At 65.2% G+C, this 55,805-nt stretch carries 50 protein-coding genes, 3 tRNA genes, 1 other RNA gene and 2 pseudogenes (1 of these 56 running past the window's edge); 29 read left to right on the top strand and 27 right to left on the bottom strand.

The window, feature by feature from the left end; all coding sequences use genetic code 11:
- The 3 genes in view from ABCN56_RS18965 to cobA are tightly spaced (each overlapping or abutting the next) and all read right to left on the bottom strand, a layout consistent with a single transcriptional unit that may run on beyond the window.
- A protein-coding gene (locus ABCN56_RS18965) for a nitrite/sulfite reductase (protein ID WP_343082409.1) crosses the window boundary here: on the bottom strand, positions 1-1,580 show its 5' portion. 91 nt of this gene lie to the left of the window's left edge; the window shows 1,580 of its 1,671 coding nt (coding positions 1-1,580); it begins with the start codon at positions 1,578-1,580; its stop codon lies off the left edge, out of view.
- Positions 1,573-1,881 carry a DUF2849 domain-containing protein gene (locus ABCN56_RS18960; RefSeq protein WP_343082408.1) on the bottom strand — a complete coding sequence of 103 codons (309 nt, stop codon included), beginning with the start codon at positions 1,879-1,881 and terminating at the stop codon, positions 1,573-1,575. Before ABCN56_RS18960 ends, ABCN56_RS18965 begins: the two co-directional genes overlap by 8 nt.
- Entirely contained in the window at positions 1,881-2,666 is a 786-nt protein-coding gene (gene cobA, locus ABCN56_RS18955; protein ID WP_343082407.1) for a uroporphyrinogen-III C-methyltransferase, read from the bottom strand. The genes ABCN56_RS18960 and cobA overlap by 1 nt, the downstream gene beginning before the upstream one ends.
- Before the next feature lie 138 nt (positions 2,667-2,804).
- On the opposite strand from cobA, the gene ABCN56_RS18950 reads away from it, so the two are divergent.
- Positions 2,805-3,266, top strand: a complete 462-nt coding sequence (locus tag ABCN56_RS18950) for an Lrp/AsnC family transcriptional regulator (RefSeq protein ID WP_343082406.1) — start codon at positions 2,805-2,807, stop codon at positions 3,264-3,266.
- Between the two features lie 24 nt (positions 3,267-3,290).
- Here ABCN56_RS18950 and ABCN56_RS18945 read toward each other — a convergent pair whose 3' ends face one another.
- The 6 genes from ABCN56_RS18945 to ABCN56_RS18920 all read right to left on the bottom strand — a co-directional run bounded on the left by ABCN56_RS18945 (position 3,291) and on the right by ABCN56_RS18920 (position 7,547).
- Positions 3,291-4,472: a cytochrome P450 gene (locus ABCN56_RS18945; RefSeq protein WP_343082405.1), complete on the bottom strand. Its 1,182-nt coding sequence runs from the start codon at positions 4,470-4,472 to the stop codon at positions 3,291-3,293.
- Positions 4,473-4,474: 2 nt separating this feature from the next.
- Positions 4,475-5,398 carry a DMT family transporter gene (locus tag ABCN56_RS18940; protein ID WP_343082404.1) on the bottom strand — a complete coding sequence of 308 codons (924 nt, stop codon included), beginning with the start codon at positions 5,396-5,398 and terminating at the stop codon, positions 4,475-4,477.
- Between the two features lie 101 nt (positions 5,399-5,499).
- Positions 5,500-6,252 (bottom strand): triose-phosphate isomerase, encoded by a 753-nt coding sequence (tpiA, locus tag ABCN56_RS18935; RefSeq protein ID WP_343082403.1) that lies wholly within the window; start codon positions 6,250-6,252, stop codon positions 5,500-5,502.
- Between the two features lie 84 nt (positions 6,253-6,336).
- Positions 6,337-6,699, bottom strand: coding sequence for a HesB/IscA family protein (locus ABCN56_RS18930; protein WP_343082402.1), 363 nt, complete (start codon positions 6,697-6,699; stop codon positions 6,337-6,339).
- A gap of 13 nt (positions 6,700-6,712) precedes the next feature.
- Positions 6,713-7,171 (bottom strand): hypothetical protein, encoded by a 459-nt coding sequence (locus tag ABCN56_RS18925; protein ID WP_343082401.1) that lies wholly within the window; start codon positions 7,169-7,171, stop codon positions 6,713-6,715.
- 10 nt (positions 7,172-7,181) lie between these two features.
- The gene (locus tag ABCN56_RS18920; protein ID WP_343082400.1) at positions 7,182-7,547 is read right to left on the bottom strand and encodes an SUF system Fe-S cluster assembly protein; all 366 of its coding nucleotides are present in this window, start codon (positions 7,545-7,547) and stop codon (positions 7,182-7,184) included.
- 151 nt (positions 7,548-7,698) lie between these two features.
- Here ABCN56_RS18920 and tgt point away from each other — a divergent pair, with 151 nt between their 5' ends.
- A complete protein-coding gene (gene tgt, locus ABCN56_RS18915) occupies positions 7,699-8,829 on the top strand; it encodes a tRNA guanosine(34) transglycosylase Tgt (RefSeq protein ID WP_343082399.1) in 1,131 nt (376 codons plus the stop codon).
- Between the two features lie 134 nt (positions 8,830-8,963).
- A complete protein-coding gene (locus tag ABCN56_RS18910; protein WP_343082398.1) occupies positions 8,964-10,031 on the top strand; it encodes a Hint domain-containing protein in 1,068 nt (355 codons plus the stop codon).
- Here ABCN56_RS18910 and ABCN56_RS18905 read toward each other — a convergent pair.
- Positions 10,028-11,110, bottom strand: a complete 1,083-nt coding sequence (locus ABCN56_RS18905) for a Hint domain-containing protein (RefSeq protein ID WP_343082397.1) — start codon at positions 11,108-11,110, stop codon at positions 10,028-10,030. The two genes, ABCN56_RS18910 and ABCN56_RS18905, sit on opposite strands and share 4 nt — an antisense overlap.
- Before the next feature lie 327 nt (positions 11,111-11,437).
- Between ABCN56_RS18905 and lon the strand changes: the two genes are divergently transcribed.
- The 6 genes from lon to ABCN56_RS18875 all read left to right on the top strand — a co-directional run bounded on the left by lon (position 11,438) and on the right by ABCN56_RS18875 (position 15,689).
- Positions 11,438-13,843 carry an endopeptidase La gene (gene lon / locus ABCN56_RS18900; protein ID WP_343082396.1) on the top strand — a complete coding sequence of 802 codons (2,406 nt, stop codon included), beginning with the start codon at positions 11,438-11,440 and terminating at the stop codon, positions 13,841-13,843.
- A gap of 204 nt (positions 13,844-14,047) precedes the next feature.
- Positions 14,048-14,392: an HU family DNA-binding protein gene (locus ABCN56_RS18895; protein ID WP_343082395.1), complete on the top strand. Its 345-nt coding sequence runs from the start codon at positions 14,048-14,050 to the stop codon at positions 14,390-14,392.
- A 21-nt stretch (positions 14,393-14,413) separates the two neighbouring features.
- Positions 14,414-14,488: transfer RNA gene (locus ABCN56_RS18890), tRNA-Val, on the top strand.
- A 50-nt stretch (positions 14,489-14,538) separates the two neighbouring features.
- On the top strand, positions 14,539-15,120 hold the full coding sequence (locus tag ABCN56_RS18885) for a histidine phosphatase family protein (protein WP_343082394.1): 582 nt from the start codon (positions 14,539-14,541) through the stop codon (positions 15,118-15,120).
- A gap of 64 nt (positions 15,121-15,184) precedes the next feature.
- Positions 15,185-15,260: transfer RNA gene (locus ABCN56_RS18880), tRNA-Val, on the top strand.
- A gap of 171 nt (positions 15,261-15,431) precedes the next feature.
- A complete protein-coding gene (locus ABCN56_RS18875) occupies positions 15,432-15,689 on the top strand; it encodes a hypothetical protein (RefSeq protein WP_343082393.1) in 258 nt (85 codons plus the stop codon).
- Between the two features lie 106 nt (positions 15,690-15,795).
- On the opposite strand, the gene ABCN56_RS18870 is transcribed toward ABCN56_RS18875, so the two are convergent.
- Positions 15,796-16,920 carry a GSCFA domain-containing protein gene (locus ABCN56_RS18870; RefSeq protein ID WP_343082392.1) on the bottom strand — a complete coding sequence of 375 codons (1,125 nt, stop codon included), beginning with the start codon at positions 16,918-16,920 and terminating at the stop codon, positions 15,796-15,798.
- A 251-nt stretch (positions 16,921-17,171) separates the two neighbouring features.
- Here ABCN56_RS18870 and ABCN56_RS18865 point away from each other — a divergent pair, with 251 nt between their 5' ends.
- Positions 17,172-18,062: an alpha/beta fold hydrolase gene (locus ABCN56_RS18865; RefSeq protein ID WP_343082391.1), complete on the top strand. Its 891-nt coding sequence runs from the start codon at positions 17,172-17,174 to the stop codon at positions 18,060-18,062.
- A gap of 8 nt (positions 18,063-18,070) precedes the next feature.
- Here ABCN56_RS18865 and ABCN56_RS18860 read toward each other — a convergent pair whose 3' ends face one another.
- The 9 genes from ABCN56_RS18860 to ABCN56_RS18820 all read right to left on the bottom strand — a co-directional run bounded on the left by ABCN56_RS18860 (position 18,071) and on the right by ABCN56_RS18820 (position 24,860).
- Positions 18,071-18,310 carry a ribbon-helix-helix domain-containing protein gene (locus tag ABCN56_RS18860; protein WP_343082390.1) on the bottom strand — a complete coding sequence of 80 codons (240 nt, stop codon included), beginning with the start codon at positions 18,308-18,310 and terminating at the stop codon, positions 18,071-18,073.
- A gap of 111 nt (positions 18,311-18,421) precedes the next feature.
- A complete protein-coding gene (locus ABCN56_RS18855) occupies positions 18,422-18,619 on the bottom strand; it encodes a DUF4169 family protein (protein ID WP_343082389.1) in 198 nt (65 codons plus the stop codon).
- A 9-nt stretch (positions 18,620-18,628) separates the two neighbouring features.
- Complete coding sequence (gene fumC, locus ABCN56_RS18850; protein ID WP_343082388.1) at positions 18,629-20,023, bottom strand: class II fumarate hydratase; 1,395 nt, start codon at positions 20,021-20,023, stop codon at positions 18,629-18,631.
- A gap of 102 nt (positions 20,024-20,125) precedes the next feature.
- Entirely contained in the window at positions 20,126-20,572 is a 447-nt protein-coding gene (locus tag ABCN56_RS18845) for an SspB family protein (protein WP_343082387.1), read from the bottom strand.
- An 86-nt stretch (positions 20,573-20,658) separates the two neighbouring features.
- Positions 20,659-21,927 carry a chromate efflux transporter gene (gene chrA / locus ABCN56_RS18840; RefSeq protein WP_343082386.1) on the bottom strand — a complete coding sequence of 423 codons (1,269 nt, stop codon included), beginning with the start codon at positions 21,925-21,927 and terminating at the stop codon, positions 20,659-20,661.
- 111 nt (positions 21,928-22,038) lie between these two features.
- Positions 22,039-22,701, bottom strand: a complete 663-nt coding sequence (locus ABCN56_RS18835; RefSeq protein WP_343082385.1) for a DUF1194 domain-containing protein — start codon at positions 22,699-22,701, stop codon at positions 22,039-22,041.
- A 48-nt stretch (positions 22,702-22,749) separates the two neighbouring features.
- A complete protein-coding gene (locus tag ABCN56_RS18830; RefSeq protein ID WP_343082384.1) occupies positions 22,750-23,175 on the bottom strand; it encodes a nuclear transport factor 2 family protein in 426 nt (141 codons plus the stop codon).
- A 140-nt stretch (positions 23,176-23,315) separates the two neighbouring features.
- Positions 23,316-23,674: a transfer-messenger RNA gene (gene ssrA, locus ABCN56_RS18825) on the bottom strand.
- A gap of 142 nt (positions 23,675-23,816) precedes the next feature.
- Positions 23,817-24,860, bottom strand: coding sequence for an ABC transporter substrate-binding protein (locus ABCN56_RS18820; protein ID WP_343082383.1), 1,044 nt, complete (start codon positions 24,858-24,860; stop codon positions 23,817-23,819).
- Between the two features lie 137 nt (positions 24,861-24,997).
- Between ABCN56_RS18820 and ABCN56_RS18815 the strand changes: the two genes are divergently transcribed.
- The 10 genes from ABCN56_RS18815 to ABCN56_RS18770 all read left to right on the top strand — a co-directional run bounded on the left by ABCN56_RS18815 (position 24,998) and on the right by ABCN56_RS18770 (position 36,027).
- On the top strand, positions 24,998-25,765 hold the full coding sequence (locus ABCN56_RS18815) for a methyltransferase domain-containing protein (RefSeq protein ID WP_343082382.1): 768 nt from the start codon (positions 24,998-25,000) through the stop codon (positions 25,763-25,765).
- 44 nt (positions 25,766-25,809) lie between these two features.
- A complete protein-coding gene (locus ABCN56_RS18810; protein ID WP_343082381.1) occupies positions 25,810-27,045 on the top strand; it encodes an aminotransferase class V-fold PLP-dependent enzyme in 1,236 nt (411 codons plus the stop codon).
- Positions 27,046-27,129: 84 nt separating this feature from the next.
- The gene (locus tag ABCN56_RS18805; RefSeq protein ID WP_343082380.1) at positions 27,130-28,572 is read left to right on the top strand and encodes a cryptochrome/photolyase family protein; all 1,443 of its coding nucleotides are present in this window, start codon (positions 27,130-27,132) and stop codon (positions 28,570-28,572) included.
- A 58-nt stretch (positions 28,573-28,630) separates the two neighbouring features.
- Positions 28,631-29,869: a class I SAM-dependent methyltransferase gene (locus ABCN56_RS18800; protein ID WP_343082379.1), complete on the top strand. Its 1,239-nt coding sequence runs from the start codon at positions 28,631-28,633 to the stop codon at positions 29,867-29,869.
- Positions 29,870-30,310 (top strand): TrgA family protein, encoded by a 441-nt coding sequence (locus ABCN56_RS18795; RefSeq protein ID WP_343082378.1) that lies wholly within the window; start codon positions 29,870-29,872, stop codon positions 30,308-30,310.
- A 2-nt stretch (positions 30,311-30,312) separates the two neighbouring features.
- Positions 30,313-31,440 carry an NUDIX domain-containing protein gene (locus ABCN56_RS18790; RefSeq protein ID WP_343082377.1) on the top strand — a complete coding sequence of 376 codons (1,128 nt, stop codon included), beginning with the start codon at positions 30,313-30,315 and terminating at the stop codon, positions 31,438-31,440.
- 81 nt (positions 31,441-31,521) lie between these two features.
- Positions 31,522-32,553: a cysteine synthase A gene (locus ABCN56_RS18785; protein WP_343082376.1), complete on the top strand. Its 1,032-nt coding sequence runs from the start codon at positions 31,522-31,524 to the stop codon at positions 32,551-32,553.
- The gene (locus tag ABCN56_RS18780) at positions 32,553-34,955 is read left to right on the top strand and encodes a DUF3772 domain-containing protein (protein ID WP_343082375.1); all 2,403 of its coding nucleotides are present in this window, start codon (positions 32,553-32,555) and stop codon (positions 34,953-34,955) included. Before ABCN56_RS18785 ends, ABCN56_RS18780 begins: the two co-directional genes overlap by 1 nt.
- Positions 34,952-35,671 carry an alanyl-tRNA editing protein gene (locus tag ABCN56_RS18775; protein WP_343082374.1) on the top strand — a complete coding sequence of 240 codons (720 nt, stop codon included), beginning with the start codon at positions 34,952-34,954 and terminating at the stop codon, positions 35,669-35,671. The genes ABCN56_RS18780 and ABCN56_RS18775 overlap by 4 nt, the downstream gene beginning before the upstream one ends.
- A 266-nt stretch (positions 35,672-35,937) precedes the next feature.
- Positions 35,938-36,027: transfer RNA gene (locus tag ABCN56_RS18770), tRNA-Ser, on the top strand.
- A gap of 378 nt (positions 36,028-36,405) precedes the next feature.
- Here ABCN56_RS18770 and ABCN56_RS18765 read toward each other — a convergent pair.
- Positions 36,406-37,863 (bottom strand): recombinase family protein, encoded by a 1,458-nt coding sequence (locus ABCN56_RS18765; RefSeq protein ID WP_343082429.1) that lies wholly within the window; start codon positions 37,861-37,863, stop codon positions 36,406-36,408.
- Positions 37,864-38,058: 195 nt separating this feature from the next.
- Complete coding sequence (locus tag ABCN56_RS18760; RefSeq protein ID WP_343082373.1) at positions 38,059-38,550, bottom strand: DUF2924 domain-containing protein; 492 nt, start codon at positions 38,548-38,550, stop codon at positions 38,059-38,061.
- A 454-nt stretch (positions 38,551-39,004) separates the two neighbouring features.
- On the opposite strand from ABCN56_RS18760, the gene ABCN56_RS18755 reads away from it, so the two are divergent.
- Both ABCN56_RS18755 and ABCN56_RS18750 read left to right on the top strand, forming a co-directional pair.
- Positions 39,005-40,315: a site-specific DNA-methyltransferase gene (locus ABCN56_RS18755; protein ID WP_343082372.1), complete on the top strand. Its 1,311-nt coding sequence runs from the start codon at positions 39,005-39,007 to the stop codon at positions 40,313-40,315.
- A complete protein-coding gene (locus tag ABCN56_RS18750; RefSeq protein ID WP_343082371.1) occupies positions 40,312-41,022 on the top strand; it encodes a DUF5681 domain-containing protein in 711 nt (236 codons plus the stop codon). The genes ABCN56_RS18755 and ABCN56_RS18750 overlap by 4 nt, the downstream gene beginning before the upstream one ends.
- 81 nt (positions 41,023-41,103) lie before the next feature.
- Here ABCN56_RS18750 and ABCN56_RS19710 read toward each other — a convergent pair.
- Positions 41,104-41,514 (bottom strand): annotated as a pseudogene (locus ABCN56_RS19710) (phage major capsid protein); the annotation flags it as partial.
- 310 nt (positions 41,515-41,824) lie between these two features.
- Between ABCN56_RS19710 and ABCN56_RS18745 the strand changes: the two are divergent.
- Complete coding sequence (locus tag ABCN56_RS18745; protein ID WP_343082370.1) at positions 41,825-43,420, top strand: ABC transporter substrate-binding protein; 1,596 nt, start codon at positions 41,825-41,827, stop codon at positions 43,418-43,420.
- Positions 43,421-43,625: 205 nt separating this feature from the next.
- Here the strand turns inward: ABCN56_RS18745 and ABCN56_RS18740 are convergent, their stop codons facing one another.
- The 4 genes from ABCN56_RS18740 to ABCN56_RS18725 all read right to left on the bottom strand — a co-directional run bounded on the left by ABCN56_RS18740 (position 43,626) and on the right by ABCN56_RS18725 (position 48,966).
- On the bottom strand, positions 43,626-45,347 hold the full coding sequence (locus ABCN56_RS18740; protein ID WP_343082369.1) for an IlvD/Edd family dehydratase: 1,722 nt from the start codon (positions 45,345-45,347) through the stop codon (positions 43,626-43,628).
- A gap of 33 nt (positions 45,348-45,380) precedes the next feature.
- A complete protein-coding gene (gene betB, locus ABCN56_RS18735) occupies positions 45,381-46,835 on the bottom strand; it encodes a betaine-aldehyde dehydrogenase (RefSeq protein WP_343082428.1) in 1,455 nt (484 codons plus the stop codon).
- A gap of 140 nt (positions 46,836-46,975) precedes the next feature.
- A complete protein-coding gene (locus ABCN56_RS18730; RefSeq protein ID WP_343082368.1) occupies positions 46,976-47,758 on the bottom strand; it encodes an HpcH/HpaI aldolase family protein in 783 nt (260 codons plus the stop codon).
- Between the two features lie 260 nt (positions 47,759-48,018).
- Positions 48,019-48,966 carry a GlxA family transcriptional regulator gene (locus ABCN56_RS18725; RefSeq protein ID WP_343082367.1) on the bottom strand — a complete coding sequence of 316 codons (948 nt, stop codon included), beginning with the start codon at positions 48,964-48,966 and terminating at the stop codon, positions 48,019-48,021.
- A 601-nt stretch (positions 48,967-49,567) separates the two neighbouring features.
- Between ABCN56_RS18725 and ABCN56_RS18720 the strand changes: the two genes are divergently transcribed.
- From ABCN56_RS18720 to ABCN56_RS18695, 6 genes and pseudogenes are all read left to right on the top strand, one after another.
- Positions 49,568-50,521, top strand: a complete 954-nt coding sequence (locus ABCN56_RS18720; protein ID WP_343082366.1) for an ABC transporter permease — start codon at positions 49,568-49,570, stop codon at positions 50,519-50,521.
- A gap of 10 nt (positions 50,522-50,531) precedes the next feature.
- Complete coding sequence (locus ABCN56_RS18715; protein WP_343082365.1) at positions 50,532-51,455, top strand: ABC transporter permease; 924 nt, start codon at positions 50,532-50,534, stop codon at positions 51,453-51,455.
- Between the two features lie 4 nt (positions 51,456-51,459).
- Positions 51,460-53,103 carry an ABC transporter ATP-binding protein gene (locus ABCN56_RS18710; protein WP_343082364.1) on the top strand — a complete coding sequence of 548 codons (1,644 nt, stop codon included), beginning with the start codon at positions 51,460-51,462 and terminating at the stop codon, positions 53,101-53,103.
- Between the two features lie 200 nt (positions 53,104-53,303).
- Positions 53,304-54,248, top strand: a complete 945-nt coding sequence (locus tag ABCN56_RS18705) for an MBL fold metallo-hydrolase (protein WP_343082363.1) — start codon at positions 53,304-53,306, stop codon at positions 54,246-54,248.
- The gene (locus ABCN56_RS18700) at positions 54,245-55,150 is read left to right on the top strand and encodes an alpha/beta fold hydrolase (RefSeq protein ID WP_343082362.1); all 906 of its coding nucleotides are present in this window, start codon (positions 54,245-54,247) and stop codon (positions 55,148-55,150) included. The genes ABCN56_RS18705 and ABCN56_RS18700 overlap by 4 nt, the downstream gene beginning before the upstream one ends.
- 565 nt (positions 55,151-55,715) lie before the next feature.
- A pseudogene (locus ABCN56_RS18695) lies at positions 55,716-55,805 on the top strand (IS6 family transposase); the annotation flags it as partial.

The following is a 55,805-nucleotide window of genomic DNA, read 5'->3' as shown; positions in this document are numbered from 1 at the left end:
TCGCGGCTTGCCCGAACCTGGAGATAGGCGCGCAGCAGCCGCTCTATCGCCGGAACGATCTCGTCATAGGCAAAGCCGGGGCCAGCCCGTTCGCCGATCGCTGCGGCTTCCGTCGCGTCGCCGCCGAGCGTGATCTGGTAGTTCTCCACCCCCGCGCGGTCGAGGCCGAGGATGCCGATATGGCCCACGTGGTGATGGCCGCAGGCGTTGATGCAGCCCGAGATCTTGATCTTCAGCTGGCCTATTTCCTCTTCGAGGCCGATGGCCTTGAAGTGGGTAGCAAGCTGTTGCGCGACCGGGATCGACCGGGCGGTCGCGAGCGCGCAGTAATCCATGCCGGGGCAGGCGATGATGTCGGAGAGAAGCCCGACATTGGCGGTGGCCAGTCCGGCCTCGGCCAGCGCGGCATGGATCGCCGGCAGGTCCGACTTGTGGACATGCGGCAGGACCACGTTCTGTTCGTGGCTGATGCGGATCTCGTCGTGTCCGTAGCGTTCCGCGAGGTCGGCGATCAGCCGCATCTGCGCCGAGGTCGCGTCGCCGGGGGTTTCCCCGTGCGCCTTGAGCGAGATGGTGACGATCGCGTAGCCCGGCGCGCGATGGGCGGCGAGGTTCTTTTCTGCCCAGTCGCGGAACGCGTCATCGGTGGCAATGGCCGCGTCATATGCCGTTTCGGGCACTTTGCGGAACGCGGGCGGGGCGAAATGCGCCTCGATCCCGGCAAGGGCCTCCTGGTCGACGCCGCTGAACGCCTTGCGGGTCACGGCGAACCGGGCCTCGACCTCGTCGCGGAACGTGTCCAGGCCGTTCTCGAAGACGGTGATCTTGATCCGCGCCTTGAACTTGTTGTCGCGCCGGCCCATGAGGTTGTAGGTGGAGACGATGGCCTCGAGATAGGGCAGGAGGTCCGCCTTCGGCAGGAAGGGACGGATGACCTTGCCGAGCATGGGCGTCCGGCCGAGGCCGCCGCCGACGATGACCTCGAACCCCGGCGCACCGTCGTCGGCGCGAACCATGCGCAGGCCGATGTCATGGGCGCGGGTCACGGCGCGGTCGTTCGGGCTGCCGGTGATGCCGATCTTGAACTTGCGCGGCAGGAACTGGAACTCCGGGTGGTCGGTAGACCACTGCCGGATCAGTTCCGCGACCGGGCGCGGGTCGGCGATCTCGTCCGCGGCGGCACCTGCGAAGTGGTCGGCCGTCACGTTGCGGATCGTGTTGCCGGAGGTCTGGATCGCGTGCATGCCGACGTCGGCCAGCGCCTCCAGAATGTCCGGAACCTCGCCGAGCTTCGGCCAGTTGAACTGGATGTTCTGGCGCGTGGTGAAGTGGCCATAGCCCTTGTCCCAGCGATCCGCGATCGTTGCCAGCTGGCGCATCTTGCGCGAATTGAGCGTCCCGTAGGGGATCGCCACGCGCAGCATGTAGGCGTGAAGCTGGAGGTAAAGACCGTTCATCAACCTGAGCGGCCGGAATTCGTCCTCGGTGAGGGAGCCGTCGATGCGGCGCTCGACCTGGGCGCGGAACTGCGCGACGCGGTTGCGGACGAAGGCCTCGTCGAATTCGGTATAGTCATACATTCCGGTCGAGCTCCTGTTTGCCGTGCCGGTAGTTGGAAGGTCCCTTCGCGCGGAAGGCTTCGCGGAAATGGACGGGCTCGGGGCCGTTCGGGCCCCGGCGCGCGTCGGCGAGGTAGACGCCCACGACGCGGTCGCGCTGCGCCTCGGCCTTGAGCAGGCGGAGCGCCGCGTGGGCCTCGTCCTCGATCAGTTCCGCCTCGCCGTGGAGGCGGGTCCAGCGGTTGTCGGCGGTCAGGTAGACGACGTCGCCCTCGACGAGGGCGTTCGCGGTGACGACCTTGGGTGTGAAGCGGCGGCTCATCAAAGGGCCTCCTTGATGTCTGGAACTGCGGGAAGCGCGGACAGGTTGGCCGCGCGGGGCGCGAGGCCGAAGAGGATCACGGCGGGACCGCCGAGGCCCTCGGCGGCTGCGGGAAGATCGGCAAGGGTCGCGACCCGGATGCGCTGATCGGCGCGCGAGGCGTTTTCGACGAGCGTCACCGGCGTTTCCGGCGCGGCGCCGTGCATCATCAGGCGCCCCTGGAGAAAGCGCGCGGCCTTCTTGCCCATGTAGATCGCGGCGACTTCGCCACCGCGCGCGAGGCTTTTCCAGTCCTGCTCGGCGAAGCCGCTGACGTCGTGGCCGGTCAGGATGCGCAGGCTGCCGTTGCGGCCACGCCGCGTCAGGCTCTGCCCGATCTCGGCGGCCGCGGCGGAGGCTGCGGTGATGCCCGGAACGACCGTGTAGGCGATGCCCGCTTCCGCCAGGGCTTCGGTCTCCTCGTCGAGGCGGCCGAAGACACCCGGATCGCCGGACTTGAGCCGGATCACGTTCCGGCCGGCGCGGGCGAAGGCGAGGATCATCGCGGTGATGTCCTCCTGCAGCATCGAGGGGCCAAATCCCTCCTTGCCCGTCTCGACGAGCGTGGCCTGAGCCCCCGCGAGCGCGAGGACGCCTTCGCCCACGAGGCGGTCGTGAAGCACGATGTCGGCTTCCGCCAGCGCGCGCGCGGCGCGGAGCGTCAGAAGCTCGGGGTCGCCAGGGCCGGCGCCCACGAAAACGACGTGGCCGGGAGCGGGGGCCAAGGTGGCGGTGGTCTGGCGCATCGGCTTTCCTTCCGGTTTTTCTGCGGCCAATATAGAAAAATGTTCCACATATGCGCTAGTATGGCTTGCATATAAGAACGAATGTTCTCTATTCTGCGCTGGCAGAAACGAGCGTCCCCGAGACGGAGGGAATGGCGAATGGCAGTCCGGATAGATCAGATGGACAGGAAAATCCTCGCGGAACTTCAGGAGGACGCGGGGCAATCCCTCGACGAAATCGCGAAGAAGGTGGGGTCCTCGAAGACGCCGGTCTGGAACCGGATCCGCAAACTCAAGGAGGCCGGCGTGATCGGCCACCAGACCATGATTCTCGATCCCGAGGCGCTCGGGCTGGAGGCCTGCTTCTTCGTGCTGATCCGCACGAGCGAGCACGAGGTCGAGTGGCAGCGGAAATTCCTCGACGCGCTCAAGGCCCGCCCCGAGGTGATGGAGGCGCACCGGCTTGCCGGGGATATCGACTACATCCTCAAGGTCCGGGTGAAGAACGCGCGGGCCTACGACAGTTTCTACCAGGCGCTGATCTCCGAGGTGAAGATATACAACGTGACCGCGCTTCTCTCGATGGAGGAGATCAAGTCGACGACGCTTCTTCCGCTTTGACCGGCCCGGCTGGCCTGGTGCGCGTCAGTGCCGGACGACCAGCCGTTCCAGCCCGTGGAAGGGGTAGAGGTTCGCGTATGTCGGCGGTTCGGCCAGAGCGAGCCCCGGCAGGCGCTGGAACAGAATCGGGAGCGCCGTCTGCAACTCCAGACGCGCGAGCGGTGCGCCGATGCAGAAATGGAGCCCCGCGCCGAAGCTGTGGCTGGCCTTGACCGGGCGCCTGGGAAAAAAACTGTCCGGCATGTCCCAGCTCTGCGGATCGCGGTTCGCCGCTGCGAACAGAAGACCAACCTTGTCGCCGCGACGGAAGCTGTGGCCCCCGATATCGGCATCATCATAGGCCCATCGGGTGAAGAGGTGGAGCGGAGGATCGTAGCGGAGGATCTCCTCTACCGCAGCCTCGCAGCGGTTCGGAGCAAGCGCCTCGGCGCCGAGGCCGTTTTCCAGCAGCGCCTTCACGCCATTGCCGATCGTGTGGACGCTCGCCTCGTGGCCGGCATTGAGAAGCAGGATGCAGGTCGAGATCAGTTCGTCCGTGGAGAGGTGCTCGCCGTCCTCTTCTGCGGCGATGAGATGCGTGATGAGGTCGTCACCGGGGCGCGCGCGGCGTTCCTCGACATGGCCGCGGAGGAAATCGGTGAAGGCGCGCGTCGCGGCGATGGCGGCGTCTTCCGTCTCGGGCGTGCGGCGGGCCTGGTACATCGTCACCATGGCGTTGGACCAGGCGACGAGGTCAGGTGCCCACTCCTCCGGCACGCCGAGGAGGCGGGCGACGATGATGACCGGGAGCTTCTGCGCAAAGGCGGGCAGGAGGTCGAAGTCGCCGTCCGGGAAGGTGTCGGTCAACTCGTTCGAGAGCGCGGCGATCTCGGGGGCGAGGGTGGCAATGCGGCGCGACGTGAAGGCCCGGAGCACGAGCGAGCGGAGCCGCGTGTGCCGGGGCGGTTCAAGCTCGAGCATCGAATTCGCCTCGACCGCGTAGAAGGGCGCGAGGCGCTCCGGCACCGGCGCGCGCATTTCGGCGGGTGCCTCGCGCCCGAAGCGGCGGTCGCGCAGGATCGCGCCCACGGTCGCGGTCGAAAGCGCCATCGGCATTCCATAGTCTTCCCAGAAGAAGACGGACCCCGACCGGCGGGCGCGTTCGTAGAACGGGTAGGGGTTCTGGACGAAGGCCGGGTCGGTCGGGGGCTGCGTGAAGGAGTGCAACGTCAACTCCGGGGAAGTGGAATTATCCCCTGGGCGACAAGCACGCCCGCGCCCACGATCACGGCGGCGAAGGCCTGCATCCCGTTCCAGGCGGCGCCGGCCGCCACCATGATCAGCATGACGTAGAACGGCGTGGCATTTATATGGAGGGAGGCAAGCCCGATGCCAAGGCTGCCGACGGACATGATCCACAGAACCTGGCTGATGGCGAGTGATCCGACGCCATAAAGCGCAAGCGCGCCCGCCTCGCGCCATCCCAGAAGCGCCCAGTCCGGTCCGCTGCTCCCCATGGCGGTGTGGGCGAGCGCCGCGAGGCCCGTCAAGACGGCGGCACCTGTCAGGGTGACGGTGGTCCTGCCGAGAGGCGAGAGTTCAGGAAAGGCCGTGACCGTCAGGCGCGAGCCCAACGCGAAAACTGCGACGGAGACGAAGCACAGCGCGGCGCCGAGGCCAAGGCCCGCCGTCGAGACCTTGCCATCGAGCGCCATGACGCCGCCCGCCAGGCTAAGGAACATGCCGAGAACGATGGCGGAGCTGAGCCGGCGGCGATCGAGGAAGACCTCGATCGTCACACCGATGACCGGCATGCTGGCGGCAATCACGGCCACGGTGACGGCGTCAGTCATGTCCTGGCCGATCACCAGAAGGAAGGCGCCGAAGCCGATCGTGACGCCGCCGATCAGGATGCCGCGCCCCCAGTCCGCCCGAAAAAGCACCGCGGGTCCCTCGACCATCAGCCACAGAGGCAGCAGAACAACTGCGGCGAGTGCCATGCGGATGGCAGTGAGTTCCATCGGCGGCACTTTCCCGATGAGGAGTTCGGCGGCCGGAAGTCCCGATGCCCAGATCAGCATCGAAAGCATGCAGGCGAGGTTGGCGGTTACACGGCCGGAAACAGGTGCGGGGCTGGGGGCGAGGGCGGTCATGCATCGTTCCGGAAAGCGCCGGGTCTATCCCGGCACGTCGAAGCATGACGCCTCAAAGCACTTTGGGCTGCGCCGGAAGCGACCGGCGCATGACGCGATTGTCAGGCGGAAGCGGCGTCGAGCGCCTTGATAATGGAGGAGAAATCCTGCGCCTTGAGGCTCGCGCCGCCGACGAGCGCGCCGTCCACGTTGGAAATCGCGAAGATCTCGGCCGCGTTCGAGGGTTTCACGGAACCACCGTACAGCAGGCGGAAGGCCTCGCCCTCGGCGCCGAAGCGCTTCGCAAGCTGGGCGCGGAGGAAATCGTGCACCTCTGCGATCTGGTCATTCGTGGGTGTGCGGCCGGTGCCGATCGCCCAGACGGGTTCGTAGGCGATGACCGTGTCGGCGCCGCGCGCGCTGTCGGGGAGCGAGCCCGCGAGCTGGCCCCCGATCACGTCGAGCGTCCGCCCGGCATCGCGCTCGGCCTCCGTTTCGCCGACGCAGACAATCGCGGCAAGGCCAGCGGCATGGGCGGCAAGCGTCTTGGCGCGGACCTGCTCATCGGTCTCGCCGTGGTCGGTGCGGCGTTCGGAATGGCCGAGGATCACGTGTGTCGCCCCCGCGTCGGCGAGCATGGCGGCCGAGATGTCACCCGTGTGGGCTCCTGAGACCTCAGCGTGGCAATCCTGTCCGCCGGTGCGGATCGCGGCCTGGCCGATCGCCTCGTCCATCCAGACGAGAAGCGTCGCAGGCGGGCAGATCAGCACATCGCAATGGGGATCCGGGCAGGATTCGATCAGCGCCTTGATCTCGCCAAGGCTCGCTCGCGTGCCGTTCATCTTCCAATTCCCCGCCGCGAGTTTGCGCCGCATCGTCCGTCCCTCCGATCATCACGAGGCGGAGATTAGGTCAGAGGGTGGGTTCAGGAAAAGGGCGAAATGGTCGCCGGACAGCGGTCAGCCGTTCTCCGGCATCTCCTTGAACTTGATCGATTCACCACAGCCGCAGGCTTCGGCGACGTTCGGGTTGTTGAACTTGAACCCGGATTCGAGAAGCGAGGTCTGGTAGTCGATCTCGGTCCCGAAGAGGAACATCTGCGCCATCGGGGCGATCATGACGCGGGCGCCGTCCTGTTCCACGACCTCGTCGCGGGGGTCCACCTCGTCAACGTAGTCCATCGCGTATTCCATGCCCGCGCAGCCGCCTTTGCGCACGTCGATGCGCAGGCCCTGCTTGCCCGACTGTTCCATCAGGCGCGCGATCTGCCTGACCGCTGCGGGCGTGAGCGTTACCGCCTGCTTGCCGGGGATGGAGAACATGGGGTTCGCGTCCTTACTGCTGGGTCATGCCCGCCTCGATACGCGCGAGCGCATCGAGGACGGGGGTGAGATCGACCGTGGCCGCGGCCGCCTGAGTGGGTTCCGTCGGAGCCTCATGGGAGGCGACGGTCGCGCGGAGTTCCTCGATCGCGGCGACCGCCTCGGCGATGCGCGCCTGCGTCGCGGCGGCCGTCTCGGCCTGCGCTTCGGCGGTGACAGCGGACTGGGCCACGGAGTCCTGAAGCGCGGCGAGGCTGGCCGCGGTTTCGTCAAGCTTCGCGAGGATCGCCGCCTGGTTCTCCGACGCCGCCGTTTCCATCTCGGCGAGGCGTTCAACGATGGCCGCGCTGTCCGTGCTCAGCGCCTCCACCGATGGGTTGCGGGCATATGTCACCACCGCCGCGCCAACGGCGGCGCCGACGATGGCAGAGACCGAAACCCGCGCGACGAAGTTCGTGAAGATGTTGGCCATTCCTGAAACCTCACATGAAACCGAGTTCGAGGCGCGCCTCGTCAGACATCATATCCATGCCCCACTGCGGTTCCCAGGTCAGACGCACGTCGACCTGCTTCACGCCGGGAAGGGGCTCCACCGCATCCGCGACCCAACCTGGCATCTCGCCGGCCACGGGGCAGCCCGGCGCCGTGAGCGTCATCGTGATCTCCACCTCGTTTTCGGGCGAGATCTCGATCGTGTAGACGAGGCCGAGGTCGAAGATATTGACCGGGATTTCGGGGTCGTAGACGGAGCGGCAGGCTTCCACCACGCTTTCGTAAAGCGGGTGATCCGTGGTGGAGGGCTTGATCAGCGGAGTGCCCTCGACGGGGCCCGGGTTTTCGGCGGTCATCGATCTCTCAGCCTATCGCGCGGTTGTTGAGCGATTATATAGGGAATGCAACGCGGGCCGTAAAGTCCGCGCAGGGCCCGCGCGATCGGGTCGTGACAGACGGGCTTCCGCGATATAGGCAAGGCCGCGCCAGGCGGAAAAGAGGCGGGCCATGAGCGCGAAATTCTCCTTCACACTGAATGCCACGGACGGAAAGGCGCGCACCGGCGTGATTTCCACCCCGAGGGGCGAGATCCGCACGCCCGCCTTCATGCCCGTGGGAACGGCCGGAACGGTGAAGGCGATGTTGCCCGAAAACGTGCGGGCGACGGGCGCGGACATCATCCTCGGGAACACCTATCACCTGATGCTGCGCCCCACGGCGGAGCGGATCGACAGGCTCGGCGGGCTGCACAGGTTCATGAACTGGGAACGCCCGATCCTGACGGACTCCGGCGGGTTCCAGGTGATGAGCCTCGCCGCGCTCCGGAAGCTGAATGAAGAGGGTGTGCGGTTCTCGAGCCACATAGACGGCTCGAAGCACATGCTGACGCCTGAACGCTCGATGGAGATCCAGCGGCTCCTCGGCTCCGACATCGTGATGGCCTTCGACGAATGCCCGGCGCTGCCTGCCTCCGTCGAGAAGGTCGCGGAAAGCATGCGCCTGTCCATGCGCTGGGCGCAGAGGTCGCGCGACGCGTTCGGCGACCGGCCGGGCCACGCTCTGTTCGGTATCCAGCAGGGCGGCGTGACGGAGGAACTCCGCGCCGAAAGCGCCGAGAAGTTGCGCGAGATCGGCTTCGACGGCTACGCGGTCGGCGGGCTCGCCGTGGGCGAGGGGCAGGAAGCGATGTTCGGCGTGCTCGACTACGCACCGGACATGCTGCCGGAGGACAGGCCGCGCTACCTGATGGGCGTGGGCAAGCCCGACGACATCGTGGGCGCCGTCGCGCGCGGCATCGACATGATGGACTGCGTTCTGCCCTCGCGCTCCGGGCGGACCGGCCAGGCCTTTACCCGCCGCGGCGTCGTCAACATCAAGAATGCGCGGCACATGGACGATCCGAGGCCGCTCGACGAGGATTGCAGCTGTCCGGCTTGCCGCAGCTATTCCCGCGCCTACCTGCACCACGTGTTCCGAGCGGGGGAGATCATATCCTCCATGCTCCTGACTTGGCACAACCTGCACTACTACCAGGAACTGATGGAGGGAATGCGCGGCGCCATCGCTGAAGGCCGGTTCGCGGCCTTCCAGACGGAGTTCCACGCGATGCGCGAAGAGGGCGACGTGCCGCCCCTGTAGGCGGGACGCCACGGCATTCGGGTAAAATACAGAAAAATCTATTGTTTCCAGCTTGAGGAATTGCCGGAGGGCAAAAGCCTTTGTAAGCATCCTACAAGACTTTCGTTCGAAAGCGGATTTTCGGGGAGATTGGAATGGCGGTATCGGAGGTTTATGCGGCGCGCGAGACGAGCGCAACTGCGGCCGCGAACGAATTGGTGCTTAACGGGCAGACTGCCCCCGCAACCACGATTCAGTTCGTATCCAACGGTCCGGACGGCGATCTCAGGCTCGATTCCAACGGCGGGCTTCCCGATCCGAACACCTTGGTGAGCGTGGGAGGGGGGGCTGCGCAATCTTTCACCTATACCGTCGTGGGGAGCTTCACGGTCGGCGACACCAAGGTGCCGTCGGCACTCTGGGGCAAGCAGGTCATCAAGATCGTGCTCGCTGACGGGACCATCCTTTTCTTCGTCCGTGATCCGTTCGTTACGGTCGGACTGTTGGACAGCATGGCCAACGGCAACATCAAGCTGACGGGCATCACCCAGACGCCGCCCCCTACATACCCCTGCTTCTGCGCCGGCACAGAAATCGCCACCCCTTCGGGCAATCGCAAGGTTGAGACGCTCGTCGCCGGTGACTTCCTGCTGAACGACCGGGGCGAGGCGAAGCAGCTTCTGTGGGTCGGGCGCAGCGAAATTCCCGCCGCGGAACTGCGCGCGCATCCGGACCTCCGGCCGATCCGCATCACGGCCGGCGCGATCGCGCCTAGCTGCCCGTCGACCGATCTCGACGTGTCGCCCCAGCACCGGATCGTGCTTGAAGGTCCGAAGGCCGAATTGCTGTTCGGCGAGGAACGCGTTCTGGCAACCGCCAGGCATCTCGTCGGCGCGCTGGCCGAGGTCGTCACGGCCGATGCCGACGTGACCTACTACCACCTCCTTCTAGAGGATCACGAGATCCTCGTGTCGAACGGCCTCGCCACGGAAAGCTTCCAGCCCGCCCGCCGCATGATCGAGGCGATGACGGGTGAGAACCGTGAGCTTCTGGAAAAGACGCTCCAGGCGCTCGGCATGACGGAGATGCTTTCGCGCAAGGACGCGCTGCGTGCGCTGAAGGCGGGCGAGGCGATGCTCCTGGCGAAAGCTATCCGGGACGGCGCCGCGCCCGAAGGTACGGCACTCGGCACTTCTTCCGGGACGCTGGCCGCGGTCGCCTAAACCTGCCTGCCCATCGTCGAAGACGTCCGCTCACGGTTTGCGCCGTGGGCGGATTTCTGTTTCCGCCAGAGCGTCGGCCGTGCCACGAGCCGGCTTTCATGCGACTTGAGGGACGGGGCCGCCGCGGAACGGGTGGCCAGATCGTAGGGGATCCCCTCCGGGAAGATGAGATCGAGTTCGGCCCGCGCCGCCGGGTCGCTGCCCTGCACATTGTCGAGCGTCGGTTGAAGGCTTTCGGTCGGAAGGCCGTTCGAGACGACGATCTCGTGCTCCTCGAACAGCAGGTGGTGGTAAACGACCGCCTCATCGCCGCCGACTTGCCGCACATCGCCGTCGACGAGGTGAATGGCTGGCACCAGCGCCGCCTCCGCGCCAATCAGAAGCTCCACCGCCCAGCCCTCGATCCAGACCCGGTGCTGGGGCGAGACGAGAAGCGGACGCCCGGGCTTTCCCGCGCCGAAATGATCTTGCGGGATCCTGACCGGGCGGAGTTGCGGATGGCGGCCGAATTCGTCCGGCATGACCCGCCTCCGTCCGTTCCAGAGAAGCCGGACCGGTTCGCCCCGCGCATTCAGGACAAGGTCCCCCGCGCTCAGGTCTTCGACCGGACGCTCGCCCTCCGGGGTAAGGATCATCGTGCCAGCGACGAAACAGATGATGAGAGGACCGACCGTGGTGACGCTGTCGAGAGGCTGGCCGCCTTGCGGGAAGGCGTCCATCGTGTCCAGCGTCAAGCCCGCGTCGGGCAGGAAGAAGTAGCGCACTCCCGCGACTTCGATCACGATCACCCGCTCGCCGCGCAGATCCTCGCCGTTGACATCGTCGAGTCCGTTCGCCCCGGGTCCTAACGTCGGCAGGTAGCCCTGCATGACCACGGTGAAGTCGTAAGTCACACCATCGATGATGACCTGCGTGTCGGGGTCTATGCCGCCGTCGTTGAAGTCGAGGGCAAGATCGCCACCGTCTCCCGACGTGAACGTCAGTTCCGTCGTGGGATACGTGCTCGTGGGCTGGACGTTGATCGTGCCGTTCTTGGCCGTCTCGCTGTCGACCCGCGCGTAAAAGGATATCGATGCCATCAGGCCGCCTCTCTTCGGCTTGGTCGATCCCCAAGTGAGAAAAGGCTCTCATCGACCGCCCGATGACGCAAGCATCTGTAAAACAGTCCGCGCGACGGCGTTGCGCAAAGGGCTCACATCTCGGTGGCCTCGCAAGGCAGTGGCGAGGCCCTGCCGCTTGCGCCGATCCGCCTTGCGCCTGCCGGTCGGTCGAGTCATGCTTCCGTTAACGCGCAGAGGCCGATGTGGTTGAAACCCGACCTCCGACGCCCCAGTTATTGCGATATCGGGGGAGGGCGGACGCCGCCGTCCGGGGCCAGACCCTTCCCGCGACATGAAGGAACAAACATGCAAGAACCGCTGAATCCGAGCTACCCCGTCCTGCCCTTGCGCGACATCGTGGTGTTCCCCCACATGATCGTGCCGCTCTTCGTCGGCCGCGAGAAATCCGTGCGGGCGCTCGAAGAGGTGATGCAGGATGACAAGCAGATCCTCCTTTCCTCGCAGATCGATCCGACCCAGGACGAGCCCGACGCGAAGGGCATCTACAAGGCGGGTGTTCTGGCCAACGTGCTTCAGCTTCTGAAGCTGCCCGACGGCACCGTGAAGGTGCTCGTCGAAGGCAAGGCGCGGGTGCGCATCGTTGACTTTTTGCCGAACGAGGCATTCTTCGAGGCGACGGCCGAACTCCTGACCGAGATGCCGGGCGACCAGGACACGGTCGCCGCGCTGATCCGGTCGGTCGCGGAAGAGTTCGAGCGCTACGCCAAGATCAAGAAGAACATCCCGGAGGAGGCACTTGCCGCCGTAGCGGACACGAAGGAGCCGGCGAAGCTCGCCGACCTCGTGGCCGGGCACCTCGGAATCGACGTGGCCCAGAAGCAGGACCTCCTCGAGACGCTCGACATCGGCGAGCGGCTGGAAAAGGTCTATGGCCTGATGCAGGGGGAAATGTCCGTCCTGCAGGTCGAGAAGAAGATCAAGTCGCGCGTCAAGACGCAGATGGAGCGGACGCAGCGCGAGTATTATCTGAATGAGCAGATGAAGGCCATTCAGAAGGAACTCGGCGACGGCGAGGACGGCCAGAACGAGATCAACGAGCTGGCCGAACGGATCCAGAAGACCAAGTTTTCCAAGGAAGCCCGCGAAAAGGCGGAGGCGGAGCTGAAGAAGCTCAAGTCCATGTCGCCGATGTCGGCCGAGGCCACCGTGGTTCGCAATTACCTCGACTGGCTCCTGTCGATCCCGTGGGGCGTGAAATCCCGCGTCAAGAAGGACCTGCGCCTCGCGCAGAAGGTTCTGGACGACGACCATTACGGTCTCGAGAAGGTCAAGGAGCGGATCGTCGAGTATCTCGCGGTGCAGCAGCGTTCCGCGAAGCTCAAGGGGCCGATCCTGTGCCTCGTCGGGCCTCCGGGCGTCGGCAAGACCTCTCTCGGCAAGTCGGTCGCGAAGGCGACGGGCCGCGAGTTCATCCGCATCTCGCTCGGCGGTGTCCGGGACGAGTCGGAGATCCGCGGCCACCGGCGGACCTATATCGGCTCGATGCCGGGCAAGATCATCCAGGCGCTGAAGAAGGCCAAGACCACGAACCCGCTCATCCTTCTCGATGAAATCGACAAGATGGGTCAGGACTTCCGTGGCGACCCGGCCTCGGCGATGCTGGAGGTGCTGGACCCCGAACAGAACTCGACCTTCGTCGATCACTACCTCGAGGTGGAATACGACCTCTCGAACGTGATGTTCCTGACCACGGCGAACTCCTACAACATGCCCGGCCCGCTTCTGGACCGGATGGAGATCATTCCGCTGGCGGGCTACACCGAGGACGAGAAGCGCGAGATCGCCAAGCAGCATCTCATTCCGAAGCAGATCAAGAACCACGGCCTGAAGAAGGGCGAGTTCAAGATCACGGACGAGGCGCTTCTGGAAGTGATCCGCACCTATACCCGCGAGGCGGGCGTACGGAATCTCGAGCGCGAGATCGCCAAGATCGGTCGGAAGGCCCTGACCAGGATCATCCGCAAGGATGCCGACAAGGTCGAGGTCACGCCGGCGAATCTCGAGGAGTTCCTCGGCGTGAAGCGGTTCCGTTACGGTCTGGCCGAGAAGGAGGACCAGGTCGGCGTGGTCACGGGCCTCGCCTGGACCCAGGTCGGCGGCGATCTTCTGTCGATCGAGGCGCTGAAACTCCCGGGCAAGGGCCGGATGAAGACCACCGGCAAGCTCGGCGACGTGATGAAGGAATCGATCGACGCCGCGTCGTCCTTCGTGCGCTCCATCGCGCCGCAGATCGGGGTGAAGCCGCCGAAGTTCGACAAGATCGACATCCACGTTCACGTTCCCGAGGGGGCGACGCCCAAGGACGGGCCCTCTGCCGGCGTGGCGATGGTGACCTCGATCGTGTCGGTGCTGACGCAGATCCCGGTCCGCAAGGACATCGCCATGACGGGCGAAGTGACACTGCGCGGGAACGTCCTGGCGATTGGCGGGTTGAAGGAGAAACTGCTCGCCGCGCTTCGGGGCGGGATCAAGACGGTCCTGATCCCCGAGGAGAACGCCAAGGACCTGCCGGAGATCCCGGACAACGTGAAGTCGGGTCTGACGATCATCCCGGTGTCCCATGTCCGCGATGTCCTGAAGCACGCGCTCGTGCACGAGCCGCAGCCGATCGAATGGGACGAGGAGGCCGAAGAGGCTGCGCGTTCCGCGATGGGCGCAGGCGACCAGGGGACCGGCGCAACCGCGCACTGATCCCTCCCGGTCGGAACAGATCAGGCGCGCCCCTCGGGGCGCGCCTTTCCTTTGCTGCTCAGTCAATCCGGCGCAACGTTGGCCTGCAACGCGTTCCCGCGCGAAACCATATGGCGTTTGCCGCTCGGCCCATCTAGCATCCCGCGCGGACGCAGCATCTCAAGAGCGAGCAGGAACGTGAGCGAAGACAAGAAGTTAGTGAGGGTGAAAAGCCCTGCGGCCTCGAACGTCATCAACGTGACGACGGCGACGGCGGAAACCTCGGATGGGGCCGCGAAGGCCCTTCGCAAGAAGGAATTCCTCGACCGGGTCATCGCTGAAACGGGGGCGAAGAAGAAGGACGCGAAGGCGGTCGTGGACGCGACGCTGAAGCTTCTCGGCGATGCGCTGGCGGCCGGCGAAACCCTGGTCCTGCCACCCTTCGGAAAGGCGAAGGTCAACCGGCAGAAACACGAGGGCGAGACCCTGCTCGTGAAGCTGCGCCGCGGTGCCGCGACGAACTCCCAGGAAAAGAGCGGGAAAGAGGCTCTTGCAGAAGCGGACGAGTGAGGCTAATTAGCCCCCGCGAATGGGTGATTAGCTCAGCGGTAGAGCGCTTCGTTCACATCGAAGATGTCAGCGGTTCAAATCCGTTATCACCCACCATCCAATTCAAGGCGCGCCCCCAGCGGCGCGCCTTTTCGTTGGAGGCGGACGTGCGGCAAGACTTTCCTGAAATCTACGTGCTTCGCCACGGCGAGACCGTCTGGAATCGCGAAGGGCGCATGCAGGGCGCCCTGGACAGCCCCCTGACGGATCTGGGGCGGGAACAGGCCGAGACGCAGGGGCGCCTGCTCGCGGAAGCCGGCGCGCTGGGACTGACGGTCTACGCCAGTCCGCAGCGCCGGGTCTTCGAAACCGCGCGGATCGCGCTTTCGGGCAGGGGAGTGACGCCACGGGTCGACGCCCGGCTGAGGGAGATATCCCTGGGCGCCTGGGAGGGCCTCACAAGGGCGGAGATCGCGGCCCGCTGGCCCGGCACGCTCGACGTGGTGGATCCGGTCAGGGTCTACGACAACGCGCCGGGCGGCGAGGGGGGGGCCTCAGTCGCCGCGCGTGTGGCCGAGTTCCTCGCGGAACTCGAGGGGCCCTCGGTGATCTTCAGCCACGGCGTGACCTCCCGCATCCTGCGCTGCGTCGCGCTGCGATGGCCACTGTCGGAGTTCCGCGCCGTCCCGGCCGAACAAGGCGTGGTCTACCACCTTCGAGACGGCATCCAGAACGTCATCGAGCCCTGAGAAAGAGGTCGCCGTTAGGGGCTTGCGCCGGCCTTGGCCCCGGGGATAAAAGGCGAGGCGGATCGGGTGATTAGCTCAGTTGGTAGAGCGCCTCGTTTACACCGAGGATGTCGGGAGTTCGAGTCTCTCATCACCCACCATAGTTCCAATAAATCAGACGGTTGCAGCGCCGGGCTGAAGCGCGCGGCGCGGGTTCTTGCGACCCTCCGGTCTCGATTTCTTGTTTTGGCGTCCGCTCGGAACCCTGCTATCCGTGAAACACGGGGGCAAGCCCCGATCCGGCGCCCCCGGTCAAGAATGGGAGGATTGCCATGACTGTCAGGAGAACCTTAGCGGTCGCCGCCGCCCTTGCGTTCACTGCCTTCGCCTTTCCCGCCGCTGCGTTCCAGTGTCCGGCCGACATGGCCGATATCGATGCGGCACTTGCCTCCGGCGCGAGCCTGTCCGAGGCGGATCTCGCCCGCGTTCGGGAGCTTCGCGCCGAGGGCGAGGAGTTGCATGCAGCGGGTAATCACCAGGCTTCGGTCGACGCGCTGCACGAGGCGAAGAGGATCCTCGGTCTCGAGTGACGGGCATTCCGGCCTGATGCGCGGATTTGCCGGCTGGGTGCGCCCGGCCCGACTTCGTGCCGCGCCCACCCTGACCGCCGTTCAGCGCCCCGAAGTTAAGGGCGCGTCATTCGTCGCCTGAATCTCCGGCGGCATCGGCCCGCGTCGCGTCCGAGGCCCAGGCGGCGAGTACGTCGGCGCCGAGCTTGCGCAGCGCCTTGTCAGTCTGCTCGTCGCCGTGGAGGGGATCGTTGTTCCTGATCAGCACGCGCAGACGACGCTGGCGTTGCCCGAGAATGAAGCGGGCCATCGGGGGTGGAAGGAGTTCGGCCTCTGCGCAGGCCGAGGCCCAGGCCAAAGTCAGCGACGACGGTGCCGCGTGGGGCTCGGCGCACCACACATGTTCAAAGAGCGTCGTGACGTAGTCGCTCACCCGGTCCCGGGGATGGCGGCGGTCGGGTCGGAAGGGCTGCCGGAAGACGTCCGTCAAGAGTTCGTAGGCCGGCCAGTAGCCAAGCGAGCCCTCGGCCGCGAATTCACGCACGACCTCGTCGATCGCCGCGCGCAGGATGGCCTTCGAGACGGAGTTCGAGGAGAGGCATGAATTGTCGCGAAACGTGGCGATCATCGGAACCGGCGAGAGGGAGAAGAGGATTCGCGCCGCTGGCCGGTGCTTTCGGATCAGCCGGTATATGGCGCGGAGGTTGTCGCGGTTTTCCTCAATGGTCGACACGCGGAACCTGTGGCGTGCGGGATCGAAGACGTCCTTCGGGATCGTGCGCCAGAAGACGTCACCGGTGGGCTCGTCGTACCACACCTCGGAATGCGCGAAGGTCAGTATGAAGAATTCGGTCCGGTCGAGGACACGCTTCGTCTCGGCCTGTGTTTCGGGCAGGTAAGTGCAGGTCTCGACCTGCTGGCCGTGCCAGAGCCCGGTCTCGAACGTCCGGTTTTCCCAGGCCCATTCGAGTTGCTGCCGGATCGCGAAGGATGTCAGCAAGTCCTCGCCGCGGGCCGTCACATAGGCCTTCGGCGCCTCTGCGTTCAGGACCCGGTATCCTCGCTGCGACAGCGCGGCAGCGACATCGCAGGAAAACGCCGAGCCGATCGCCATGATGCGCGTGTCCCGCCGGATCGGCGGCTCGGGCGGCGCCCAGCCCTGCAGCACGAACTTCTCCACCGCTGCCGCGTCAAGCATGCGGGCGAGGGTAGGGTTGTAGCGCGTGTGCTCGCCCCAGTGCCAGGTCCGCACCCCGTGGTAGGGTCTGGCCGTCGCTTCCGTTTCCAATTGATGGCCCGAAGAGAGATCGCCTGTCCGCGGCCTGGCGCCGGTCGGACCGTCCGCCTGCGTGTCCGGTGGCATTTCCTCTTCCACTCTACACCCTGTACATCTGCCGACTGCGGTTACAGGCTTTTTCCGCGACTGCGTCCGGGGCACTATACCGCTCCGGGTCGTTATGTCCAACTTGTGTGGCGTCGGCATTTTCGGGCGGGGGAGAGAGCATGTTCGAGGGTTTCGCGGTCGGGCGTACGGAGGTCGAAGGCGGTCTGGAGATCGCCTGGGTCGCTGGCGGCGAGGGGGAGCCGGTGCTGTTGCTGCACGGTTTCCCGCAGACGCACGCTCTCTGGGCCCGCGTCGCGCCGGTGCTGGCGGCGAAGGGCTACCGGGTGATCGCCGCCGATCTGAGGGGATACGGGGCCTCGTCGAAGCCTCCCCTGAGCGAGGACCATGCGAGCCATTCGTTCAGGACCATGGGGCGCGACATGGGGCGCCTCATGTCCGAGCTCGGGCACGAACGCTTTCACCTGGTGGGTCACGACCGGGGTGGGCGGGTCGCGCACCGGATGGCGCTGGATCAGCCGGAGCGCGTGGCGACCGCTACGGTCATGGACATCGTTCCGACGCACACGATCTTGACGGCGCTGAGACGCGAGGTGGCCACGGCCTATTGGCACTGGACGTTCCTCGCGCAGCCCGCGCCTTTTCCGGAACGTCTTATCGGGGCAAACCCTGACTATTTCTTCGAAACCTGCCTTCTTGGCTGGGGCGCGGCGCGGATCGAGGATTTCGACGCCGAGCAGCTGGAGGCTTACCGCAGCGCCTGGCGCGACCCGGACACGATCGCGGGCATGTGCAACGACTACCGGGCGGCGCTGACGGCGGACCTGTCCGACGACGGGGCGGACCTCGGCAGACGGATCACCGCGCCGACGCTGGTGCTTTATGGCCGGGACGGAGCGATGGGGCGGCTCTATGACGTGCCGGGAACATGGGCAGAGAAGTGCGAGATGATGAGGGCCGAGGCGATGCCGGGCGGGCATTTCTTCGTGGACGAGCGTCCAGGAGACGTGGCGGAACGGCTGCTGGCCTTCCTGTCCGCCCATCCGGTCTGAAAGCCCTCTCAGGGACGGGCGGATGACCCCCGCGCAAGTTCGCGGTAATGGCGCAGGACATAGAGCCGGATCGCCGTGGCAAGCCCCGTTTCGGGATCGCGCGTCGCGTCGATCTCGGCCGCGAGCGCGTTCAGCGGAAGGTCGCGTGCCTCGGCGATGTCACGGAAGGCGCGCCAGAACTCGTCTTCGAGCGAGACCGAGGTGCGATGGCCTTGCAGGGTGAGGGAGCGTTTGATCGGGCGGGTCATCGGTGATCCGGCGGGACGAGGGCACGGGCAGGATAGGAGCAGGCGTCCGGGGCGGCAAGCCACGAGCCAAGGGGCAGTAGCGTCGTCATTGCCTGGAGCCGACCGCCGGAGTCAGTCATCGCCGCAAGCCTCCGGGGCCTCGCGCTCGTGGCCGTCGAGCAGGGCGCGGGCTTTGTCCGCCCGCGCTTTCTCAAGTTCCCGCTCGGCCTTCGTTCGGCCGAATTTCACTGCGTTCTCAGATCCCTGCGCGCGTTTCTTCAGGCGATCCTTCGCCTTCCGGGCCGCGCGCAGGTTGACGATCTCGGCCATCGCGCCCGATCAGTCCTTCGGACCGATCATCATTTCGGGCCGCACGATCTGGTCGAAGGTCTCTTCGTCGACGAAACCAAGCGCGATCGCCTCTTCCTTCAGCGTGGTGCCGTTCTTGTGCGCGGTCTTGGCGACCTTGGTGGCGTTGTCATAGCCGATCTTCGGCGCGAGCGCCGTCACCAGCATCAGGCTTTCCTTCATCAGCTTCTCGATGCGCGTGACGTTGGCCTGCGTGCCCACGACCATGTTGTCCGTGAACGAACCCGCCGCGTCGCCCAGGAGCTGCATCGACTGGATCACGTTGTAGGACATCATCGGGTTGTAGACGTTAAGCTCGAAATGCCCCTGCGACCCGGCGAAGCCGACGGCGGCGTCGTTGCCCATCACGTGGGCGCAGACCATCGTCAGCGCCTCGGCCTGCGTCGGGTTCACTTTGCCCGGCATGATCGACGATCCCGGCTCGTTCTCCGGCAGGATCAGCTCGCCAAGGCCCGACCGCGGGCCGGAACCCAGAAGCCGCATGTCGTTCGCGATCTTGAAGAGCGAGGCGGCGACCGTCTTCAGCGCGCCCGAGAACATAACCATCGCGTCATGGGCGGCGAGCGCCTCGAACTTGTTGGGCGCGGTGACGAAGGGCAGGTCCGTGATCTCGGCGATGCGCGCGGCCACGCGGCTGTCCCAGCCCTTCTTCGTGTTCAGCCCCGTCCCGACGGCGGTGCCGCCCTGAGCGAGTTCGTAGATCTGCGGCAGGCACATCTCGACCCGCTTGATGCCCATGGCGACCTGGTGGGCGTAGCCGCCGAACTCCTGGCCGAGCGTCAGCGGCGTCGCGTCCTGCGTATGCGTGCGGCCGATCTTGATGATGTCCCTGAATTCCTCCGACTTGGCGACAAGCGCCTTGTGAAGCTTCTTCAGCCCCGGAATGAGCACGTCGCGCGCCACCATGCCGATCGCCACGTGCATCGCCGTGGGGAACGTGTCGTTCGAGGATTGCCCCATGTTGACGTGGTCGTTGGGGTGGACGGGCTTCTTGGAGCCCATTTCGCCCCCCAGCATCTCGATCGCGCGGTTCGAGATGACTTCGTTCGCGTTCATGTTGGACTGGGTGCCGGAACCCGTCTGCCAGACGACGAGCGGGAAGTTGTCGTCGAACTTGCCGTCGATGACCTCCTGCGCGGCCGCGGCAATGGCCTCGCCGACCTTCGGGTCGATGTCGCCCTGATCGATGTTCACGAGAGCGCAGGCCTTCTTGATGACGCCGAGCGCGCGGATGATGGCGACGGGCTGCTTCTCCCAGCCGATCGGGAAGTTCTGGATCGAGCGCTGGGTCTGTGCCCCCCAGTACTTGTCGGCGGGGACCTCCAGCGGGCCAAAGCTGTCGGTTTCGGTGCGGGTTTTCGTCATCGGGCAAGCCTCCGGATGGTTCGGCGCCTTATTAGGGCCGGGGGAGGCTCTTGGCAATCGGCATACCGTCGCATACCGAGACTTGTCGGCGTTTTTTCGTCGCTATTTCCGCCAGCTGTCCAGCCGCACGACCTCGGCGTCGTGACGTTCCTCTTCGGGCTGCGGCTCCTCTTCATCTTCGTCGTCCTCGGAGGATTCGTGCGTCTCGAAACGCAGGCCGAATTCGACCGAGGGATCGACGAAAGTGCGGATCGCGTCGAAGGGAATATACATCGGCTCCGGCGTGTCGCCGAAGTTCAGCGTCACGGCGAATCCGTCGTCATCGACGGCCAGATTCTCGAACCAGTGCTGGATGACGATGGTCATCTCCTCCGGGTAGCGCTCGCTCAGCCATTCGGCGAGTTTCACGCCCGGATGACGCGTGTCGAAGGTGACGAAGAAATGATGCGCACCGGGGAGGCCATTGTCGGCGACTCCCTGTAGGACTTCCTGGATCAGGCCCCGCATGGCGCGGTGCATCAGGTTGCCGTAGTCGATCGTGCGCGTCATCGAAGTTGTCCTGCCGCTAATGGTTTCAGCATAGGGAATTCAGGGACGATTGAAAGGGGAAGGTCGCGGGAAAGAATCCAGATATTTCAATTGGGGCCGAAAAGAACGAGGGCAGCCCCGAGGGTGGAGGAGAGGCCGAGAACCGACAGGAGCGACCACCGGAATCGGAGGAGCAGGACCCCTGCCAGAAGCGCGACGAGGCCGGCGCGTGCGTCGAAACTCGAGGCGTCGGGGAAGGGGATCGCGACTGGCCCGGCCCGCAAGGTCTCGACCTCCGTGAAGAGGACGTGGAGAGCGAACCACAGGGCGAGGTTTCCTATCACGCCCACGACCGCAGCGGTGACCCCCGCGAGCGCCGCGCCGAGGCGGCGGCGGGAGGCTGTCCATTCGACGAAGGGCGCGAAGGCGAAGATCCAGAGAAAGCACGGAACGAAGGTGACCCAGAGTGTCAGAAGGGCGGCCGCCATTGCGGTACCCATGCCCCCCTCGCCGAAACCTGCGAGGAAGCCGACGAACTCCGTGACGAGGATCAGCGGGCCGGGTGTCGTCTCCGCCAGCCCGAGCGCGTCCATCATCTGTGGTGTCGTGAGCCAGCCGTGCTCTTGCACGACGGTCTGCGTCATGTAGGCGAGGACGGCATAGGCCCCGCCGAAGGTCACGACTGCGAGCTTCGAGAAGAAAAGGCCGACCTGGAGAAGGAATGCCTGCCCGAGAAACGCGAGAGCGGCCAGGGGCGCGGCCCAAAGCGCGAGGCCAAGCCCGAGCGCGGGGACGCTGCCGCTGATGGGCGGCGCGGGCACGGCCGGGCCGGGCGTGCCGCGGTGCAGGATCGCGCCGGCGAGCGCGGCAACGGCGATGATTGCCGGGAAGGGCAGGCTGAAGGCGAAGAGGCCGAGGAAGGCAAGCAGGGCGAAGGCGCGATGCTGGCCCGTTTTCAAGGCCCGGTTCGCCACGCGCAGAAGCGCCTCGAGCACGATGACGGTGACGCAGGCCTTCACCCCGAAGAAGAGCGCGGAGACAAGCGGCACGCCGCCCCAGGCAGCGTAAAGCGCCGCCAGCGCGAGGATGACGATCGCGCCCGGGAGGACGAAGAGCCCGCCGGCAACAAGGCCGCCCGGCACGCCCCTGAACTTCCAGCCCGCATATGTCGCCAACTGCATCGCTTCCGGGCCGGGAAGGAGCATGCAGAAGGACAGCGCGCGTAGGTATTCCGGCTCCGACAGCCAGCGCTGTTCGTCGACAAGTGTGCGGTGCATCAGCGCGATTTGCGCGGCGGGTCCACCGAAGGACAGAAGCCCTATCCGCCCGAAGGTGCGGAACAAGTCGGAAAGCGGTGGCGGCGCGGTTGCGGTCATGGGGTAGATCTTAAGAAGATGTGTAAGCTTCCCATGACAACTACTTGTTGATAATGGAAAATGCCAAGAATTCTTCTGACACCGGGCAGCCGTTTGACGGCGCGACGGCCTTCACCCGATCGGCCGCGCCAGCTCGCGAACGAGCTTGGCGCGAAGCGTTTCGGCATAGTCCGAAAGGCCACGCGCAGTCATCACGAAACCGCCGGGGGTGATGACGAAGCGGCGGTAGTATTCCGTTATCGCAAGGCTCGCTCCCATGTCCTCGATGGCGATGCCGTTGATGATGATCCCGCTGCGGTGCAGGGCCATTCGGGCCTGCGCGGTGGAACTGCCCGTGTTCTGCTGGCCGTCGCCCGAGACGTCGATCACGCGGCGCCGGCAGTCCGATACGTCGGAGAAAAGCTCGGAAGCGAATTGGAGCATGTCTCCGGGGGCCGTGTCGGAGCCCTCGAACGCGCGCGGCATGGCTGCGGCGGAGGCGACGAAGCCGGCGACGTCCTCCTGTGAAAGCATCCTCCGCCAGGGGAGTGATGCGGCCTGCTGCTCGGCGTTCGACCATTGCAGGACGGTCAGCGCGACCTTCCCGCGAACCAGGGCCTCCGCCACGACCGGATCGGAGAGCGCGGTGGCGATTCCGTCCGCCTGGAGCCGGTATTCCCCCTCGTCGATCGAACCCGAGACGTCGATGGACAGAATCAGCGCGGTTTCGCACGCGGTGACCGCGGGGGCGGCCCCGAACAGGGCGAGGAACGCGATGAGGCAGCGGCTGGGCATGGCGGCAGTCTGCCGGGCGATCCGCCCCGGGGCAAAGGGATTCGGCGGCTAGTGCAGCCTTTCCCCGGAGAGGCAGAGCGCAAAGGTCTGCGGCGGCAGAAGCTCCAGCTGCTCGAAGAAGGTGATGAAGTCGAAGTGGTTGAACGCCTCCGCGATCCGTCCTTCCTGCACCCGCATCATGACCTGGCCGGAGAACTCCACCGGCGACAACGAGCGGGTCGATTTCGCCTTCACCGTCACCAGGGCCCAGAGCCAGTCGCCGGAATCGAGATGCGCGTCGATCACGACCTCGGGCTCCCGGATCAGGCGCATGACGGCGGGTATCAACTCGCGGAAATCCTCGGGGCCGACTTGAAGTTCGGCCATGAGGCCGCTGGCGGTGGAGCGGGGCGCGAAGTAGTCGTCGATCGCCTCGAGATCGCCGTCGATATAGACGCGCTGATACCAGTCCTTCAGCAGGTCGAGTTTGGTCATTGTTTCACTCCCGACTTCGGGGAAGTCCCCCGGCATGTCCGAGAAAGGATACCGGCGCAGGGTTATCAGGGAGTGAAGCGCCAGGCGACCCGACCGGCCTGCCCCAAAAAAAGCCGCCACCGGGTCTTGCCGGGGCGGAAGGTGCAGGCTTCTGTTGCCAGGCGCCTGCGAGCCCCGCCTTACGCTGCTAGGCGCAAGGGCTTTAGGTTTCGGTTACCCGAGCTGCTTACGCAGCCAGAGCGACCGGAGCACGGTTGTCGTTGGCAACTGTACTTTGCGGACCGATAACGGTGGTACCTCACCGGGACAAAGCAAACCCCTTTAGACGTTCGTCGATCCTGTTTCGGCCCCAGATTCCCCCAACGAGGGTGGTTTTGGTGGAGCCGCCGGGTACCGCCCCCGGGTCCGATCCGCTTATTACGAGCGCGTTTATGTCCATAGTCCCGGGCGAACCCGCAACAGGTCGAATATAGGGTCGCCCCGGCCCACTCGCAAGCATCGACGCGCCGAAGATACTTGGTTTGCTGCGGAAAATTCGCTGACGGAGATCCGGGGCCGGAAGGGGTCCGGAACGACGCCAGCCGAAATGATAACGCCGCCCCCAAGAAGGGGACGGCGTCTTTTGCTTTCAAGGACTTGGCTCAGAAGCCGGCCTTGATCTTCTCGAACTCCTCGAGCATGCGCTCGCGCATCTCGTTGTTCATCGGGGTCTGGGTGAGGAAGGTGCCCTCGATCGGGTCGGCAAAGGCCTCGGCCAACGCCTCGGGCGCGATCTCGGCCATGGCGGCGTTGTTCGAATGGGCATAGCCGAAGCCGTCCAGCAGCCCCTGGGCCGAACGGTGGTCGAGCCAGGAGTTGATGAAGTCGTAGGCCTTGTCCTCGGAGCCGGGCGCGTCCTTGAAGTTGACGTAGCCGCAGAACCAGTTCGAGGCGCCCTCGGACGGGGTGCGCTGGAAGCCGATCGGGAAACCTTCCTCGCGCAGGAGCGTCACGCCATCGTTCCACGACCAGGAGACGAGCACTTCGCCCGACGCCATCAGCTGCGCCATTTCCGATGGGTCCGCCCAGTAGGCGCGGACGTTCTCATGCGCGGTGCGCAGCCAGTCGGCCGCGGCCTGGAACTGCTCGTCGGAGACTTCGGTCCAGTCGGTCACGCCAGTGGCAAGAAGCGCCAGGGCCCAGACGTCGTCGGTGTTGTCCGGCAGCGAGACGCGGCCCGCGTAGGCCGGGTTCGTGAAGACCTGGAGCGTGGAGACGTCCGCTTCCGGAACTTCGTCCTTGTTGTAGGCGATGGCGGTGTAGGCGTAGTCCGTCGGGATGTACCAGACGCCGGTGTCGTCCTTGAAGATCGAGGAGTTCAGGAAGCGCTGCTCGATGTTGCCGAATTCCGGGATACGGTTCACGTCCCAGGGCTCGATCAGGCCGGCGTCGCGGTACTTGGATACCATCTGCGAGCAGGGGTGCGCGACGTCCGCTTTGAAGCCCGACGCCATTTTCTGGTAGGCCTCGTCATCGTCGGCGAAGAAGGCATAGGTCGGACCTGTGCCGTGCTTTTCGATGTAGGATTGAAGGAGCCCTTCATCCTCGAACCCGGCCCAGTCGAAAACCAGGAGGTCGGGATCGGCGGCGAAGGCCGGGAATGCGACGGCCGTGGCCGACGCGAGCAGAATGGCACGGAATTTCATCAGAATCCTTTCGGAAAGTGAGTGGACCGGTGAAGAGGCTAGAATAGCTGTGGCGCCACCTCAAGCGCCTGTTAAGACTTGGCCACAGCAACAGCTACATTTGTCAGGCAGGTGGCTCCTCGATGCGCACGGCGGACATGAACTACGATGACACGCACATCGCGTTTCTTGCAGCGATCTGGGGCGAGGGCTTCCTGTCGCCCGGCGGGGCGGCCGAGGTCGCGCGGGCGCTCGAGGGAATGGACCTGAGGGGCAAGGACGTTCTCGACATCGGTTGCGGGGCGGGCGGGGTCACCGCGCTTCTCGTGGCGGAACACGGTGCGCGCCATGTCACCGGCATGGATGTGGAGCCCGACGTTTGCCGCGCGGCGCGGGAGTTCGTGGCACGCAAGGGGTTGGCCGACCGCATCGACATCGTCGAGACCGCTCCGGGGCCTTTGCCCTTCCCGGCGGAGAGTTTCGACGTGGTCTTTTCGAAGGAGGCGATTCTCCACGTCCCGGACAAGGCCGCGCTGGCGCGAGAGGTGTTCCGTGTCCTGAAGCCTGGCGGATGGTTCGTCGGTTCGGACTGGATGATCTCGCATGACGGGGAACCTTCGCCGGCAATGGCCCATTACCTGAAATGCGAGGACCTGGACTTCGCGCTGGAAAGCCCGGCGCGCTACGAGCGGGCGCTGACGGAGGCCGGATTCGTCGACGTGTCGCTTCGGAACCGGAACCCCTGGTACCGCGAGGAGGCGAGGCGCGAGCTTGCCCGGTTGACCGGCCCCGAGCGGTCGCGGTTCGAGGCATTGTCGGGCAAGGCCGAGATCGCCCGCCAGATCGAGACCTGGGAGGCCATGCTGCCGGTCCTGGAATCGGGAGAGCATTGCCCCCACCATCTGCTTGGCCGTAAGCCATTCTGAAGCGCCTCCAGGGCGCCGAGTTGTGACCGAGTATGAGGAAATGAATGAAACGCACTGAACTTGATACGGATTTCGTCCGCGCGCAGTTCCCGGCCTTTTCCGTTCCGGGGCTGAAGGATCAGGCGTTTTTCGAGAATGCGGGGGGAAGCTATGCCTGCCGTCACGTGATCGACCGGCTGACGCGGTTCTACACGGAAAGGAAGGTTCAGCCCTACGCGCCCTATGCCGCCGCGCGTGCGGGTGGGGAGGAGATGGACGAGGCGCGCAAAAGACTCGCCGCCATGCTGGGCGTTGAGACCGACGAGGTGAGCTTTGGCCCCTCGACCACCGCAAACACCTACGTTCTGGCGCAGGCTTTCCGGAAAGGGCTCGAGCCCGGTTCGGCGATCGTCGTCACGAATCAGGACCACGAGGCGAATTCCGGCCCGTGGCGGCGGTTGGGCGAGGAGGGGTTCGAGATACGGGAATGGCGGATCGACCCGGAGACGGGGCATCTCGACCCGGCGGACCTCGCGCCGCTTCTCGCGGACCAGAAGGTGCGGCTGGTGTGCTTCCCCCATTGCTCGAACGTGATCGGAGAGATCAACCCGGTCGCGAAGATCGTCCGCATGGCTCATGCCTCGGGTGCCGTGACATGCGTGGACGGGGTCAGTTACGCGCCGCACGGACTGCCGAACGTGGGCGCGCTGAAGGCCGACATCTACCTCTTCTCCGCCTACAAGGTCTATGGGCCGCACCAGGGAATCATGGTGGTCAGGCGAGCGCTGGGCGAGCGCTTGCCCTGCCAGGGCCACTGGTTCAACGCCGGCGCGATCTACAAGCGGTTCACGCCCGCGGGGCCTGACCACGCGCAGGTCGCGGCTTCGGCCGGCCTCGTGGACTACTTCGAGGAAGTGCACGACCACCACTTCGCACCTATCGAGGGCATCACGAAGCGGGCGGCGCGGGTCCACGACCTCATGCGCTCGCACGAGGAAAAGCTGCTGCAGCCGCTTCTCGACTATCTCTCCGGCCGCAAGGATGTGCGTCTGATCGGGCCCGCTGACGCGAAGCTGCGGGCCCCGACCGTCGCCGTGGCGCTTGACCGTCCGGCGGAGCCGGTTTCGGCCGCGCTTGCCGCGAAGGGCATCAACTGCTGGGCGGGGGATTTCTATGCCGTGCGACCCCTGAAGGCGATGGGTGTCGCCCTCGATCGGGGCGTACTGAGGCTGTCTTTCGTTCACTACACGACGAAGACCGAGGTGGCGCGGCTGATCCTCGCTCTGGACGACGTGCTTTGAAGGGGGCGCGCGCCGGAAGCCGTTTCCGCGGCTGCCAGGGCGGCGGCGAGTGAACCGGGGACGGACGCGCCACGTAAGGAGAGAATGAGCGAGACAAATCCCGACGCCCCCATCCTCCTGTGGTTCCGCCGCGACCTGCGTCTTGGCGATCACCCGATGATTGCCGAAGCCGTGCGGACGGGGCGCGTTCTGATCCCCGTATTCCTGCACGAGGAGGTTGTGGAAGGGCTCGGCGCAGCGCCCAAATGGCGGCTCGGCGAAGCGGTCGGCGCCTTCGCGGCAAGAATCGGGACGGTGGGCAGTCGGCTGGTCCTGCGGCGTGGGCGGGCGCTTCCATCGCTGCGCGCGCTGCTTGCCGAGACAGGGGCGAGGGACGTCTGGTGGTCGCGCGCCTACGATCCGGAATCGAAAGCGCGGGACACGGAGATCAAGGCGGCGCTGAAGGCCGAGGGGTTCGGCGCGCGGAGCTTCCCCGGCCACCTGCTGTTCGAGCCGTGGGAGGTCGCGACCGGGCAGGGCGAGCCCTACAAGGTGTATTCGCCCTACTGGCGGGCGGTGAAGGGACGCGAAGTTCCGGCGCCGGAGCCCGCGCCAAGAGAACTCCGCGCGCCTGAAGCGTGGCTGGCGTCAGATCGGCTGGACGACTGGGCGATGGGGCAAGCGATGCGACGGGGGGCTTCGGTCCTTCAGAAGCATGCTGGCGTGGGCGAGGAGGTGGCGCTGCAGCGGCTTGCGACCTTCATGCGTCACCGGGTTGGGGATTACGCTTCGCGGCGCGACTTCCCGGCGGCGGAGGCGACTTCGGGGCTGTCGGAAAACCTGACCTATGGCGAGATCGGTCCGCGAACGGTCTGGCACGCCGGGCGGCGCGCCTTCGAGGAGGGCGCGCGGGGCGCGGAGCATTTCCTGAAGGAACTCGTCTGGCGCGAGTTCGCCTGGCACCTGATGCACCATTTCCCGCAGATGGCGCGGGACAACTGGCGGCCGGACTGGAACGGCTTTCCCTGGCGGGCCGACAACGAGGATGCGGAACGCTGGCGGCGCGGGATGACGGGGGAGCCCTTCGTCGATGCCGCGATGCGGGAGATGTATGTCACCGGCCGGATGCACAACCGCGCCCGGATGATTGTGGCCTCCTACCTCACGAAGCACCTCCTGACCGATTGGCGCGTCGGCCTCGCATGGTTCGAGGATTGCCTGACGGACTGGGACCCGGCGTCGAACGCGATGGGATGGCAGTGGGTGGCAGGCTCGGGGCCCGACGCCGCGCCCTATTTCCGCATTTTCAACCCTGAGACGCAGGCCGAGAAGTTCGACCCCGATCACGTCTACCGGCGGGCCTTCATCGCGGAAGGCCAGAAGGACCCGCCCGGGACGGCGCTGGATTTCTTCGCCGCCTGCCCGGAAAGCTGGGCCCTTGCGCCGGATCAGAGATATCCGCGACGACTGGTCGAACTGTCCGAAGGACGTGCGCGGGCGCTTGCGGCCTACGATGCGCTTCGGCGCGAGGCGGCGGCCGCGAACTGAAAAACTTGATGAAATAAGGAGCTTCCGGTTAACGGTAGCCTTGGGGATGGGAGGAAGAATGACGCTCGACATGGTGAATGGAGCCAAGATCCGGACCTCGACGGACGGAGAAACCGGCCTGCCGCGGTACTTCGCGCGCGCATTCGCTGTCGCGAAAACGATGAAATGCGGCCGGCTCGATTTCGTGCTGCCGGACGGCCGGCGGTTCCGGGCCGAGGGCAGGGCACCGGGTCCCGTGGCCGAAATCGTGATCCACGATGCCGACGTTTTTGCGCGGCTGATCCGCGAGGGGGATCTCGGCTTCTGCGATGCCTACCTCGAAGGCGGCTGGTCCAGCCCGGACCTCATGGCCTTCATGGACCTTGTCCACGCGGACAACGACGAGATCTATGACGGGTTTCCGGGCATGGGGGTCGTGCGCGCCTGGGAGCGGCTACGCCACTTCCTGCGTTCGAACTCGCGGCGGCAGGCGAAGAAGAACATCGCCTACCACTACGACCTCGGAAACGACTTCTACCGGCTGTGGCTCGACGACACGATGACCTATTCCTCGGCCCTGTTCGAGACCGGGCAGGAGAGCCTCGAAGCGGCGCAGAGGGCGAAATACGCGGCCCTCGTCGATGCGATGGGCGTGAAGCCGGGAGAGCACGTCCTGGAAATCGGTTGCGGCTGGGGCGGCTTTGCCGAGTATGCCGCCAGAGAGCGGGGGCTGAGGGTAACGGGCCTGACGATCTCGAAGGAACAGCGCGACTACGCGGTGGAACGCATGGCGAAGGCGGGGCTGTCGGACCGGGTCGAGATCGTCCTGCGCGACTACCGCGACGAGAGGGGCAGCTATGACGGCATCGCCTCGATCGAGATGTTCGAGGCGGTCGGGGAAAGATACTGGCCGGTCTATTTCGATGCGGTCAAAGAGCGGCTGAAGCCCGGCCGACGGGCGACGCTGCAGATCATCACCGTGCAGGACCGGCGGTTCGAGGCCTATCGGAAGGGCGTGGACTTCATCCAGAAGTACATCTTTCCGGGTGGAATGCTGCCGAGCCCCTCGGCATTGCGCGCCGAGATCGCAAAGGCGGGGCTGACGCTTGTCGGCTCGCACGAGTTCGGAAAGAGCTATTCGCAGACGCTGCGCCGCTGGCACGACAGCTTCAACGAGGCCTGGGGCGAAATCGTCCACATGGGCTTCGACGAAAGGTTCCGGCGGATGTGGAACTTCTATCTCTGCTCTTGCGCGGGCGCGTTCGAGGGTCAAAACTGCGACGTGACGCAGGTGACCATAGCGAAGCCAGGAGGATAGATGCCCACAGCTGCAAAGCTATTCGGAGCCTTCGCCTTCGCGGCGATCGCGTTCTTCGCATCGAACGCGGTCGTGCCGCTTCTTCCGGAAGGCGCCCGGATCGGCATGTTCATCCCCATCTCGACGCTGATCGGCGCGTTTTGCGGCTGGATGGTGGCTGGCCCTTCGGCGGGGCGCGGTTATGGGGCCGCGCTCGGCGGTGGGGCGCGCGCGACACTGGCGATCGTTTTCTGGTGCCTCGTGATCTTCTCGGGAAACGAGATGGTCAAGATGTCCATCCGGCACCGCTATGACGGGCCGATGGATGCGATCGTCGGCGCATTCGAGATTTCGCTCGAATACGGGCGGATGATCCTCGTACCCGACGTGATCGGCATCCTCCTCATCGGAGGGATGCTGGGCGGCCTCCTCGTCGAATGGGCCTCGCGGCGCTGGAGCTGAGTTTGGCCAACTTCTTTTTCTACGGCACGCTCTGCCACTTGCCGTTGCTGGAGCGGGTCGTGGGGCGCGAGCTGACGGTGGTGCCCGCGCGTCTTGAAGGACACGAGGTGCGCTGGGCGGAAGGGGAGAGCTTTCCCCTGATCCTGCCCGCGCCGGGGAAGGCGGCGGAGGGGCTCCTCGCCGAGGGGCTGACGGCCGGAGAGGTCACCAGGCTCGACTTCTACGAAGGTGGCTTCGGCTACCTCACCCGGGAAGTGATCGTCGATGCCGGGGATGGCCGGCAGGTGCCGGCGCAGGTCTATTTCCCGGAACCCGGGCATTGGCGTCCCGGCGCGCCCTGGCGGCTGCAGGACTGGGCCGCCGATTGGGGCGACGTCGTGACCGAGACGGCGGCGGATTTCATGGCGCTTCGCGGCAGGAAGGCGCCCGAGGAACTCAAGGCCCGATATGGGCTGATGATGATCCGTGCCGCCTCCCGGCTCAGGGCGCGGGCAGCGGGGCAGGGAATGCTGCGCCGCACCTCCGAGACCGGGGACGTCGTCGTCGCGGACCGGCGCGAGCCCTATGCGAAGTTCTTCTCGGTCGAGGAATACGACCTGTCCTTCCGCCGTTTCGACGGCTCCATGAGCCCGGTCGTGAACCGGGCGGTCTTCATCACGGGGGATGCGGCCTCGGTCCTTCCCTACGACCCGGTGCGCGACCGCGTGCTGCTGATCGAACAGTTCCGGCCCGGCCCCTTTGCGCGGGGCGACGCGAACCCCTGGTCGCTCGAGGCGATCGCCGGTCGCGTCGACGCGTCCGAGACGCCAGAAGAGGCGGTCCGGCGCGAGGCCGTGGAGGAGGCCGGGCTTCGGATCGGCGATCTGCACCTCATCGGCGGTTACTACCCGACACCCGCCGGCAAGTCGGAATATCTCTATTCCTACGTGGGCATCGCCGAGCTTCCAGACGGAACGGCCGTAAGCGGGGCGGGCGTGGACGGAGAGGACGAGGATATCCGGACGCATATCGTGACATTCGACGCGCTCATGGAGCTCCTGGGGGCCGGAGAGGTCGACAACGCCCCCTTGCTGATCTCCGCTCTCTGGCTTTCCGCGCATCGGGCGGAGTTGCGCGCGGCGGCCCGCTGAGGGGCCATCATCGCCGGCCATTGCCGCTTGAGGTTGCCACAGGTGCGGCCTAGGAAAGAGTGAAATTCAAGGAGCGGCGCGATGCGAATTTGCAAGGACTTGGCCGATGCGGTGGGAAAAACGCCCCTCATCCGGTTGAGAAAGGCCTCGGAGATGACGGGATGCGAGATTCTCGGCAAGGCCGAGTTCATGAATCCCGGCCAGTCGGTGAAGGATCGCGCGGCGCTCTACATCATCCACGACGCCATGGCGAAGGGGCAACTGCGGCCCGGCGGAACGATCGTCGAAGGGACGGCCGGCAATACCGGGATCGGGCTCGCTCTCGTGGGTGCCTCGATGGGTTTCCGGACGGTCATCGTCATCCCCGAGACGCAGAGCCAGGAAAAGAAGGACATGCTGCGGCTTGCGGGGGCCGAGCTCGTCCAGGTGCCGGCGGCGCCCTATTCGAACCCCAACAACTATGTGCGCTATTCCGGCCGGCTGGCCGAGGAGCTCGCAAAGACCGAGCCCAACGGCGCGATCTGGGCCAACCAGTTCGACAACGTGGCGAACCGGCAGGCGCATATGGAGACCACCGGCCCCGAGATCTGGGATCAGACCGATGGCAAGGTGGACGGGTTCGTCTGCGCCGTGGGTTCAGGCGGCACGCTGGCGGGCGTCGCGATGGCGCTGCAGCCCAAGGGCGTGAAGGTCGCGCTGGCCGATCCGGAGGGTGCGGCGCTCTACAGCTACTACACGACGGGCGTTCTGAAGTCCGAAGGCTCCTCCATCACCGAGGGGATCGGGCAGGGGCGGATCACCGCGAACCTCGAGGGCATCATGCCGGACATGGCCTACCGCATCCCTGACAGCGAGGCGCTTCCGATCGTCTTCGACCTCCTCGAGGAAGAGGGCCTGTGCCTGGGCGGATCCTCCGGCATCAACGTCGCGGGCGCGATCCGCATGGCGCAGGAAATGGGGCCGGGCAAGACGATCGTGACCGTGCTCTGCGACTACGGCACGCGCTATCAGTCCAAGCTGTTCAATCCCGACTTCCTGAGGGGCAAGGGCCTGCCCGTGCCGGAATGGCTCGACCGCGCCCCAAGGATTCTGCCGGAGGTCTATCAGGGTTGATGAAGACACTTCGCGCGCTTTCCCTTGCCTTCAGCCTGGCCCTGACCGCGCTCGCGGCGCCGGCGCCCTTTGGCGTTTCGTCCGCCGCTGCGCAGGAGGCGGCCGCCCCGGCCGCGCCGGACTACGCGGCCTGGGAGCGCGACGCGACGCGAGCGGAGGACGCGCTCGAGGCCGGGCGGGCCTCGAACCTCGCTCTGGAGCAGTTGCGCCAGCAGATCGTCGACTGGCGCACGAAATTCTCCGCAGCTCAGACGGCGAATGATGCGCGCCTGCAGACGCTGAGGGGCCAGATCGCGGCCCTGGGGCCTGCGCCGGCTGAAGGCGAGACTGAGGCGCCCGAGATCGCGACGCGGCGGAAGGAGTTGAACGACCAGCTCGCGCGGTTGCAGGCTCCCGGCATCGCGGCGGTCGAGGCCTACAGCCGCGCCGACGGGATCATCCGCGAGATCGACACGACGATCCGCGAGCGGCAGGCGTCGGCGCTCCTGAAGCTGTCTCCGTCGCCCGCGAACCCGGTGAACTGGCCTGCGGGTCTTGCCGTCCTGACGCAAGGTATGCGGACGCTCTGGCAGGAGACTTCGGGCGCGTGGGAGAACCCGGCGCGGCGGAAGGAACTGCGGGACAATCTGCCGGCGATCCTTCTCTATCTTCTCATCGCCGGACTTCTCATGGTCCGGGGGCCGGGATTCTTCGAGCGGCTCGCGGGGCGGATGCGCGTGGGCGGGTCGGAATATGCCCGGCGCCTGGCCGCGGGCTTCGTTTCTCTCGGCCAGGTGGTCCTGCCGGTGGGGGGCATGTATCTTCTCGTGCAGGCGATGGAAGCCACCGGCATGACCGGGCTGAGGTCCGGCGCCCTCATCGCGGCCTTCCCGGGTGCGGCGCTCGCGTTCTTTGCGACACGCTGGCTTGGCGGTCTTCTGTTCCCGGTGTCCGATCGTGGGCCGCTCGATCGTTCACAGTCGATTCTGCCTGAGAACAGCGCCGAGGCGCGATTCCACACGACGATGGTCGGGCTCCTGCTGGCGGCCGAATTGCTGCGGCGCGCCTTCATCACAGAGGTTCGCCCACCGCTCAGCCAGTCCGCGCAGTCGGTCTGGGCGGCACCGGTCGTCCTGGTGATCTCGCTGTTCCTGTTCCGGCTCGGCCTTCTGCTTCGGCACATGGATGCGACCCTCGATGACGGCGAGGCCAATCGATTCCGTGCGCGGATGCGTCGACTCGTCGGGTCGGCCGTGGTGGCCGTGTCGGTGCTCGGGCCGCTGATGGCGATCGTGGGCTACACGACGGCGGCCAATGCGCTGGTCTGGCCCACTGTCCTGTCCCTGGGCCTCATCGGGATTCTGATTCTGGCCCAGCGGTTCGTGGGCGACATCTACGGCATGATCGTTCGGCCGGAGGAAGGGGCGCCGGGCGGGCTGGTTCCGGTGCTGATCGGCTTCGCGCTTGCCATCGCGGCGATACCTCTCTTCGCGCTGATCTGGGGCGCGCGCGTCGCGGACCTGGCCGAGGTCTGGACCCGCTTCCGCGAGGGGGTTTCGATCGGGCAGACGCGGATTTCGCCCACCGTCTTCCTGACCTTCGTCGCGGTCTTCGTGGTTGGCCTGACGGCTACACGGCTGTTGCAGGGAGCGTTGCGTGCCTCGGTCCTGCCGAAGACGAAGCTCGACAAGGGGGGCCAGAACGCGATCGTTTCGGGTGTCGGCTACCTAGGCATCTTCCTCGCCGCGGTGATCGCGATCACCTCCGCGGGGATCGACCTGTCGTCTCTCGCGATCGTCGCGGGTGCGCTCTCGGTCGGCATCGGTTTCGGTCTTCAGAACATCGTCTCGAACTTCGTCTCGGGCATCATCCTCCTGATCGAAAGGCCGATCTCCGAGGGCGACTGGATCGAGGTCGGCGGGCAGATGGGGATCGTGAAGGCGATCTCGGTCCGCTCGACCCGGATCGAAACCTTCGACCGGACCGACGTCATCGTGCCGAACGCGGACCTCGTATCGGGCGTGGTGACGAACTGGACGCGGGGGAACCTGACGGGGCGGCTGATCGTGCCGGTGGGGGTCGCCTACGGCACCGACACGAAGAAGGTCGAGGCGATCCTGCATGAGGTGGCCGAGGCGCATCCCCTCGTCGTCGTCAACCCGCCGCCGAATGTCTACTTCGTCGGCTTCGGTGCCGACAGCCTGAACTTCGAGATCCGCGCGATCCTGCGCGACGTGAACTTCAAGCTCGCCACGCATTCCGAGATGAACCACGAAATCGCCAGCCGCTTCGCCGAGGAAGGGATCGAGATTCCCTTCCCGCAGCGCGACATCTGGTTGAAGAACCCCGAGGCCCTGCGCCCGCCCGAGCCTTCGCCTCGGGCGATGCCTGGGGCCGGAGGGGCAGGGGAGGAATCCGCATGACCGAGGCGCTTTTCCGCAGCGAACCCTATCTTCGCGAGGCGCCGGCCCGCGTCGTGACGCACACGCCCGAAGGGGGCATCGTCGTGGACCGGTCGATCTTCTACCCGACCGGAGGCGGCCAGCCGGGGGATTCCGGGCGCCTTGATTGGGCAGACGGCAGTGTCGTCATCGCGACGGCCGTCAAGGGGGAGAACGGCGCGGTGGTGCTCGTGCCTGCGGCCGAGGGCGCGTTGCCGCCCGTCGGCGCCGAGGTCGTCCAGCACCTCGACTGGGATCGCCGCTACCGCCACATGCGCGTTCACACCGCGCTGCATCTCCTGTCGGTCGTGATTCCCCTTCCCGTGACGGGGGGCCAGATCGGCGAGGAGAAGGGGCGGCTCGATTTCGACATGCCGGAACCGCCCGAGGACGTGGAGGCGCTGGAGCAGGCGCTGAACGCGCTGATCGCGCGGGATCTCCCGGTGACCGAGGGCTGGATCACGGACGAGGAGCTCTCCGCCAATCCGGGGTTGGTCAAGACCATGTCGGTGAAGCCGCCTATGGGGCAGGGCCGCGTGCGGCTGGTCCGTATCGGGGAGGGTGCCAATCAGGTGGACCTCCAGCCTTGCGGCGGAACCCATGTCGCCAGGACGGGCGAGATCGGCCGGGTGCGCCTCGGCAAGATCGAAAAGAAGGGCCGCCAGAACCGTCGGGTGAGCCTGCTGCTGGATTCATAGCGCACGGCCCGGCGATCCCGTGCACCAGCCGTATGCCAAGCGGCCGCTGACCGCGGCTACGCTCTCCGTTCCACCTAGGTCGGCGCGCCAGGCATCGGCTTTCAAGCCTCCCGCGTTGCAGCCATTGACGGTCACGCGCAACGCCGGTCCTCGTTCCACTTCCCGCATCGCCAATGCGTGTCGGAATTCGGCACCAACTGCCGTGTCAGCTTTCCGCAAGCTGCCCCTTGCACAAGACCGGGGCCCACGTGTAAAGAGCCCCGCACGGAGAGGTGGCCGAGTGGTCGAAGGCGCACGCCTGGAAAGTGTGTAGGCGGGAAACCGTCTCGAGGGTTCGAATCCCTCTCTCTCCGCCAGCCACCCCTGTCTCCACTGGCTCCACCCGTTTCCGGGAGACTTTCTCCCGTGTTTCCGGGGGTTAGCGCGGCTGCGCTCCAACAGAGACGCCTCTTCCACCAGCCCTTGCCGTCGTCATGGCCCTTCGTCTCCGCAGGGCGATGCGCGGGGTTCGGTTTTCCGCGCCCGTCGAGAAGAACAGGGAATTTACAGGGAATTGCCGCGCTTTTGGCGCCTCGCTGGCCAGAGCACCCCCGGATTCTCGCGACTCGCCCGTGGGTTAGGGTGCATTTCCCTGTTCCTTGCTAACAGGGAATTCCCGCGCGGATAACAGGGAAGGAGCCGGCCCGGAACAGGGACTCCCGCCGCCCGGAACAGGGAAGGCCGCGACCGCGTGCTCAGAGGCCGCAGCGGCGCAGCTGGGTATCCCAGTCAAGGGGCATGGGACCCCGGAGGAGGGATTTCAGGGTGACGTCCGCGGGCAGGGTGCCCGCGAGGATCGCGGCCTGGATCCGCGGGGCGAGGAAGGCGAGCCGGGTGCGGGTGCGGACGTGGGACTCCGCGTGGCCCTCGGCAAGGGCGACCGCGCCGAGGGGCGTCCCCGAACGGAGCGCGGCGGCCCAGCGATGGGCCTCGGCGAGGGCACGGACCAGGACGGGATCGGGCCGTGGCAGGGTGTCGCCCGCCACGATCTTCGTCTCGACGCCGCGGCGGCGGCAGGTGAAGGGGGCCCCGAGGACGAGGAGGCGCGGGTCGAGGTCGCCTTGTCCGCATCCCAGCGCCTCGGCGAGGGCCTCCCGGTCGAGATCGAGGGCGATCGTCCCGCGCGCGATGCGCCCGGAGGCGATGAGCGGCGCGGCGGCCCTGGCCCCCTCGGTGCCGAGACGGGACGCGAGCGCCCGGGCCCTTTCCCTGGTCGCCAGGGCCGCCGCGATGTCCGTTCCGGCCAGTACCGCGTGCTCCGCGGCGCGGCGATCGAGATGCTCGGCGAGGATCTTCGCCACCGCGGATTCGAAGGCGGGGGCGGGAAGCCGCCAGGCGGAGGGATCGGGCCCGCCCGAGACCAGCCGGTTCGAGACGTAGTAGCAGAGGCGCCGGTCCCTCCGCCGGGTGTGGGTCGGTGTCAGGAGGTCCCCGGTCTCGTCCCGGAAGAGGCCCTTGAGCGGGGAGGCCGTCGCCGGCGCGCGCCCGCCGCCGCGGCGGATCGCGCTGGCGGCCTGCAGCCTCGCCTGGACCCCGTCCCAGGTGTCCTGCGAGAGGATCGCGGGATGGGTGCCGGGCCAGAGCCGGTCCTTGTGCCGGACCTGGCCGAGGTAGACCGGGTTCGTCAGGATCTTGTGGACCTGGCCACGGCTGAAGGCGCCGCCGCCCTGCTGCCGCCCGTTCGCGAAGACGCGCCGCTTCGAGCGGAGCCCGAGCTTCCCGGCGGCGCGGGCGGTGGCGTTCAGGCAACCGTGCTCGAGGTAGAGCGCGAAGAGCCGCCGAACGGTCCCGGCCTCCGCTTCGTTCACCACGAGTTCCCGGCGCGTCCGGTCGGGATGCGGATCGTAGCCGAGCGGCGCGAGGCCGCCCATCCAGAGCCCCTTCTTCTTCGAGGCGGCGATCTTGTCGCGGATCCGCTCGGCGGTGACCTCGCGCTCGAACTGGGCAAAGGAGAGGAGCACGTTGAGGGTGAGCCGGCCCATCGAGGAGGAGGTGTTGAAGGCCTGGGTGACCGAGACGAAGGAGCAGCCTGCCGCCTCGAGGCGTTCGACGAGCCTCGCGAAGTCGGCGAGCGACCGGGTCAGCCGGTCGATCTTGTAGACCACGACCATGTCGACGCGGCCCGCTTCGATCTCGGCGAGGAGGCGCCTCAGCGCCGGGCGCTCGAGCGTGCCGCCCGAGATCCCGCCGTCGTCGTAGCGCGCGGACGAGGGTCCAGCCCTCGTGCCGCTGGCTCACGACGTAGGCGGCGCAGGCCTCGTGCTGGGCATCGAGCGAGTTGAACTCCTGCTCGAGCCCCTCGTCCGAGGACTTCCGCGTGTAGATCGCGGCGCGGATGTGGGGCTTCGTCACGGCGATCGCTCCCCGGCGAGGCCGAAGAACCGGGGCCCGGACCATCGCGCACCGGTGATCGCGCGGGCGATGGCCGAGAGCGAGCGGTACTGGGTGCCCTGCCAAACGAACCCTGTTCCGGTCACCTCGACGACATGTGTCGTCCCGTTCCACTCCCGGACCAGCCTGCCGCCGGGGCGAAGGGCGGGGGCCTTCGGGCGGGTCTCGCCGGAGGCTGCCTTCCGCAGTTTTGCCCCGAACCCGCTGGGCAGGCCGCCGTGACGCCGGGCCTGCAGTTCGAAGGCGAGGAAACGCCGGAGGAAGGGCCGGCTGAGACCCTTCGGGACCGGGCTTCCGATAATCTCCATCCAGGCGGCCAAGAGTGCCTCCCGGTCCATGGCTTCGATATCCGCGACCTCCATCACGCTGCCCGTGCCCCGCGGCTTCGCCGGGAGCCCGGGCAGTCGTACGGACCTGGTCTTGCGGGCGGTCTTCGGGGGCGTGGTCATGGTTTCTCTCCTCCTGGCGGCGCCCGTGGAAGGACCGGCGCCCGGTACCGGAGAGAGCCCGGCGGGGGATCCGGGCATGGCGCCAGATACGCTCGTCCGACGCGCGAAGTCCAGTGGCGGGAAGGCGCTGGCGGTCGGAATGGCGGGAAGCTTGATTAGCCAGCGTTGTTCCAGCTATGTTCTTCCCGAAGGCGGTTCCGCGTAAGAGCGCTGCCGCCTGGACCCGGACCCCGAAGTAAGGCGATCGTCGAAGAGGCCTGACCCTGATCCCGGGCGTTCCGAAGGGACCATCCCGAGAGGGCACGTCGCCGCCTTCGTGCCGCGGCCCCCCGGTCGGGACGCGTCCGTGAAGCCCGCAACAGCGGCATCCATCGATCATCACTGCACCCGAGGGTGCAAACCGAATGGCTCGCGCAGCGCCGCCCGGCGGTGTGCCCGGGCGGGGGACACGAACATGAAAACGACCACGTTGAACATCGAGCCGATCGCCCCGGGCGATCTCGAGCCCTGGAAGACCAACGCGCGGACGCATTCGAAAAAGCAGCTGCGGCAGATCGCGGAGAGCATCCGGACCTTCGGCTTCACCAACCCCGTCCTGATCGACCGGGAGAACAGGATCCTCGCGGGCCACGGTCGCGTCGAGGCCGCGAGGATGCTGGGGCTCGCGACCGTGCCCTGCGTGCGGCTCGAACACATGACGCCGGAGGAAAAGCGGGCCTACGTGCTTGCCGACAACAAGCTGGCGCTGAATGCCGGCTGGGACGAGGACCTGCTCGCGGAGGAGCTGGAGGCGCTCTCCCTGCTCGATCTCGACTTCGATCTCGGCGTCACGGGCTTCTCGATCGCCGAGATCGACGGCCTGGTCGAGGGCAGGGCGCCCGAGGAGCCGGGCGACCCGGAGGATGACCGCCCGGTCACCGATGCCCCGCGGCGGGTCCGGCCGGGCGATGCCTGGCAACTCGGCCGGCACCGGCTCGTCTGCGGCGACGCCCGCGATCCGGACGCTGTCACGTTGCTCATGGACGGCGAGCGGGCGCGGATGGCGTTCTCGGACCCGCCCTACAACGTGGCGATCGAGGGCCATGCCGGCAACTCCGGCCGGACCCGGCACCGGGAGTTCGCCATGGCCGCGGGCGAGATGACGGAGGCGGAGTTCACCGAGTTCCTCGTGGCGGCCTTCCGGAACATGGCGGAGGCGAGCCTCGACGGCGCGATCCACTTCCTGTGCATGGACTGGCGCCATCTGGCCGAGATGCTGGCGGCGGGGAAGGAGGTCTACGCGGAACTGAAGAACCTCGTCGTCTGGGTCAAGGACAACGGCGGCATGGGCAGCTTCTACCGCTCGCGCCACGAACTGGTCTTCGCCTTCAGGGTGGGCGAGGCCCCGCATGTGAACACGTTCGAACTCGGCCAGCACGGGCGGTACCGGACCAACGTCTGGGAATACCGGGGTGTCAACACGTTGCGCTCCGGGCGGATGGAGGACCTCGCGCTGCATCCGACGGTGAAGCCGGTGCAGATGATCGCGGACGCGATCCGGGACGTCTCGGGGCGGGGCGAGATCGTCCTCGACCTCTTCGGCGGGTCCGGCTCGACGCTGATCGCGGCCGAAAAGACCGGGCGGCGCGGCTACCTCTGCGAGATCGACCCGGTCTACTGCGACCGGATCCTCGCCCGCTGGGAGGCCCATGCCGGGGACGAGGCCGTGCAGGTCGTCTGCGGCTGGCCCCGGGACTGCCGCGACGCGAAGGAGGCGACGGAATGAGCAAGCGGGACCGGAAACTCGGGAAGGCGCTGAAGGCCCGGCCGGGCTACGAGGTCGGCTACGCGAAGCCGCCCGTTGAGACGCGGTTCAAGCCCGGGCAGTCCGGAAACCCGAACGGCCGCCCGAAGGGGGCGAAGAACAGGCAGCGGGACCTGCGCGGGGAGCGGCTGAAGGAGATCATCCGCAAGGAGGCCTACCGGACGATCCCGCTCCGGGACGGTGACCGCTCCGTCATGATCCCGATGGCACAGGCAGTGATGCGCTCGATCGCGGTCAACGCCGCCAGGGGGCAGCACCGCGCGCAACGGCTGTTTGCCGAGCTCGTCGCGTCGGTCGAAGCCGCCGACCGGCACGTCCACGAGCGCTGGGTCGAGACGATGATCGGCTACAAGCTCCACTGGGAGGCGGAACTCCGCCGCCGCGAGGCGCTCGGGATCACCGACCTGCCCGAGCCGGTGCCGCATCCCGACCAGGTCGTGGTCGACCCGCGCGCGGACAGCGTTAAGTTCGTCGGGCCCTGGACGCCGGAAGAGAAGGCCGAATTCGACAGGCTGCTGCGGCTGCGCCAGTTCCTGCTCGGGCGCATCGAGGAGTTCAGGACCGCGCTCGAGACCGAGGGTGATCCCGAGGAGGTCGCGGAACTCGAGAAGGGCATCGAAGCGGTGCGAAAGGCGCTCCGCAGGCTCGAACGGTTGCTGCCGGCGTGAAGGCGAGCCGGGACGGGGGAGCGCGAATGCGCAGTGGTTGCGCGGGGGGACCGGTTGTGCCTGAGGAGGAAGCCCGCCCGCATCCACGATCAGGTAGCCTCGCGAGAAGTCACCGAACAGGACCGGGTGCGCGTTGGTCCCGATGTCGGGCATCGCCTCGTCCAGCTCCACCGGGAAGCCCAGGAGCGTCACCGGCTGGCCCAGCGCCATGCCCGGCTGCCAGAGCGCCCGCCCGTCTGCGTCGCGCCACTTGGCGATCACCTTGGCCGTGGTCGAGTTCATCAGCCACCGCCCGTTCGCCCGGTACTGCGCCTTGAGGGCGTAGATCGCATCCGAGAGCACCCCCACCGGGTCACCGGGCGGCGAGCCCAGCTGGTCGGCCGGGAAGTCCCCTGCCACCGCCGTGGGGATGTAGAGCAACGCCTTGCTGTCAGGCGCAAGCGAGGCATCAAGGTCGGCCAGCGGGGTTGTCACGAGGGTCCTAACCCGCATGAGGCACCAAGAGTGAAGGCCGCTCGGGTTGGGAACGGAGGCAATGCGCTCGGCGGCCAAAAAGAGCACTTCTTTTGAAAAAAGAGAGACGCTCCGGCGCCGGGGCAACGGTACGATCTGGGCGCGCCAAGAGATTGATGGAGTGATGGGATGACTACGACTTCTTGTGGCGTCAACGCGCCTCAGGGGCCCACGAAGCGTCGTGGCGGCTTTTTGGCGCGGGGAAAGCGAAAGTCCTGAAAACAGGATCAAGACATCGCCATCTGCGAAGGTCTTAGGTGGCGCAGCTCTATCACGAAGGGAGAAATAGATGTCTAAACTCAATGAGCTAGAGCTGCTGTTCAATCAAGGACGCATCTCTCGCCGACAATTCTTCGAGCGTGCCGCACTGCTGAGCGTTGCTGCGGGCGCGTCGCCGATGCTCTTTCCGACAGCAGCGGGAGCGACAACCCCGAAGAGAGGCGGAACTTTCAAGCTGGGCCTCGCGGATGCTTCGACCACGGATACGACCGACCCGGCGTTCGCCCCCAACGAGTTTTCGCAGGTGCTTCTTTACAGCTATTGCAACTGCCTGACCGAAGTGACGCCCGATGGGCAACTAATCGGGGAACTGGCCGAATCTTGGGAAGCCAAGCCCGGGGCAAGGGAGTGGCTCTTCAACCTGCGCAAGGGGGTCGAGTTCCACAACGGCAAGAGCCTCGATGCCACGGATGTGGTCGCCTCCATCAGGCATCACATGGGTGAGCAGAGCAAATCTGCGATCAAGAACCTGATGGAGAGCATCGAGGACATCAGGATCGTCGACCCGCATACCGTCGCGATAACCCTTGTGCAGGGCAATGCGGACTTCCCGTGGTTCTTCCTAGACCGGAACGCGGCAATCATGCCGGCAGCTGCCGATGGCACGCTCGACTGGCAGGCAAAAATAGGCACCGGTCCGTATATTCTCGAGAGCTTCGAACCGGGCGTTTCTGCAAAGCTGACCCGGAACCCCAACTACTGGAAGCAGGGCCGGGGGCATTTCGATGCGGTGGAACTCATCGCCATCAATGACAGCGCCGCGCGGACGACCGCGCTGCGTACCGGGGAAGTCCACGCGATCAATCGCGTTGATCTGAATACGATCGACCTCCTTGCGCGGGTTTCTGGCATTACGATCCACGAGACGCCCAGCACAACCCATTACACAATGCCGATGCATGTGAACGTTGCGCCATTTGACAACGTGGACGTACGCCTAGCCCTCAAGAACGCGATCGATCGCGAGGAGTTGCTGGAGAAGATCCTGCGCGGCCACGGACGGGTTGGGAATGATCATCCCGTCGCGCCGACTAACCCTTATTTCGATTCGTCAATCGAGCAGCGCGTCTACGACCCGGACAAGGCGAAGTTCCACCTCAAAAAGGCGGGATACGACACTCTGGACGTCACGATCAGCGTGTCCGACGCAGCCTTTTCTGGTGCTGTCGACGCCTGCGTCCTTTACTCGGAGCAGGCTGCAAAAGCAGGGATCAACCTGACGGTGGACCGGGTTCCTGCCGACGCCTACTGGGACGATATCTGGATGAAGAAACCTTGGTGCGTCAGCTATTGGTCGGGTCGCCCCACAGAAGATTGGGTGTTCTCGCTGACCTATGACGGCAGCGCGCCTTGGAATGAGACCTACTGGAAGAACGAGCGTTTCGACATGCTGCTGCGCGAAGCGAGATCGGAGATCGATCCTTCAAAACGAAGAGAAATGTACGGTGAGATGCAGCGGCTTCTCCGCGATGACGGGGGCGCGATTATTCCGCTGTTTACCAACCTCATCATCGCGACCAGTGACCAGGTAGTGAATGGCGGCAAGATCGCCAACAACCAGCCGTTCGACGGCGGCAGGATTACCGAACGCTGGTGGTTCGCGTGATCTGAACGGAGTGGCGCGCTGGGCTGTCATCGCCCGCGCGCCCAAAACGAGGAGAGGCGCTGAATAGCGCCTCTCTATTTTTTGGTGGCCCGATCCAGGTGGCGGTTAGGAATGTGCGTTCAGCCCGAAACAGGCGCGGGGCTCACGGGCCTGAGCTTGTCCATTTGTCTCGACTAGCCTGACGCTCAGGGGTGCGGGCGATGGCCTAGTGGGACTTTGCTGGTATGCCCGCGGTCCGGTGTCCCACGAGAAACTCGAAGTCGCAGCCGCGATCAGCCTGAAGTACATGGTCGACGTGGACGCGCTGGAAAGCGTTGACCTCGGGCAGCTTCGGAGTGGTGACGCGGCGCCGCCGTTCCAGCTCGTCCTCAGATACATCAAGGCTTAGCCGCCGGTTCTGCACGTCGACCTCGATGAAATCGCCGGTTTGCACCAGTCCGATCGGTCCGCCTGCTGCGGCTTCGGGAGCTGCGTGCAGCAGAATGGTGCCATAAGCCGTACCGCTCATCCGTGCGTCTGAGATCCGGATCATATCGGTGATGCCGCGTGCCAGTATCTTGGGCGGAAGGCCCATGTTGCCAACCTCGGGCATACCGGGGTAGCCCTTCGGACCGCAATTCCGGAGCACCATGATGCAGGTCTCGTCGATCTCGAGCTCGGGGTCGAGGATCCGGCGCTCGTAGTCTTCCAGACTGTCGAACACGACCACGCGACCGCGGTGCTGCATCAAGGCCGGGGATGCCGCGCAACGCTTCAGGACGGCCCCTCCCGGCACGAGATTACCGCGCAAGACGACAATGCTGCCGTCGTTTACGACAGGATTGTCCAGTGGGCGGATAACGTCTTCGTTGAAGTTCTGCGCTGACAAGCAGTTCTCGCGGATCGTGCGCCCATTGCAGGTTGGCGCGTCACCGTCAATCACTCCGTTTTCGCAGAGTGTGCGGAGTAGCGCGGGTAGCCCGCCCGCATTGAAGAACTCTTCCATCAGGAATCTTCCTGTCGGCATCACGTCGACCAGTGTGGGCACGCCCGAACCAAGGCAGTCCCAGTCATCGAGCGCGAAGTCGAAACCCAGCCGGCCCGCAATCGCCTGTAGGTGGATCACCGCGTTCGTGGAGCCTCCAATCGCAGCATTCACGCGCACGGCGTTCTCGAACGAGCGCCGGTTAAGGAAGGTGGAAAGGGGCAGATCTTCGCGGACCAGCTCGACAATGCGTCTCCCAGAAAGTTGCCCCAAGGCGAAGCGCCGCCCATCTACGGCCGGTATGGCGCCGTTCTCGGGCAGAGCGATGCCCATGGCTTCGGAAAGAAGAGCCATGGTCGAAGCTGTGCCCATGGTGTTGCAGCTGCCAACCGAGCGCGTGAGGCCGGCCTCGGCGTCCATGAACTCGTCAAGAGTGATCTGCCCACCCTTAACACTCTCGCTCAAGCGCCAGACACTGGTCCCTGAGCCGACGGTCTGGCCTCGGACGTTTCCGCTCAACATGGGGCCGCCCGAAACAAGAATCGTCGGCAAGTCGCAGCTGGCGGCGCCCATCAGCAAGGCCGGGGTGGTCTTGTCGCAGCCTGCCAGAAGCACCACGCCGTCGAATGGATTGCCGCGAATGGTTTCCTCGACATCCATGCTGACAAGGTTTCGCAGAAGCATCGCACTGGGCCGCAGGTTGGCTTCGGGCAGCGGCGTCACGTGGAATTCGATCGGGAGCCCGCCGGCCTCGTAGACACCGCGCTTGACGAATTCCGCAAGCCGGTCGAGGTGGCCATTGCACGACACCAGTTCGGACCAGGTGTTGCAGATGCCGATGACGGGACGGCCATCGAACATGTCTGCGGGAAAGCCGAGGTTGCGCATCCAGCTTCGATGCATGAAAGCATCGGCATTCGCACCTTCGTACCACTCGCGCGAGCGCAGTCGTTTCTTGCTCATGTTTCGCCTTTCCATAGACGCGAAGCCGCGAAATCAGTACGGCGCCCGGGCACCGGTCATCGAAACGTAAACGGTCTTCATCTGGGTGTAGTGGTCGAGTGCCAGCGTCGAATTCTCTCGTCCGATGCCAGACATCTTCGATCCGCCGAACGGGGCCTCGACGGGAGCCACATTGTAGGTGTTGACATAGCAGGTGCCTGCCTCGAACCCGGCGGCGACACGATGCGCGCGGATCAGATCCCGGGTGAAAACGCCGGCTGCTAGGCCGAACTCGGTTGCGTTGGCTCGTGCCATCACTTCCTCCTCGGTAGCGAAATCGAGGACCGACATGACCGGCCCAAAGATTTCCTCACGAGCTATTGTCATCTCGTCAGTCACTTCTGCGAAGACTGTCGGCTGTAGGTAATAGCCGGGCCGGTCAAGACGTACGCCGCCGTGGATCAACCGCGCTCCCTCGGCTAGACCCTTGGCGACGAAACCTTGTACGATCTCCATCTGCCGCGCGCTGACTACTGGTCCGAAGCTGACCTCCGGATCCATAGGGTCGCCCACCTTCACCCTCGAAAGCCGCTCGGCGAGGCGTTTCAGGAAGGCCGCCTTGATTCCATTCTGCACGAAAACACGGGTTCCGTTCGAGCAGACCTGACCGGAAGAGTAGAAGTTGCCGAGTATCGCGCCCGAGACCGCATTCTCGAGGTCGGCGTCATCGAACACGATAAGGGGCGACTTGCCACCCAACTCCATGGTGACGTGCTTCATGCCGTCCGCCGCTGCCGCGTAAACCCGACGCCCAGTTGATAATGAACCGGTCAGCGAGACTTTTGCCACGCGGGGGTCTGCAACCAGCGCAGCGCCCACATCACCATAGCCCTGCACGACGTTGTAGGCCCCTTTCGGAGCGCCGGCCTCGATCAGGATTTCGGCGACTTTCAGGGCTGACAGTGGCGTTGTTTCCGATGGCTTGAACACCATGGTATTGCCGCTCGCCAGCGCCGGTGCGCCCTTCCAGCAAGCGATCTGGGTGGGGTAGTTCCAGGCCCCAATGCCCACACAGACGCCGAGCGGCTCGCGGATTGTATAGGCAAAGTCGCCACCGGCCAGGGGTATGTGCTGCCCGGTCAAGCTTGCCGCAATCCCTCCGAAGTACTCGAACGCATCAGCCCCGGACGCCGCGTCGGCGATCGTGGTTTCCTGGATGGGCTTTCCGGTATCATGTGTTTCGATGACCGAGAGTTCCCGGTTGCGCTCGCGCATTATGTCAGCCGCGCGGCGCAGGACCCGGCCGCGCTCAGCGCCGCTCATCGCAGCCCAAGATTTCTGCGCTGTCTTCGACGATGCCAGTGCCTTCTCGATGATTGCAGGCGTTGCCGAGTGAAGCCGTGCGATGGTTTCACCCGTCGCGGGATAGATCACATCGATCGTCGCGCCGCGTGCGTCCTCGACATGCGCACCGTCGATGAAATGGCTGGCCGGGGGCTGGAATTTCATTGCCTCAGATGCCGCCCATTGCTTTTCGCCAGATTTTCGGCTCGGCCCGGCACAGCGAATATCGGCAGTTTGCCGGCTGCTGTTCAAACGGTGCTCCCATCCGCCAAATCCCTTGTCCCTGATCGCAAATTCTATGAATCTTACTTTCCTGCCCGCATTGACCGCACTTCACGGATCAGGCTTCGCCCTGCTGATTGGATGAACCCGATATCAGATCCGATGGTGAAGAGCGCGTAGCCCATTTCAGAAAGCAGGGGGATCATTGAGACGGAAGGAGCGTCTATCGCCGGGATCTTGCCCGCCTGCTGGGTCCTCTCGGCGACTTGCCGAAGCACGTCAACCATCGGGCCATCGAATTCTCCGACGCGCAGCCCGAGCGAACTTGCGAGGTCTGCAGGTCCGACGAAGAGCACATCGTACCCCTCAACCGCGGTGATTTCGTCGAGATTGGCCAACCCGGCCGCGCTCTCTAGCTGTAGCATCAGCGTTGTCGCGTCGTTCGCTTCAGCCAGGTAGGCTTCGAAATCATCATAGTAACCGGAAGCGCGCCAGGGGCCGACGCCCCGTCTGCCGAGCGGCATGTATTTGCATGCCGAAACGATGGCGCGGGCATGGTCGGCGCTCTCGACCATCGGCACCATCAATCCGCTGACCCCCGCATCCAGCGCGGCCTTCATCTCCGCTGTGGACTGCGACGGCACCCTGAAGACCGTCGGCGTCCCGAAGAGTTCAGCAGGCGGAAGGAGAGTGCAGAGGGCACTGGTTCGAATCGGGGCATGTTCGCCGTCCAGAAGCAGGAAGCCGAAACCCTCGCGCGCCATCAGCTCGATGACGGTTGGATGGGCAATTCCGACCCACGCCCCGATCACCATAGGGTCGTTTTTTAGGCGCGATCTCAAAAGCTTACCGAGTGCGAGGGTCATCCAAGCTTCTCGTCCAATTGCAGGGGCCGCGGACCGCGAAATCACTTTGATCTCGCCGCCGGTCCTCCTTTGTTTAAGTCGCGCTGGATCTTCGGGTCGGGAACCGTTCGATGTCTTCCTTGCCACCCGTACAATTCAGCCTTGAGCCCATGGTACATATGGGGTCTGCAGGGGTTGTATTTCTTTTTGTCAAAAGCGTGCGATTTTTGCTCGTCGTAAAACGCGAGCAGGTCAATGCGGTCACCAATTCGGCAGGCTGCTCAGTTCCAGCCGCCCCGAACGGCGCTCGGCGGCTCTCCGAACTCGGATTTGAAAGCGGAGGTAAACTGCGAGCGGCTGGAAAAGCCGCACTCGAAGGCAATGACTTCGACAGACAGATTGCAGGATTTTAACAGGGAATGAGCACGGCGTAGTCGGCACGCCTGATAGACGTGGGCGACGGTCTGTCCGAACAGGCGCTTGAAGCGCCGGTTGAGCTGGGACTGCGATAGGCCGACCGACTCCGCCATGGCTGGGATATTCTGTCGGTGGCCCGAGGTCTGCTCCATGAGCTGCAGCACCCGGCGCACCTGTTGATCGGTCGTCAGCGAGGCATAATCGGCCAGAGGTGACTGGGCCGTCCGCTCCCGGGTGACGCCACCGCCGAACATCAGGTGCGAGGCTACCCGTGCAGCGAAACCATCGCCATGGTGCAGGCCAATGATGTGTTGCATCAGATCAAGACCGGCTGTGGCGCCTGCGCAAGAAAATCGATTGGGCGCGTATTCGTACAGCCGTTCCGAGATTGTGCGTTGCGGATAGAGTTCGCGGAGCGCCGGTCGGCTAAGCCAGTGCACGCACATTGGTTCCGTCCAAGAGATGCCGGACCGTGCAGCCGGGAAGATGCCTGCGTCGGTGACGCCAATTTGCACCGAGTGCCTGTCAAGCCACCGCAGCCAGTGCCCCAACTTTTCGTTGTAGGCTTTGTCGTATTGATACGAGGCGCAGACGATTACCCCGGCGAGCTTGTGGTCAAGCGGCAGTTCCGTTTCGGTCGCGACGCTCATGCCGTTCACGGCATCGCAGGTGACCGCATTGGATACGAAGTGATAATTGTAGAGTTGCTGTCCAGAAATCTCGTTGGCCTGCCTTAGTGGCTCGGTGAGCGACAGCACGCTCATCATCGAGAACTTCGGTGCCAGGTAGAAGATATATCTGCGAGCGCCCATGCCGAATAATGACGCAATTATGGTGAAAATCAATACAGGCTGCCGAGCAAATTCCCGCAAGATGGTTTGTGAAGGCGACCGCTCCACCGGCCAAGGTTAGAGATCTGGCCTAGTGGACAGAGAGTTCGTGGGGCGGCGACTCCACCGGTTTGGACGTGCCGTGTCTAGGGGGCGAAGATAGCGAACAAGGTAAAGGCATCGGGCATTTTCCAAAGCCGATCGGTGTTCGGAGTGATGGCGGTGAGGAGCCTGACCGGGCGGTTGCTCCCCATTTCTCCCGAGCAGGTGGCGGCGGGTGCGTGGATTAGCATTTGCGAGCGGGCGAGGCTTGCCTGCGGTGGCATCGTTGACGGGCCTGCAAGCGCACGCTGTTTCGAGGACCGGTGTTCGTTCCGGGCCGGTGAGAGGCGCATCAATTCCACGGCCCGCGGCACACGCGTTACAAGGCCAGGAGGGCCCGCAGATACCCATGCATCCGCGAGTTTCGAACATGCAAATCCTCACGCACCACGGCCGCAGCGCGCGCCTGCGCGCTGTTCGCGCGGTCAATGGCCAACATTGCCGTCCTCAATGCGGCTCGCGATGAAAATGGGAGAGTGACGTGTCCTTGGTCTGGACGATGGTGGCAAAGCGTCTCGGTCTGGGACTGCTGACGCTCGTCATCATTTCCCTCATCATCTTTTCGGCAACCGAGATGCTGCCGGGGGATCTTGCCAAGGCCATTCTCGGGCAGTCGGCGACCGAGGAAACGGTAGCCGCGTTCCGACGCGAGCTTGGCCTCGATCTGCCGGCGCATACCCGATACCTGAACTGGCTCTTGGGCGCCTTGCAGGGAGATTTCGGTACTTCCTTCGCCAGCCGACGGCCTATCTCGGAACTGATCGGGATGCGACTGGGCAACACGCTCGCGCTTGCGCTCTACGCCGCTGCAATCGCGGTTCCGCTTTCACTGGCTCTGGGGATCCTCGCGGCGCTGTTCCGGAACACGGTCTTCGACCGGAGCACCAATGCGTTCGCGTTAACCTCGATCTCGTTCCCAGAATTCTTCGTGGCCTACATCCTCATCTTCGTCCTCGCGCAGTCGGGCGTCTTTCCATCGATGGCCCGCATCGATGCCACAACGAGTTTCGGTGACTACCTCTACCGCGCGTTCCTGCCCGCACTCACGCTGACGCTTGTCGTCACCGCGCACATGATGAGGATGACCCGGGCGGCGATCATCAATCTCTTGGCCTCGCCCTACATCGAAATGGCGCGGCTCAAGGGCATGAAGCCGATGCGAGTCATCCTGATTCACGCATTGCCCAACGCGCTTGCGCCGATCATTACCGTGGTGGCCCTGAACCTCGCCTACCTGATCACGGGCGTCGTGCTCGTCGAGGTGGTGTTCGTCTATCCGGGCCTCGGCCAACTCATGGTCGACAGCGTGTCGAAGCGTGACATCCCCGTCGTCCAGGCGGTCTCGCTGATCTTCGCGACTGCCTACGTGCTTCTCAACCTGCTTGCCGACGTGCTTTCGACGCTGTCGAATCCGCGGCTCATACATCGCAAGTGAGGTGAATGGCATGAACATTCTGATCGCCTTGCTTTGGATTGCCGTCGTGGCCGCCACCGCGATGGGAGCCGGCTGGCTCTTCCGCGGCCTCGTAGTCAAGGTTGCGCGCGGGTCGGCCGCGCGAGTGTTCAGGACGGCTCCGTTGACTGCGGGCTTCGGCATGCTTGTGATCCTTGTCTACGTTCTCGTTGCGGTCTTTGCGCCGGTGATCGCACCGTTCGCCGAGCGGGAGGTGGTAGGCGCACAGTTCCTGCCTTGGGATTCGACGCATCTCCTCGGCACCGACAACCTCGGCCGGGATATGTTTACACGCCTGGTCTACGGAGCACGCAACACGGTCGGCATCGCCTTTGCCACGACCGCGCTGGCCTTCACGCTGGGCGCATCACTGGGGCTGCTCGCGGCAACGGTGGGCGGTTGGCTCGACCAGGTGCTGAGCCGGCTGGTCGACATCCTGATGGCAATCCCTTCACTGATCTTCTCTCTCCTCCTGTTGACCATCTTTGGAACGTCGGTCGTCACCCTGGTCCTGGTGATCGCGACAATCGATTCCACGCGGGTGTTCCGGCTAGCGCGCTCGGTCGCACAGAACATCGTGGTGATGGATTACATCGAGGCCGCCAGGTTAAGGGGCGAGGGGCTCTGGCGCCTTATAGCGCGGGAGATCCTCCCGAATGCTATGGCGCCTCTGGTCGCGGAGTTTGGGCTCCGCTTCTGCTTCGTGTTCCTGACGATCTCTGCGCTCTCGTTCCTCGGGGTCGGCATCCAGCCGCCTACGGCAGACTGGGGCTCGATGGTGCGCGAGAATGCTACGCTGATCACTTTTGGCGATATTACGCCGCTTCTGCCTGCCGGCGCGATCGCCCTCCTGACGGTAGCGGTCAACTTCGTCGTGGACTGGATGCTTTACCGCGCTAGCGGGTTGAAGGAGTGACGCGATGGATGACCGCATGCACGCCAAGCCAGTCCTGCTGACCATGCGCGATATCCAGATCGAAGGCCGGTCCGGTGAGACATGGTCGCCGATCATAAGGGGCGTCGATCTCGCTCTCAACAAGGGTGAGGTCCTCGGGCTGATCGGCGAGTCGGGGGCCGGGAAATCGACCCTCGGTCTTGCTGCCATGGGTTTCACCCGTGACGGCTGCCGCATCTCTGGTGGCGCGATTGACTTCGACGGTATCGACCTCATGACGGCGTCCGAAGCGGAGAAGCGCGCCCTTAGAGGCAGGCGTATCGCCTATGTCGCGCAATCGGCGGCGGCGAGCTTCAATCCCGCACACAAGCTCATCGACCAATATTGCGAAATGCCCGTTCAGCACGGCGTCATGAGCCGTGCCGATGCAGAGCGAGATGCAATCGAGCTTTATCGGCGAATGCGGCTTCCAAACCCAGAGGAGATCGGCTTTCGCTATCCTCACCAGGTCTCGGGTGGGCAGCTCCAGCGGGCGATGACGGCAATGGCCATGTCATGCCGGCCCGATCTGATCATCTTCGACGAGCCTACGACGGCCCTTGACGTGACCACCCAGATCGAGGTGCTGGCGGCAATCCGCGACATCGTCGCCCAGTTCGACACCGCTGCGATCTATATTACGCACGACCTCGCCGTGGTGGCGCAGATGGCCGACAGGATCAAGGTTCTGCTCCGGGGGCGCGAGGTCGAGGAGGCCGACACCCGCGTAATGCTCGAAAGCCCTACTGAGGATTACACCAAGACCCTCTGGGCCGTTCGCAGCTACGCACGCCCAAACCGTCCGCCGGCTAACGCAGGCGCTGTGCCTATCGTCTCGATCAAGGATGTAACGGCAGGATACGGCGCTGTCGATGTGCTGAAGGACATCAGTTTCGACATCCACAAGCGGCGAACGGTTGCCGTTGTTGGCGAAAGCGGCTCAGGCAAGTCAACCGCGGCGCGGGTAATCACCGGGCTCCTACCGCCGCGCAAGGGCGAGGTCCTTTTCGCCGGAGAGTCCCTGCCGCCAGACTACCGGCGACGCAGCCGGGACCAGTTGCGCCAAGCGCAGATGATCTACCAAATGGCAGACACGGCGCTGAATCCCAAGCTGCGCCTGCGCGAGCTCATTGGGCGCCCAGCGCAGATGTATCTTGGGTTGAAGGGTAGGGCGCTGACCGAACGCACGCGAGACCTACTTCGCCTGATCGAGCTTGAACCCGACGAATACATCGACCGACTCCCGTCAGAGCTGTCTGGTGGCCAGAAGCAGCGCGTCGGCATTGCCCGCGCACTCGCGGCCGAGCCGCAGTTCATCATTTGCGATGAGGTGACTTCGGCCTTGGATCAGCTTGTGGCCGAGGGCATCCTGAAGCTGCTCGACCGACTGCAGGGCGAATTCGACCTCGCCTACATGTTCATCACTCATGACCTCGCAACAGTACGCGCCATCGCTGACGAGGTTGTGGTTATGCAGAATGGCCGTGTGGTCGAGAAGGGTCCGAAGGACGAGATGTTCCAGCCGCCGCACGATCCCTACACGGAGCTCCTGCTATCGTCAGTCCCAGAAATGGATCCCGACTGGCTCACCCGGATTCTAAATGAACGCGCGGCGCGCGCTGGGCGTTGAGCCGATGCTCACGTCGACGGTTATCGGAACCTCGGCGGGTGCCGCCTCGCCCCAGCGCGGCTTTGTTTGCCGTATGCCTTGCGCCGGGCAGTTAGCCGCTGCGCGTAAGAGTGTCTCGCCGATTGTGGGGGAATTCCGCGGCACGCTTGCGTATCTCCTGCCGGACGCGTGCCGGCAGCAGGCCCTCAAGAGGATTGGCAATGCGATCGACACTTGACTGGTACGGATGTGCCACATTCCGGCTGAGGGCTGGCGCCATCACCATCTTCCTAGATGCCTATGTCGACCGTGTCGCGGGCGCGGAGGGGCCGCCGGGCGCACGTGCCGACCAGATTGCTGCCTGCGACGCCATTCTGATCGGCCATAGCCACTTCGACCACATCTGGGGGGCGGAGCGTATCGCCAAAAGGACTGGCGCGAGGGTCGTGGGATCCTACGAAACGGTGCGCATCCTTGCGGCCCAAGGCGTTCCCGAGGCGCAGCTGCTCCCGGTCTCTGGTGGCGAGACCCTTCGTCTCTCCAAGGATGTGTCGGTCGAGGTATACCCTGCGCTGCACTCCTGTATTTGGGCTGGATACAACGATCAGGATCCCGATTTCTGCTGTCTGGGCGACCAGCATGTCGACTATTTTGACCGCCGCGCAGCCGAGATGCATGCGATCGCGGGCCTTGCGGAGTTCAGCGCGGACCTTCGATCGCACATGGATCTGAGCAATCAGGGCGGGCGCGGTGATGGCGGGGTCTTGTGTTTCGTGGTCCAGACACCGGAAGGGCGCCTGTTCTTCAAAGATACACCCGGCCATTGGAGCGGTATCATGCGCGGGATCCGGGCTGACGTCGGAATCCTTGCGACGTCCGGCCGTCCAAATATCGACGGCGAAGCGGCCCAAGGGTCGACCAACGAGTTTCTCGTCTCGGAGGCCCGAGCCCTCGGACTCAAACGCGTCATCTTCTGTCACCACGACGCCTGGCTTGGCCCGGTGTTTCCGCGTGGGAACATCGATGGCATTCTCGCCGGGTTCGCGCGGGACCTTCCCGTCTGCGAGCCCCTTGAAATTCCATATTGCAGCGGTTTTGGCGTTTTTGACGGCCTGGCTTCAGGCGGCGGAAGGACAGCGGGCGGTCTTCCGGAGGCTGCGTCATGACCGCCGTGACCCTCGATGCTAATGGCCTGACGTTTGATACGGAAAGCTTCGGCGATCCCTCTGGTGAGGCGATGCTTCTCCTGTGTGGCCTTGGATCGCAGCGGATTTCTTGGTCGTCCGGGTTTGTCGAGGCACTGACGTTGCGGGGGTTTCGCGTTGTCACGATGGACAACCGCGATGCAGGTCTCAGTACCAAGCTCAAGCACCTTGGGGTGCCCGATCTCCGACGCCTGCGTTCAGCTGCCACCCTTGGGCCATCTGACGTGCCTTACACCGTGCTCGACATGGCAGACGACGTTGCCGGCGTGCTAGACGCACTGGGGCTCGAGAATGCCCACATCGTGGGGCGCTCGATGGGCGGCTTGGTGGCGCAGGCGCTCGCGGCGAGATACCCAGAGAGGGTGACGAGCGTTTCGCTACTGGTGTCCACGAGTGCGGCCTCCGAGCTTTGGCCGCTGCCCCCCAACATCGAAGACCTCCTATTTTCGGCCGGTCCATCCGGCACACCGGTCGATCGCGATGCTCTGCTAGATGCCTCGGTCGAAACCGACCGCCTCTATGCGAGCCCGGCTTATCCGTTCGACGTTGCCGAAAGGCGCGCTCTTGCGGCTGCCTGCTTCGATCGCTGCTACGACCCGGCCGGAGCGGCGCGGCAATCGGCGGCACTTCTTCATGCTTTTCTTGGTGATGCGTTTCCGGTTCAGGTTCGCCGGCCTGCGCTCGTTGTGCAGGGCATGGACGACACGATTTTTCCGCCCTTGCACGGACGCGACCTGGCCCGTCGCATTCGCGGGGCGCGCTTGCTGGAGGTGCCGGGTATGGGGCATGACCTGGAGGGCGATGCAGTTCGCATTGTCACGGAAGCTGTCGTCGAGCTCGCTCGCAGCCGGTTAGAGAGCTAGGCCGGGGCAGCCTAATACAAGTCCGAGCGGAGAGGTGCAGGAACTCCGCTGACCACTGTTTGACATCCCGAGAGCCATTTGCCTGCGCAATTCCATGCGCTTACGTTTCGTTTATTCGTGGATGACCGACAGGCCCGGTCCGAGCGCATTTCTCTGATGTTCTGCGAGCGTAGGCTTAACCCAAGCGTCACCTGGCTCGTCGGCCTCGGCCGCTAGCCTCTGAGCCTCACGGCGCTGGGCAATCTCGCGCTCGCGGTCGGCCAGTTCGCCATGGAGAGATAAGTCCTCTCCGCCGTGAGGCGGAGAGGACTTATCTCTCCTGTCGTTTCCTGTCCTGTCTTATGCTGCGTGTTTCCAGAACCAATTGCTTCAGCTAACCCTCTGTTTTTCCGAACTTCGCCGCTGCGTTTTCCACCTCGACTGCCGGCCTGCCGCCTAGCTTCCCGCCAGTTCTCTCGGGTTTTCTGCGCAGTAGCGGCAGATTTGCAGCTCAGAAACTCGCCATCAGGGTACTGTCAAAGAAACCATGCTTGAGGCGGGGCAGGGGGCTCGGTAGCGTCTCGGCATGACCAAAGCCAGCCCGTTCAAGTGGTTCAAGACCAGCCCCGAGATCATCCGCCTGGCGGTGATGATGTATGTCCGGTTCCCGCTCTCG

The sequence above is a fragment of the Ostreiculturibacter nitratireducens genome (assembly GCF_032670585.1).
In the GTDB taxonomy this organism is placed as follows: Bacteria; Pseudomonadota; Alphaproteobacteria; order Rhodobacterales; family Rhodobacteraceae; genus Ostreiculturibacter; species Ostreiculturibacter nitratireducens.
The sequence above is the reverse complement of the archived record's forward strand: the minus strand, read 5'-3'. Positions and strand labels throughout refer to the sequence as shown.

What these genes read in the sequence shown, in the direction of transcription:
- ABCN56_RS18835 (WP_343082385.1), bottom strand. Translation starts at nt 22,701, where the DNA reads ATGCCCAGCCGCTGCCTCATCGCGTTCCTCGCCCTGTTCGGGGCCGCC.
- fumC (WP_343082388.1), bottom strand. Translation starts at nt 20,023, where the DNA reads ATGACGAAAACCCGCACCGAAACCGACAGCTTTGGCCCGCTGGAGGTC.
- ABCN56_RS18715 (WP_343082365.1), top strand. Translation starts at nt 50,532, where the DNA reads ATGAACATTCTGATCGCCTTGCTTTGGATTGCCGTCGTGGCCGCCACC.
- ABCN56_RS18940 (WP_343082404.1), bottom strand. Translation starts at nt 5,398, where the DNA reads ATGACCGCCCTCGCCCCCAGCCCCGCACCTGTTTCCGGCCGTGTAACC.
- ABCN56_RS18755 (WP_343082372.1), top strand. Translation starts at nt 39,005, where the DNA reads ATGAAAACGACCACGTTGAACATCGAGCCGATCGCCCCGGGCGATCTC.
- ABCN56_RS18745 (WP_343082370.1), top strand. Translation starts at nt 41,825, where the DNA reads ATGTCTAAACTCAATGAGCTAGAGCTGCTGTTCAATCAAGGACGCATC.
- ABCN56_RS18830 (WP_343082384.1), bottom strand. Translation starts at nt 23,175, where the DNA reads ATGACCAAACTCGACCTGCTGAAGGACTGGTATCAGCGCGTCTATATC.
- ABCN56_RS18845 (WP_343082387.1), bottom strand. Translation starts at nt 20,572, where the DNA reads ATGACGCGCACGATCGACTACGGCAACCTGATGCACCGCGCCATGCGG.
- ABCN56_RS18810 (WP_343082381.1), top strand. Translation starts at nt 25,810, where the DNA reads ATGAAACGCACTGAACTTGATACGGATTTCGTCCGCGCGCAGTTCCCG.
- ABCN56_RS18775 (WP_343082374.1), top strand. Translation starts at nt 34,952, where the DNA reads ATGACCGAGGCGCTTTTCCGCAGCGAACCCTATCTTCGCGAGGCGCCG.
- lon (WP_343082396.1), top strand. Translation starts at nt 11,438, where the DNA reads ATGCAAGAACCGCTGAATCCGAGCTACCCCGTCCTGCCCTTGCGCGAC.
- tpiA (WP_343082403.1), bottom strand. Translation starts at nt 6,252, where the DNA reads ATGCGGCGCAAACTCGCGGCGGGGAATTGGAAGATGAACGGCACGCGA.
- ABCN56_RS18865 (WP_343082391.1), top strand. Translation starts at nt 17,172, where the DNA reads ATGTTCGAGGGTTTCGCGGTCGGGCGTACGGAGGTCGAAGGCGGTCTG.
- ABCN56_RS18815 (WP_343082382.1), top strand. Translation starts at nt 24,998, where the DNA reads ATGAACTACGATGACACGCACATCGCGTTTCTTGCAGCGATCTGGGGC.
- ABCN56_RS18920 (WP_343082400.1), bottom strand. Translation starts at nt 7,547, where the DNA reads ATGACCGCCGAAAACCCGGGCCCCGTCGAGGGCACTCCGCTGATCAAG.
- ABCN56_RS18875 (WP_343082393.1), top strand. Translation starts at nt 15,432, where the DNA reads ATGACTGTCAGGAGAACCTTAGCGGTCGCCGCCGCCCTTGCGTTCACT.
- ABCN56_RS18820 (WP_343082383.1), bottom strand. Translation starts at nt 24,860, where the DNA reads ATGAAATTCCGTGCCATTCTGCTCGCGTCGGCCACGGCCGTCGCATTC.
- ABCN56_RS18925 (WP_343082401.1), bottom strand. Translation starts at nt 7,171, where the DNA reads ATGGCCAACATCTTCACGAACTTCGTCGCGCGGGTTTCGGTCTCTGCC.
- ABCN56_RS18710 (WP_343082364.1), top strand. Translation starts at nt 51,460, where the DNA reads ATGGATGACCGCATGCACGCCAAGCCAGTCCTGCTGACCATGCGCGAT.
- ABCN56_RS18800 (WP_343082379.1), top strand. Translation starts at nt 28,631, where the DNA reads ATGACGCTCGACATGGTGAATGGAGCCAAGATCCGGACCTCGACGGAC.
- ABCN56_RS18860 (WP_343082390.1), bottom strand. Translation starts at nt 18,310, where the DNA reads ATGACCCGCCCGATCAAACGCTCCCTCACCCTGCAAGGCCATCGCACC.
- ABCN56_RS18855 (WP_343082389.1), bottom strand. Translation starts at nt 18,619, where the DNA reads ATGGCCGAGATCGTCAACCTGCGCGCGGCCCGGAAGGCGAAGGATCGC.
- ABCN56_RS18730 (WP_343082368.1), bottom strand. Translation starts at nt 47,758, where the DNA reads ATGACCCTCGCACTCGGTAAGCTTTTGAGATCGCGCCTAAAAAACGAC.
- cobA (WP_343082407.1), bottom strand. Translation starts at nt 2,666, where the DNA reads ATGCGCCAGACCACCGCCACCTTGGCCCCCGCTCCCGGCCACGTCGTT.
- ABCN56_RS18950 (WP_343082406.1), top strand. Translation starts at nt 2,805, where the DNA reads ATGGCAGTCCGGATAGATCAGATGGACAGGAAAATCCTCGCGGAACTT.
- ABCN56_RS18960 (WP_343082408.1), bottom strand. Translation starts at nt 1,881, where the DNA reads ATGAGCCGCCGCTTCACACCCAAGGTCGTCACCGCGAACGCCCTCGTC.
- ABCN56_RS18760 (WP_343082373.1), bottom strand. Translation starts at nt 38,550, where the DNA reads ATGACCACGCCCCCGAAGACCGCCCGCAAGACCAGGTCCGTACGACTG.
- tgt (WP_343082399.1), top strand. Translation starts at nt 7,699, where the DNA reads ATGAGCGCGAAATTCTCCTTCACACTGAATGCCACGGACGGAAAGGCG.
- ABCN56_RS18740 (WP_343082369.1), bottom strand. Translation starts at nt 45,347, where the DNA reads ATGAGCAAGAAACGACTGCGCTCGCGCGAGTGGTACGAAGGTGCGAAT.
- ABCN56_RS18785 (WP_343082376.1), top strand. Translation starts at nt 31,522, where the DNA reads ATGCGAATTTGCAAGGACTTGGCCGATGCGGTGGGAAAAACGCCCCTC.
- chrA (WP_343082386.1), bottom strand. Translation starts at nt 21,927, where the DNA reads ATGACCGCAACCGCGCCGCCACCGCTTTCCGACTTGTTCCGCACCTTC.
- ABCN56_RS18750 (WP_343082371.1), top strand. Translation starts at nt 40,312, where the DNA reads ATGAGCAAGCGGGACCGGAAACTCGGGAAGGCGCTGAAGGCCCGGCCG.
- ABCN56_RS18705 (WP_343082363.1), top strand. Translation starts at nt 53,304, where the DNA reads ATGCGATCGACACTTGACTGGTACGGATGTGCCACATTCCGGCTGAGG.
- ABCN56_RS18700 (WP_343082362.1), top strand. Translation starts at nt 54,245, where the DNA reads ATGACCGCCGTGACCCTCGATGCTAATGGCCTGACGTTTGATACGGAA.
- ABCN56_RS18805 (WP_343082380.1), top strand. Translation starts at nt 27,130, where the DNA reads ATGAGCGAGACAAATCCCGACGCCCCCATCCTCCTGTGGTTCCGCCGC.
- ABCN56_RS18780 (WP_343082375.1), top strand. Translation starts at nt 32,553, where the DNA reads ATGAAGACACTTCGCGCGCTTTCCCTTGCCTTCAGCCTGGCCCTGACC.
- ABCN56_RS18795 (WP_343082378.1), top strand. Translation starts at nt 29,870, where the DNA reads ATGCCCACAGCTGCAAAGCTATTCGGAGCCTTCGCCTTCGCGGCGATC.
- ABCN56_RS18905 (WP_343082397.1), bottom strand. Translation starts at nt 11,110, where the DNA reads ATGGCATCGATATCCTTTTACGCGCGGGTCGACAGCGAGACGGCCAAG.
- betB (WP_343082428.1), bottom strand. Translation starts at nt 46,835, where the DNA reads ATGAAATTCCAGCCCCCGGCCAGCCATTTCATCGACGGTGCGCATGTC.
- ABCN56_RS18910 (WP_343082398.1), top strand. Translation starts at nt 8,964, where the DNA reads ATGGCGGTATCGGAGGTTTATGCGGCGCGCGAGACGAGCGCAACTGCG.
- ABCN56_RS18930 (WP_343082402.1), bottom strand. Translation starts at nt 6,699, where the DNA reads ATGTTCTCCATCCCCGGCAAGCAGGCGGTAACGCTCACGCCCGCAGCG.
- ABCN56_RS18725 (WP_343082367.1), bottom strand. Translation starts at nt 48,966, where the DNA reads ATGGGCGCTCGCAGATATATCTTCTACCTGGCACCGAAGTTCTCGATG.